This window comes from Nostoc sp. LPT (assembly GCF_017115165.1).
In the GTDB taxonomy this organism is placed as follows: Bacteria; Cyanobacteriota; Cyanobacteriia; order Cyanobacteriales; family Nostocaceae; genus Nostoc.
In genome coordinates this window covers 1-57671 of the sequence record NZ_JABXKF010000052.1, presented here as the reverse complement: position 1 = coordinate 57671, position 57671 = coordinate 1, and the positions used below count along the sequence as shown (strand labels likewise).

42 protein-coding genes and 1 pseudogene (1 of these 43 running past the window's edge) are annotated in these 57671 nt (G+C 40.2%); 27 read left to right on the top strand and 16 right to left on the bottom strand.

Translation table 11 applies throughout. The features are described 5' to 3' along the window. Nucleotides 1-1329, bottom strand: the 5' portion of a protein-coding gene (locus HWQ58_RS12045; RefSeq protein WP_292862204.1) for a response regulator. It extends 57 nt beyond the left edge of the window; only the first 1329 of its 1386 coding nucleotides appear in the window; it begins with the start codon at nt 1327-1329; the stop codon falls past the left edge of the window. A gap of 757 nt (nt 1330-2086) precedes the next feature. On the opposite strand from HWQ58_RS12045, the gene HWQ58_RS12040 reads away from it, so the two are divergent. The 26 genes from HWQ58_RS12040 (at nt 2087) to HWQ58_RS11915 (ending at nt 35337) form a co-directional block, all read left to right on the top strand. Then, nucleotides 2087-2761 (top strand): VWA domain-containing protein, encoded by a 675-nt coding sequence (locus HWQ58_RS12040; protein WP_292862202.1) that lies wholly within the window; start codon nt 2087-2089, stop codon nt 2759-2761. A gap of 50 nt (nt 2762-2811) precedes the next feature. Then, on the top strand, nt 2812-3594 hold the full coding sequence (locus tag HWQ58_RS12035) for a PP2C family serine/threonine-protein phosphatase (protein ID WP_292862199.1): 783 nt from the start codon (nt 2812-2814) through the stop codon (nt 3592-3594). A 57-nt stretch (nt 3595-3651) separates the two neighbouring features. Then, a complete protein-coding gene (locus tag HWQ58_RS12030) occupies nt 3652-5817 on the top strand; it encodes a tetratricopeptide repeat protein (protein ID WP_292862196.1) in 2166 nt (721 codons plus the stop codon). 327 nt (nt 5818-6144) lie between these two features. Beyond that, nucleotides 6145-6918: a glucose-1-phosphate cytidylyltransferase gene (rfbF, locus tag HWQ58_RS12025; protein ID WP_292862193.1), complete on the top strand. Its 774-nt coding sequence runs from the start codon at nt 6145-6147 to the stop codon at nt 6916-6918. Nucleotides 6919-7179: 261 nt separating this feature from the next. After that, nucleotides 7180-8394, top strand: a complete 1215-nt coding sequence (gene lhgO, locus HWQ58_RS12020; protein ID WP_292862190.1) for an L-2-hydroxyglutarate oxidase — start codon at nt 7180-7182, stop codon at nt 8392-8394. 322 nt (nt 8395-8716) lie between these two features. After that, nucleotides 8717-9745: an NAD(P)-dependent oxidoreductase gene (locus HWQ58_RS12015; RefSeq protein ID WP_292862188.1), complete on the top strand. Its 1029-nt coding sequence runs from the start codon at nt 8717-8719 to the stop codon at nt 9743-9745. A gap of 100 nt (nt 9746-9845) precedes the next feature. Further along, nucleotides 9846-10805, top strand: a complete 960-nt coding sequence (locus HWQ58_RS12010) for a glycosyltransferase family 2 protein (RefSeq protein ID WP_292862185.1) — start codon at nt 9846-9848, stop codon at nt 10803-10805. A gap of 38 nt (nt 10806-10843) precedes the next feature. Then, nucleotides 10844-11851, top strand: coding sequence for a glycosyltransferase (locus tag HWQ58_RS12005; protein WP_292862182.1), 1008 nt, complete (start codon nt 10844-10846; stop codon nt 11849-11851). A 50-nt stretch (nt 11852-11901) separates the two neighbouring features. Continuing rightward, on the top strand, nt 11902-12744 hold the full coding sequence (locus HWQ58_RS12000; RefSeq protein ID WP_292862180.1) for a phytanoyl-CoA dioxygenase: 843 nt from the start codon (nt 11902-11904) through the stop codon (nt 12742-12744). A 21-nt stretch (nt 12745-12765) separates the two neighbouring features. Next, a complete protein-coding gene (locus HWQ58_RS11995) occupies nt 12766-13593 on the top strand; it encodes a phytanoyl-CoA dioxygenase (RefSeq protein WP_292862177.1) in 828 nt (275 codons plus the stop codon). A gap of 132 nt (nt 13594-13725) precedes the next feature. Continuing rightward, the gene (gene rfbC / locus HWQ58_RS11990) at nt 13726-14283 is read left to right on the top strand and encodes a dTDP-4-dehydrorhamnose 3,5-epimerase (RefSeq protein ID WP_292862174.1); all 558 of its coding nucleotides are present in this window, start codon (nt 13726-13728) and stop codon (nt 14281-14283) included. A gap of 266 nt (nt 14284-14549) precedes the next feature. Next, nucleotides 14550-14708 carry a hypothetical protein gene (locus tag HWQ58_RS11985; protein ID WP_292862172.1) on the top strand — a complete coding sequence of 53 codons (159 nt, stop codon included), beginning with the start codon at nt 14550-14552 and terminating at the stop codon, nt 14706-14708. 97 nt (nt 14709-14805) lie between these two features. Beyond that, complete coding sequence (locus tag HWQ58_RS11980; protein WP_292862169.1) at nt 14806-16119, top strand: Gfo/Idh/MocA family oxidoreductase; 1314 nt, start codon at nt 14806-14808, stop codon at nt 16117-16119. A 276-nt stretch (nt 16120-16395) separates the two neighbouring features. After that, complete coding sequence (locus HWQ58_RS11975) at nt 16396-17496, top strand: glycosyltransferase (RefSeq protein WP_292862166.1); 1101 nt, start codon at nt 16396-16398, stop codon at nt 17494-17496. Between the two features lie 122 nt (nt 17497-17618). Beyond that, nucleotides 17619-19847 (top strand): polysaccharide biosynthesis tyrosine autokinase, encoded by a 2229-nt coding sequence (locus HWQ58_RS11970; RefSeq protein WP_292862163.1) that lies wholly within the window; start codon nt 17619-17621, stop codon nt 19845-19847. A gap of 813 nt (nt 19848-20660) precedes the next feature. Further along, entirely contained in the window at nt 20661-21380 is a 720-nt protein-coding gene (gene hepC / locus HWQ58_RS11965; protein ID WP_292862161.1) for a heterocyst development glycosyltransferase HepC, read from the top strand. Nucleotides 21381-21591: 211 nt separating this feature from the next. Beyond that, nucleotides 21592-23442, top strand: coding sequence for a heterocyst formation ABC transporter subunit HepA (gene hepA / locus HWQ58_RS11960; RefSeq protein ID WP_292862158.1), 1851 nt, complete (start codon nt 21592-21594; stop codon nt 23440-23442). Between the two features lie 188 nt (nt 23443-23630). Continuing rightward, nucleotides 23631-24791: a glycosyltransferase family 4 protein gene (locus HWQ58_RS11955; protein ID WP_292862155.1), complete on the top strand. Its 1161-nt coding sequence runs from the start codon at nt 23631-23633 to the stop codon at nt 24789-24791. A gap of 64 nt (nt 24792-24855) precedes the next feature. Next, a complete protein-coding gene (locus HWQ58_RS11950; protein WP_292862152.1) occupies nt 24856-25848 on the top strand; it encodes a glycosyltransferase family 2 protein in 993 nt (330 codons plus the stop codon). A 158-nt stretch (nt 25849-26006) separates the two neighbouring features. Then, nucleotides 26007-27230 (top strand): glycosyltransferase family 4 protein, encoded by a 1224-nt coding sequence (locus HWQ58_RS11945; RefSeq protein ID WP_292862149.1) that lies wholly within the window; start codon nt 26007-26009, stop codon nt 27228-27230. Further along, nucleotides 27148-28113 (top strand): glycosyltransferase family 2 protein, encoded by a 966-nt coding sequence (locus HWQ58_RS11940; protein WP_292862146.1) that lies wholly within the window; start codon nt 27148-27150, stop codon nt 28111-28113. Before HWQ58_RS11945 ends, HWQ58_RS11940 begins: the two co-directional genes overlap by 83 nt. A gap of 147 nt (nt 28114-28260) precedes the next feature. Then, nucleotides 28261-29730, top strand: a complete 1470-nt coding sequence (locus tag HWQ58_RS11935) for an O-antigen ligase domain-containing protein (protein WP_292862143.1) — start codon at nt 28261-28263, stop codon at nt 29728-29730. A gap of 32 nt (nt 29731-29762) precedes the next feature. Further along, nucleotides 29763-30896, top strand: coding sequence for a glycosyltransferase family 4 protein (locus HWQ58_RS11930; protein ID WP_292862140.1), 1134 nt, complete (start codon nt 29763-29765; stop codon nt 30894-30896). 155 nt (nt 30897-31051) lie between these two features. Continuing rightward, nucleotides 31052-32701, top strand: coding sequence for a GMC family oxidoreductase (locus tag HWQ58_RS11925; RefSeq protein WP_292862137.1), 1650 nt, complete (start codon nt 31052-31054; stop codon nt 32699-32701). A 288-nt stretch (nt 32702-32989) separates the two neighbouring features. Then, complete coding sequence (locus HWQ58_RS11920) at nt 32990-33463, top strand: excisionase family DNA-binding protein (protein WP_292862134.1); 474 nt, start codon at nt 32990-32992, stop codon at nt 33461-33463. A gap of 212 nt (nt 33464-33675) precedes the next feature. Further along, nucleotides 33676-35337 carry a HEAT repeat domain-containing protein gene (locus HWQ58_RS11915; RefSeq protein WP_292862131.1) on the top strand — a complete coding sequence of 554 codons (1662 nt, stop codon included), beginning with the start codon at nt 33676-33678 and terminating at the stop codon, nt 35335-35337. A 96-nt stretch (nt 35338-35433) separates the two neighbouring features. Here HWQ58_RS11915 and HWQ58_RS11910 read toward each other — a convergent pair whose 3' ends face one another. The 10 genes from HWQ58_RS11910 to HWQ58_RS11865 form a co-directional block, all read right to left on the bottom strand. Beyond that, nucleotides 35434-36618 (bottom strand): MFS transporter, encoded by a 1185-nt coding sequence (locus HWQ58_RS11910; protein ID WP_292862128.1) that lies wholly within the window; start codon nt 36616-36618, stop codon nt 35434-35436. 1392 nt (nt 36619-38010) lie between these two features. Next, complete coding sequence (locus HWQ58_RS11905; RefSeq protein WP_292862125.1) at nt 38011-39015, bottom strand: SDR family oxidoreductase; 1005 nt, start codon at nt 39013-39015, stop codon at nt 38011-38013. A 372-nt stretch (nt 39016-39387) separates the two neighbouring features. Next, nucleotides 39388-41088, bottom strand: a complete 1701-nt coding sequence (crtO, locus tag HWQ58_RS11900; RefSeq protein WP_292862122.1) for a beta-carotene ketolase CrtO — start codon at nt 41086-41088, stop codon at nt 39388-39390. Between the two features lie 208 nt (nt 41089-41296). Then, nucleotides 41297-43081: a P-loop NTPase fold protein gene (locus tag HWQ58_RS11895; protein WP_292862119.1), complete on the bottom strand. Its 1785-nt coding sequence runs from the start codon at nt 43079-43081 to the stop codon at nt 41297-41299. Nucleotides 43082-43533: 452 nt separating this feature from the next. Beyond that, the gene (locus HWQ58_RS11890) at nt 43534-44805 is read right to left on the bottom strand and encodes an ATP-grasp domain-containing protein (protein ID WP_292862116.1); all 1272 of its coding nucleotides are present in this window, start codon (nt 44803-44805) and stop codon (nt 43534-43536) included. Then, nucleotides 44802-45041: a hypothetical protein gene (locus HWQ58_RS11885; RefSeq protein WP_292862113.1), complete on the bottom strand. Its 240-nt coding sequence runs from the start codon at nt 45039-45041 to the stop codon at nt 44802-44804. Before HWQ58_RS11885 ends, HWQ58_RS11890 begins: the two co-directional genes overlap by 4 nt. Nucleotides 45042-45410: 369 nt before the next feature. After that, nucleotides 45411-46145 (bottom strand): DCL family protein, encoded by a 735-nt coding sequence (locus HWQ58_RS11880; RefSeq protein WP_292862110.1) that lies wholly within the window; start codon nt 46143-46145, stop codon nt 45411-45413. Nucleotides 46146-46419: 274 nt separating this feature from the next. Further along, nucleotides 46420-46959: a DOMON-like domain-containing protein gene (locus HWQ58_RS11875; RefSeq protein ID WP_292862107.1), complete on the bottom strand. Its 540-nt coding sequence runs from the start codon at nt 46957-46959 to the stop codon at nt 46420-46422. Then, complete coding sequence (locus tag HWQ58_RS11870; RefSeq protein WP_292862105.1) at nt 46956-48074, bottom strand: aminoglycoside phosphotransferase family protein; 1119 nt, start codon at nt 48072-48074, stop codon at nt 46956-46958. Before HWQ58_RS11870 ends, HWQ58_RS11875 begins: the two co-directional genes overlap by 4 nt. Before the next feature lie 255 nt (nt 48075-48329). Then, entirely contained in the window at nt 48330-49634 is a 1305-nt protein-coding gene (locus tag HWQ58_RS11865; RefSeq protein ID WP_292862103.1) for a Tudor-knot domain-containing protein, read from the bottom strand. A gap of 156 nt (nt 49635-49790) precedes the next feature. Here HWQ58_RS11865 and HWQ58_RS11860 point away from each other — a divergent pair, with 156 nt between their 5' ends. Further along, a complete protein-coding gene (locus HWQ58_RS11860; RefSeq protein WP_292862101.1) occupies nt 49791-49991 on the top strand; it encodes a transposase family protein in 201 nt (66 codons plus the stop codon). Nucleotides 49992-50078: 87 nt separating this feature from the next. Here the strand turns inward: HWQ58_RS11860 and HWQ58_RS11855 are convergent. From HWQ58_RS11855 to namA, 5 genes and pseudogenes are all read right to left on the bottom strand, one after another. Further along, nucleotides 50079-50216 (bottom strand): annotated as a pseudogene (locus tag HWQ58_RS11855) (SUMF1/EgtB/PvdO family nonheme iron enzyme); the annotation flags it as partial. Nucleotides 50217-50349: 133 nt separating this feature from the next. Beyond that, complete coding sequence (locus tag HWQ58_RS11850) at nt 50350-51414, bottom strand: hypothetical protein (RefSeq protein WP_292862099.1); 1065 nt, start codon at nt 51412-51414, stop codon at nt 50350-50352. Between the two features lie 85 nt (nt 51415-51499). Continuing rightward, nucleotides 51500-53335, bottom strand: a complete 1836-nt coding sequence (locus HWQ58_RS11845) for a vanadium-dependent haloperoxidase (RefSeq protein WP_292862095.1) — start codon at nt 53333-53335, stop codon at nt 51500-51502. Nucleotides 53336-54161: 826 nt separating this feature from the next. Then, complete coding sequence (locus HWQ58_RS11840) at nt 54162-55478, bottom strand: MFS transporter (RefSeq protein ID WP_292862092.1); 1317 nt, start codon at nt 55476-55478, stop codon at nt 54162-54164. Nucleotides 55479-56153: 675 nt separating this feature from the next. Further along, entirely contained in the window at nt 56154-57221 is a 1068-nt protein-coding gene (gene namA / locus HWQ58_RS11835; protein WP_292862089.1) for an NADPH dehydrogenase NamA, read from the bottom strand. Nucleotides 57222-57671 lie beyond the last annotated feature (450 nt).

The window sequence follows — 57671 nt, the reverse complement described above, 5'->3', positions numbered from 1 at the left end:
TAAATAACCAGAAGCCCCGACTAATTTGGCTTTTACTTTGTCTACAATCCCTTTATTCCCAGTGACAAAGATAATAGGAGTGTTTTGAAATAGGGAATTATTTCGTATAATTCGGCACAACTCATAACCATCAATTCCTAGCATGTTTAAATCCAACAAAATTAAATCCGGTTTGTGCCTTATAATTGACAAAACGGCTTTCACTGGATCGTTAATAGTCACTACAGAAAAATTTTCATTTTCTAAGAAATAACTAATTTCTTTAAGAATTGTGGGGCTATCATCTACAGAAACAATTTTATGGACTTTTTGTACTGTTACAGTAGCAGCCGTTACTCTTTGGGAAGCAGGATTTATGTTATTTGATGTTGTTGGTTCCTGAAATTCTTCTTTTGAAGGAGTAGAAATCTGTGGTAATCGCTGAACAGAAACTATTTTCTCTTCAGGAATATTTTGGTAAGAATTAACAGTGGTACTTAGTTCTTGTTTGGTGTCAACTAACCCTGAAATCAATTTTGAGAAAAGCGGTCGCTCCTCAAAAATCTTTGGTAATTTATCAAATGGTGGATCTGGTTCATGGAGGATAATCGCACCCTCAAGGATGTAAGGGTATAAATTGCGAGCTAGTTGAATTTCATCTTGATTCAAAATTGCAGCCAGATGACAGAGACTAAAACCCTTCATCCAGTTAGTTAAATCTGGCTGGAGGTCTGGTAAATCTTGGTTATCAAACTTGTTATTAATCAACAGATATGGACGTTGATATGGAGAAGAAATTTTGGGTACAAAAGCCTGCCAATTCTGTAATTTTACTTGGCAACGGTCGAGAACTTTTTCTACATCTAGCCTGCAAATTTTTGGCATTCTCTCAACTGGTTCAGTTAATTCATAAGTACCTTCTTGGATAAGCAAAAATGATTCAATTACCTCTTTAACTAATTCTTGAACCAGTACTGCTGCTTGTGTAGAATGTAGATGTTGTTGACTAACAAGCCAGGATATAGCCTGATACTCAGGAGGGTGGCTACTCGAATTAGTGTCATCTTTGATTAACTGACTGTGTGAGTCAAGTTCAAACATCAGCCGTACTTGCACGCGAACCTCATTAGTAAGGAGTGGAATTTGCTGGCTGAGGCGTCGCAAATAGCGTTCTAGTCGATCAAAAGGTTCCACGGAATGGGTAGCGTAAGTTATTTTGCCCTGTTCTAAGTAAATCGACCAAGAAACTGAGTTACTCAATACTTGTAAACAAGTACTGTCGGAACAATTGGATAATTGTCTTAACAAACTTAGAGGACGTAGTTTGGTGAATGTACCTGAGTAATTCATATTTTTCAAGTTTTTTGCGGAATCAACAACTGAACATTTGTAGATTGAAAATATGAGCTATAAAGTATTCTTTTCTTTCTAATATTTTTATACCCAAAAATTATTTATTTTAAAGTATGTACATATATTAAAAATTGTAAGTTTTCTAAGTTATTTGTTAAATTTGGCACATTTAACTTAATCTATCTCAAAAAACAAGTAGGTATGAATAAAGGTAAACATCATATCATAGCTAGATTATCAGTCGATGTTGGTTAATTCTGGATTTTACCTACTACTGACAACTGTTGAGTGAAGACCTTAATAATGACGTTTATTTATACCCACTAACTTCAAGAGGTAAATTTGATTCCAAGTTCGCGCAGTTACACTGGTATAATTCTAGAGTTAACTAGCTTAATTATGGTTAATTACTCTTCCTTAAAGAAACGATTCTTCTACATAAAATCTTTAAAAATTTATCTAGGAAAGTTTACGTATTTATTGTACTGTAGGTTTAATGGATATAACTTTTTGGTAGATACATTACAACAGGTAATGCTGGGTTTTGATAAACTCTTTTTTGCTAAACTAAGCTGTGCTCAAGTTCATCTTAAATATATAGAGTATATAGAGAACTTCATGAAAATAATTTGTTTAATAAAGATTAGAGCATCTACCACTAGATACTATATTCTGTAGTCGCCTCGGCGATTGGATATATATACTCTGAGCAAAGGAAAATAAAGCTTTGGACTTTAACATAACACAAAAAGTTATGCATGATACATTAAGACTTGATGAAGTAGTAGAATTTGCTGAGAACCCAGAACCACGTTGTCCTTGTGTACTTTTATTAGACACATCTGGGTCGATGCAAGGAGAGCCGATTGAAGCTTTAAATCAAGGTTTACTAAGCTTAAAGGATGAATTAGTCAAAAATTCTTTAGCCGCTAGACGGGTGGAAGTGGCGATCGTCACTTTTGATAGTAATATCAATGTAGTACAAGACTTTGTGACTGCCGATCAATTCAATCCGCCTATTTTGACAGCACAGGGCTTGACTACAATGGGTGCGGGAATTCATAAAGCTTTGGACATAATTCAAGAGCGGAAATCTCAGTATCGTGCCAACGGGATTGCTTACTATCGTCCTTGGGTATTTATGATTACCGATGGAGAACCCCAAGGTGAGTTAGAGCAAGTGGTAGAGCAAGCATCCCATCGCCTACAGGGAGACGAGGCGAACAAGCGGGTAGCATTCTTTACAGTAGGAGTAGAAAATGCGAATATGACGCGTTTAAATCAAATAACTGTACGTACTCCCTTAAAGCTTAAAGGATTAAATTTTATCGAGATGTTTGTCTGGCTGTCAACTAGTATGTCGGCTGTTTCTCATTCCCAAGTAGACGAACAGGTAGCACTACCGCCAATTGGTTGGGGGACTGTTTAATTAAAAATTGCAGCTTGATGTTTACACAGCTAGCTGCTAGAAAAAAATTTATGAACATATCAAAACAGATTGCTCAATGGCGGATTGTGGCTGCGTCTGTATGTGGTACAAGTCACTTAAAAAACAATCAATTATGTCAGGATGCTCATCACTGGCAGATATTGTCAGATAATGTTTTAGTGGCGGCCGCAGCAGATGGCGCGGGTTCTGCTAGCCTTGGGAAAGTGGGAGCGATGGTTGCTGTGGAGACAGCAATAGAAAACATTTCTACCAAAGGGCTGACCCGAAAAAGTTTGACTGATGATACATTGGTGCGATCGCTCTTAAATGATGCCATATTCGCCGCCAAAAAAGCTGTGGAAGATGAGGCGGCTACTTGTGACAAACAGCCTCAAGATTTAGCAACTACCTTAATTATGCTGGTTGCCACACCAGAAGTTGTAGCTGTAGTTCAGATAGGTGATGGTTTGGCAGTGGCAAAAGATTGTATGGGCAACCTATTGGCACTGACGATGCCTGATAGCGGTGAATACATCAACGAAACCACTTTTTTAACTTCACCCAATGCCTTAGATACAGCACAGATGAGACTATGGCGCACAGACATAGAAAACGTTGGTATCATCACCGACGGATTACAAATGCTGGCTTTGAATATGGTTGTTGGCGAACCTCACAAACCATTCTTTTTCCCGCTGTTTGAATTTGTCGCCAATACCGAGGATAAGACAGAAGCGAAGGAGCAATTGGTAAAATTTTTACGCTCAGAGCGGATTACGCAACGCACTGATGATGATTTGACACTCATTATAGCCGCATTCAACGACTCGTGAGCAATCAATCTACAGGTTTCACATCTTACAATAACTCCCGTTAGCGGTAATTTCATTATGCAGGTACTACGTTGTTCCCCTAAAAAAGAAATCCTCAGCCTCAATGTCAGTTTGGGGCGTGGGGGTGAAGCTTGCGTTTATGCAGTACCATCCGATAGCAATTTGGTGGCGAAGATTTACCACAAGCCAACCACTGCTCATGCTGATAAACTCCAAGCAATGCTTGCCAACCCGCCAGAAAACCCTACCGCTAGTTTAGGGCATATCTCTATCGCTTGGCCAGAAGATTTATTACGGGCGGCAGATGGTAAAAATAGCATCATGGGCTTTTTGATGCCACGTATTCAGGGGATGCGTCCAATCATCGACTTTTACAACCCCAGAACCCGTCGGCAACACTGCCCCCTATTCAACTATCAGTACCTGCTCCGCACGGCTCGTAACCTGGCGGCGGCTTTTGCCGCTTTGCACGCTAGTGGATATTGCATTGGTGATGTGAACGAATCCAATATTCTCGTCAGCGATACGGCATTGGTGACTTTGATAGACACAGACTCTTTCCAAGTAACCGACCCAAACAACAAAGTTGTTTATCGCTGTCCAGTGGGTAAACCAGAGTTTACTCCACCAGAACTACAGAATAAAACTTTTGCCCAGCACGATCGCGAAATCTCTCACGATTTATTTGGGTTGGCGGTGCTAGTATTTCAACTCTTAATGGAAGGCACCCACCCATTTTCGGGGATTTTTCAAGGTGCGATTGAGCCACCACCTTACGAAGCCCGCATTGCATCGGGTCATTTCACTTACAGCCAAAAGCGTTACGTACCCTACCTGCCGACACCCATTGCACCCCCTTGGGAAATTCTCCATCCCAGCTTACAAGAACTATTTGTCCGTTGTTTTGAAGAAGGTCACAACAATCCACAGCTGCGCCCCAGTGCCCAGACTTGGCTCTCAGCCATCGCTGAAGCCGAAGAGTCCCTGATTACCTGCACGACAAATCCCCAGCATCGCTACAACAACCACATGCGTAGCTGTCCCTGGTGCGAACGTACCGTGCGATTAGGCGGACGCGACCCCTTTCCATCACATCGGGCTATAGAAGCTAGAGAACATCTCCAACCGCGAATCAAAGCGAGAAAGCGCTACACTCAGACACCGCATTTTCCCCAACGAGCCATGTCACCGCAGCTAGCTAATTACTGGCAGCCAATGACTCCCAGCGGTTCATATTATAAACCTTCCAAAAAGTCAAAGTTGTACCCGATTATTTGTTGTTTGCTGGGTTTTGGTTTATTGGGATATGCAGACGTAATGATTAAATTTACTCAGCCGTTGGTTTCCCAAAATGCTTACACCCAACAAACAATCAAGTCTTCCCATCCAAATAATAAACTTAGCTTCGCTGATTCTTATCAGCAAGGTTATATTGCTTATAAAGAGCGAGACTATGAGAAAGCAATTGTCAACTTTAGCCAAGCAATTGAACAAGAACCGACACATGCTAGAGCAATTGTAAATCGTGGCAATGCCCGCTATAACCTGAAAGACTATGAAGGAGCAGTTACAGATTATAGCCAAGCTCTGAAAATCAATCCCAATCAAATCAAAGCTCTGGTAAATCGGGGCAATGCCCGCTATATGCTCGCCAAATATAGCAACGATCCTGATAAAGAATATAATCTAGCGATCGCTGATTATAATCGAGCTATCGGTCTGGATAATAATGAAATTGAAGCTTATGTCAGACGGGGGATTGTCCGCGCTCAAATGGCTAAATATAGCGGTGAATCTCAACAAGCTTACAAAAAAGCGATCGCAGATTTTACTCAGGCAATAAAACTTAATGTTTCCAAAGCCGAAGCTTACTTTCAGCGGGGTGTTGTCTATTATCAAATTGCTCAATATAGCAGCAATTATCAGCAAGAATATAATCAAGCGATCGCTGACTTTAACCAAGCATTAACTCTAAGCCCTAAACTAGCAAAAGCATATCTCAAACGAGGTATGGTTCGCTATGAACTGGCACAATATGGCGGTAGTGAAGCTAACAAAAACCAGACAAAAGCTGTCGAAGATATACAGGCATCTGCCAAAATATTTCTTGAGCAAGATGACATGGATAATTATCAGCAAGCACTCAGTAATATGTGCGTAGTTGTAGAAAACAAATGTGACCCTTTATTCCAAGGTTCAATTAATGGGGAGAAAACTAACTAGAAACAAGTAACTTTTCTGACTAGCATATTATTGATTTTGATTTCAAAAATCAAGCCTGACTAGGGTTAGCGCCAACTAACCCTAGTTATTTTATAGGTGATATTTTTATTTTATTAAGTAATTTATTTTTGTATTTATAGATATTCATAGAGCTTTTATATAGAAAAGATTTTAATTTATCTTACCTTTATAATTTCATCGGAAATTACAGTTAGATTGTTGACGGAGAAACAGAAATCAGAAATATATTTTTCTCCATTTAAGTGCATCCTCTTCATCTCAAAAAAGTCAAATAATCATATCCCTACAAATCTCCGAGGTAATTGCATGAAAGTGGTGATTTTGGCTGGAGGTCTTGGTACACGCCTCAGTGAAGAAACCAGTATTAGACCCAAGCCGATGGTTGAGATTGGTGGTAAGCCAATTCTCTGGCATATAATGAAAACATACTCTGCGCACGGCATTAATGATTTCATCATTTGTTGCGGTTATAAAGGTTACATCATTAAAGAGTATTTTGCTAACTACTTCTTACACATGTCAGATGTAACCTTTGACATGCGCTTTAACCAGATGAACGTGCATTCTGGTTATGCAGAACCCTGGCGTGTCACCTTAGTAAATACGGGTGATAATACAATGACAGGCGGACGCCTAAAGCGAATCAGTGAACATCTTGGTAACGAGACTTTTTGCTTTACTTATGGTGATGGTGTCAGTAATATTAATATCACCGAGCTAATTAAGTTTCATAAAGAACAAAATAGCTTAGGAACACTTACCGCTGTTCAACCAGCCGGACGTTTTGGTGCTATTTCTTTAGGATATGAACAAACCAAAATCACCAGCTTTCGGGAAAAACCGGAAGGTGATGGAGCTTGGATTAATGGTGGTTATTTTGTGTTAGAACCAGAAGTAATCAACTTAATTGCTGATGACTCTACGGTATGGGAGCAAGAGCCATTAGAAAAGCTAGCTGATATGGAACAGCTATCTGCTTTTAAACATCATGGGTTTTGGCAACCGATGGATACTTTACGTGATAAAAACTATCTCGAAGGGCTGTGGAAAAACAATCAGGCTCCTTGGAAGGTATGGTAGCCGCTAGGCGGAAGTCAAAAGGAGCCAGTGCGCCCTTGCGGTTCCCCGACTTGTTCGCGCAGCGTCTCCCCTTCTCCCAAAGGGAGAGGCTAGCGCCAAGGGAGAAGCAACTGGCTCTCAAAAGTCAAAAGTCAAATGAACTTTATTTCAGGCTTTTGTTTTGATATTTTATGATATGGCATGTTGGCTTCCGTCTTAATGTACTAGATTGTAACTCCAAAAAACACTTATTTACTCTGACTCTTAGCTACAATAATACTAATGTATGATTTTGCGATTATAGGTGGGGGAATAGTTGGACTCTCAACAGCGTTGGCTTTAGGAAAACGCTATCCTAATGCGCGTATTTTAGTACTAGAAAAAGAGAGCCAATGGGCATTTCACCAAACTGGCAATAATAGCGGCGTAATTCATTCTGGTATTTACTACAAGCCAGGAAGTTTCAAAGCTAAATTTTGTCGTAATGGTTCTCGTTCAATGGTAGAATTCTGCCAAAAGCATGGAATTGACCATGAAGTTTGTGGTAAGGTAATTGTTGCAACTGAAGAACAAGAACTACCACGCTTAGAAAATCTCTATCAACGCGGCTTAGACAATGGCATAGAAGTCCAGAGAATCAGCCCCGAAGAAGTCAAGGAAATTGAACCTCACGTAAGATGTGTAGGTGGAATTCGGGTATCCTCAACTGGTATTGTTAACTACAAGCAAGTTTGTTTAAAATATGCCCAGCTAATTCAACAGCAGGGTGGAGATTTACACCTGAATACAAAAGTCCTGAAAATCTCTCCAAGTGGTAAAAATCAGGTACTGCAAACAAACAACGGTAACTTTGAAACCCGCTTTGTAATTAATTGTACTGGATTGCATAGCGATCGCACCGCCAAACTAGGTCAAGTTGAACCCCAAGCCAAAATTGTCCCATTCCGGGGAGAATACTACGAACTCACCCCAGAAAAACGCTATCTGGTCAAGACACTAATCTACCCAGTTCCCAATCCAGATTTCCCCTTCCTGGGTGTCCACTTTACCCGGATGATTGATGGTAGCGTTCATGCAGGGCCAAACGCAGTTCTATCGCTCAAACGCGAAGGTTACAAAAAAACCGACTTTGACTTACGAGATTTTCTGGAAGTCTTCACCTATCGCGGTTTTTGGAAGTTAGCAGCTAAACACGCTGATGAAGGCATCCAAGAAATCATTCGTTCTTTTAGCAAAGCAGCCTTCACCAGAAGTTTACAAAAACTAATTCCCGAAATGCAAGCAGAAGACTTAGTTCCCACCCATGCAGGAGTCCGTGCTCAAGCCTTAATGAACGATGGCAAGCTTGTAGACGACTTTTTGATTGTTTCTGGTCAAAACTCCATTCATGTTTGCAATGCTCCTTCTCCTGCTGCCACATCTTCTCTAGAAATCGGCAAAGCGCTTGTGGCAGAAATTCCCCAACTTTCGCATCTAGAGAGTGTAGTAATTGCATAGATAGCATAGTTATTATTTCCGGGACTGCTGAATTAAGGGATGAATCTTGTATAGTGGGCATCTTTGCCTGCCTGAAAATACAAAGGATAGGTAAGACACCCGTCCCACCGGAAAAAAAGTGTATGCATCAATTAAAAACCGCTATAGAGTGCTGCTACCCAATAAGTAAGCCTGCAAAGGTTTTAGTAACTACATAATGACTGTTAGCCAAGTCATATATAGCGCTTTCCTTCTGGATGCAACACACTCTAGGGCGTACATCTATGCGTCCAGCTAAACGAAGAATTTAACTCATCAACACAATAAAAAGGAATTAACCACAATGAAAATATTAGTAACAGGAACAGAAGGTTATCTAGGTTCATTATTACCGCCTCTGTTAATCGAACGAGGACATGAAGTTATTGGTCTAGATACTGGTTTCTATAAAGTTGGTTGGCTGTACAACTCTAGTGGAGTGACACCCAAAACCCTTAATAAAGATATCCGCAACATCACTCCTGATGATTTAGAAGGTATTGAAGCCATAGTTCACATGGCGGAACTCTCCAACGACCCAGCTGGACAATTAGCACCCAATATTACCTATGAAATTAATCATGTAGGTTCAGTTCGTCTGGCTAGTTTGGCTAAGGCTATGGGTGTGCGTCGCTTCGTATATATGTCTTCGTGCAGTGTCTACGGTGTTGCTACCGCAGGTGATGTCACAGAAAAATCCGCAGTTAATCCCCAAACAGCCTACGCAGAATGTAAAACTCTTGTAGAAAGAGATGTCGCACCACTCGCTGACGATGACTTCTCTCCCACCTTTATGCGGAATGCAACAGCCTTTGGTGCTTCTCCTAGAATGCGCTTTGATATTGTTTTAAACAACTTAGCAGGGTTGGCATGGACTAGCAAAGAAATCAAAATGATTAGTGATGGCACACCTTGGCGGCCATTAGTCCATGCATTGGATATTTGCAAAGCAATAGTTTGCACCTTAGAAGCACCACGAGACATTGTACATAACCAAATCTTCAACGTGGGAGATACAGCGAATAACTATCGCGTTAAAGAAATCGCGGAAATTATTGCTGATGTTTTCCCAGATTGTAAATTATCCTTTGGTGACAACGGCGCAGATAACCGCAGCTATCGCGTATCTTTCGAGAAAATTAACACCATCCTACCTGGATTTAAATGTGATTGGAATGCCCGACTTGGTGCCCAGCAACTATTTGATTTATTCAGTCAAATACACATGGCTGAAGATACTTTCTTGTTTAGAGGATTTACTCGCTTAAAACAGCTAGAGTATCTAATTCGGACAGAGCAGATTGACAAAGATTTCTTCTGGAATAAAAAGTAGCTAAAGTTTCCTAGCAGCAACGGACAAATAATCTAAGCTTCCGAATCAAATAGTGTTGATTCGGGCTTATTCCATCCATAAAATTATTTAGAATCGCTATATGAATAAATTATTGACTATTGCTATTCCTACATTCAATCGTGCCCATATTTTAAATAAACAACTTACTTGGTTAGCTAAATCTATTAAAGGGTTTGAGTCTGACTGTGAAATATTTATTTCTGATAATTGTTCTACAGATAATACCCAAGAGGTTATTCAAAAGTGGCAGCTAACCCTTAGCAATGTTACATTTACCTCAAATATGAATAGTGAAAATATCGGGGTTATGGGTAATATTGCTTGTTGTTTAAAAGCTCCAAATAGTAAATATGTTTGGACAATTGGTGATGATGATCCAATTCAAGAGAGAACCCTAGATTATGTATTAACAACACTAAAAACATATTCAGATTCAGATTTAGCACTAATGTTTTTAAACTTTTCTGGTCGTCAAAAACAAACAGGTCAACTTGTTGTCGAACGCTGGTTGAATAGTGATAACGACGAACTAAAAGTTGATGGCAAAGCTGTATTTCAAAGTTACCTGAATGAAAATTTTGGTGGTGTACTTTTTATATCAGCAGCAATTTATCGCACAAATCTAGTGCAACAAGCTTTACAAAAATGGCCGTCTGCTACTAATAATTGGGCCTCTCAAGCTTATTGGACTGCATTTTGCGCTGCTCATGGAAGTGTCATCGTCACTAAAGACACTTATTTAGAATGTACTATGGGCGCTAGTGTTTTGGATCTTGACCCAACATGGAACTTTAGAATGCGATATGCATACATACCTGAAGTTTATATAAAACTACTAAAGGTAGGATATCCTCATAAATTTTGTCAGGAAATGATTTGGCAGAATTTCCATCAAAAAACTGACTTGAAAATCCTATTAGGTGCTTTAAAACGTTGGCCTTTCTTGACAATCAAGATATTTATTCCTTACCTACGTTTGTTAAGTATATCAGCTTGGGCAATTCTTTTTCCACCCAAACAGCTAGAGACTAGCCTGTAACCATTAATATATCAATTTCTTAACTACTATTTCTTACCATGCAGAAATTACTGACCATTGCTATACCGACTTATAATCGTGCTGAATTGCTGGATAAACAGTTAGCATGGCTAGCTCAAGCTATCAAAGGTTTTGAAGATGATTGTGAAATTTTAGTTTCTGATAATTGTTCAACAGATAATACTCAGGAGGTAATTAAAAAATGGCAAATAATACTTAGCAGTATCCCATTTAAATCAAATAAAAATCCTCAGAATTTAGGCGTTGTCAAAAATATTATGTATTGCCTAAATTCTAATACAACAAAATATGTTTGGACAATTGGTGATGATGATCCAATTCAAGATAGAGCCATTGCTTATGTGATTAACAAACTTAAGCAATATGAAGATTTATCATTATTGTTTCTCAACTTTTCCGGTCGGAACCAAATTACCGGTGAACCAGTTCATCCACCAACAATTGTTGGTAATCGCTGGTTTGATATAGATAGTGAAGATGGTGATGGTGATGGTAAAGCTATATTTGAGCATTGTTTCTCAAAAAGTGTCGGTGCAGTCATTTTTCTGACTGCTACAATCTACCGCACTGATTTAGTGAAACGCGCTTTACAAAATTGGCAAGATGCTGAGAATAATTGGATATCTTTAGCATATTTAGCTGGGTATTGTGCTTCTAATGGTCGTGTAATTGTCACGAAAGAGACTTATTTGGAATGTGTTGTGGGTGTGAGTTATTGGCAGAAAGAACCAAAATCTGCACTGTTAATGCAATACAAACACATACCCGAAGTAATTTTGAAATTGGAGCAGAGTGGATATTCTAAACAGTTTTGTCGGCGGATGCTTTTGCAAAACGGTAAAGAAGTCAACTTGAAAGTTTTCTTAGGTGCTTTAAGAAGATGGCCTATGTCCGCCATTAAGACAGTAGTCCCATTTTTGGCTTTAGTCAGTTTATGTGCTTTTGACGTGATGATTTCTAAAGAATTTAGTTTAGCAGAATCAAGTGAAATATCTACTCAAGAAATGCGGAGCTATAAGCCATAAGCTACTAAATTACCGACCAATTGACATTTAAACTAGAAATAATTTACCACATGTTTAATGTAATTAAACGCAAAATATCTACACTAGCTGCTGACTTTCAATATTATGTAGCTCGTTGGAAGCATAGCAGAAATCTGCCAGCATTGGAAGGGTGCGATCGCCATATCCTGAAGGCTCTCAAAAAAGATGGTGTTTGTGTCACAACACTGGCAGATTTAGGCTTCAACTCTAGCTCAGAACTGCTCAAAGCTGCTTACCAGCAATTGTCTCAGATGGAAAATCCCAACAACGACCATCTAGATGAAAAGTTGCCACAAATTTCCACAGTTACAGGTTTACCAGAATTTTATGCGTGGGGAATGGAGAAAAGACTTCTCAATCTCATCGAAAATTATATTGGTCTTCCTATTGCTTTTCACGGTGTACATTTACGTAAAGATTTCCCTAGCAAACATCAGTTTGGCACACTACTATGGCATGGCGATTCCGAAGACCGTCGCATTATCAAAATCTTTATTCACTTGAATGATGTCGAAGAAAAAACTGGGCCTTTTGAATACATTCCCCGCTCTTTAACTTCCTTATTTAGTTGGAATTATATTCGGCTGTTCTACAAACTTTGGAAGTCAGGCTATAGGGGCATCGATGATGAAGAAGTGAAAACAGTCATCCCCAAATCAGCTTGGAAATCCTGCCCAGGCCCAGCAGGTACTGTCTTGATTGTAGATGCGAAAAATGTTTTGCATCACGGCACAGTTCGCACAGAAGAACGCTCAACACTATTTTTTTGTTACACCGCCAACCCTCCTGAAAAACCAGAACTCTGCACCCAATACTGGGATGATACTTATCCCAGAGCAGAGTTAAGGCAACAAGTAGAAAATAGCCGATAGCGTATTAAAGGTAGTCATGCCATGCTGATCAAGATTAAACGCAAAATATCTTCACTGGGATCTGAGTTAGTTTACAGATTAGCACTTTTAAAACATGCTGCTAATTTGCCTGCACTAGAAGCAGGCGATCGCCAAATTCTTGACAATCTTAAATGTGATGGTATTCATATCACCACACTTACTGAATTGGAATTCGATTCAACATCAGAACTGCTCAAGGCAGCTTATAGTTATTCGTCCCATATGGCATCTATCAATAATGACGATTCAAATGAAAAGTTTCCTCAAATTTACACAGTTACCTATTTACCTGAATTTGCTACTTGGGGAAGCGAAAAAAGGCTTCTAAATATCATTGAAAACTACATTGGTCTACCGATCATTTTTCATGGTGTACATCTCCGCAAGGATTTACCGAATAAAAATCAGTTTGGTACACAACTATGGCACAAAGATGCAGAAGACCGCCGCATGATCAAAATCATTATTTACTTAAATGATGTGGAAGAAAAGCACGGCCCCTTTGAATATATTCCAGCCTCTTTAACCTCTTTGTTGAGATTAAACTATTATCGTACTTACTACAAGCTTTGGCAATCTGGTCATTTAGGCATCACAGATGACGAACTAAATGAAATTATCCCGAAACAGGCTTGGAAATCTTGTATGGGATCAGCAAGAACAGTAATTATTGTAGATCCCAAAAAAGTCATACATCACGGGACATTACGCACAGAAGATAGGTTAACTCTATTCTCTTGCTACACTTCTACTTCTCCCGATCGTCCAGAAGTTTGTACTCAATATCGAGACAATACTTTTCCCCAACCAAAGTTAGCGACCATATAGTTCAGTCCAAGCAAGCTAATTGTTAATCTAAAAACCCACTCAAGACTCTTTTTGATGAGGTTTGTAACAAGTTAAGTTTTTAAACTTACCAATTTTTGTTGTCCTCAATATTCCTTTCGAGGTTATTCATTCATGATCTTCACTCAAACTGCACTTAAAGACGCATTCATCATTGATTTAGAAGAAAAGCCAGATCACCGTGGTTTTTTCGCTCGGTCTTTCTGCGCTCAAGAATTTGCAGCACATGGATTAAAGCCAACAGTTGCCCAATGTAACCTATCTTTTAATTACAAAAAAGGCACTATCCGGGGAATGCACTATCAAATTCTGCCAGCAGCAGAAACAAAATTAATTCGCTGTACTAAAGGCGCAATCTACGACGTAATTATTGATATGCGTCCTGAATCTCCTAGCTTTTTATCACACATTGGTGTAGAACTAACACCAGAAAATCGCCGCGCTTTGTATGTTCCAGAAATGTTTGCTCATGGCTATCAAGCACTCACTGATGAGACTGAAGTTGTATATCAAGTGGGTGAATTTTACACCCCAGGATATGAAAGAGGTTTACGTTATGATGACCCATTCTTTAACATTGATTGGCCTCTAGATGTAACTGAAATCTCTGATAAAGATTTAAATTGGCCTTTGTTGAGAATGATGACTGTTGGTGGTACAGCTTCCAGATAACTATAGACTATAGCAATCCTAAATCATTTGTGAAATTCTTTCTTCTCTTTTTATTCTCCTTCTTCGCGTCCTTCTCTGACGAGACGCTGCGCGAATGCGCCCTTTGCGGTTCGTTAAAAAGAGTATTTTTCGCAACTTAGATAAGATTGCTATATTTCTCTGTGCCAGGTGTTTTCCGTACAACATACTGGCTCCTCTGCATGAGGTAATACAATAATGCGAAAGTCATAAGTATTGCCAGTTTGTCTGCTGAAGACTTAAAGCTGATGTCTCGTCAGGCATGGGAATATGCAAGAGCAAATCATACCAAAGAAAAGTTTGCCCAAGCCTACACAAATGCTGTAGAGCAAATTATCAAAAATCACAGCCAGAAAAAACAGACTACTAAAACATCTAGCAAAAAACCAGTTAGTAGCTGTTATTAATGAAAATGCACTTAATATTTAGCCGTAACGAATTATTAAGTACAAAATTATCGAGAATTTGTAACACAACAAACAGTTCCAAAAAGGAGTTTAGTTCATGATTATTATCGATCGCGCCTTACAAGCCTGTGCAGCAGCAGAAAATCCTATCAAGGTGGGAATGATTGGTGCTGGTTTTATGGGTCGAGGAATTGCCAACCAAATTGTCAATTCAGTGCCAGGAATGGAGTTAGTTGCTATCTCTAATCGTCAGATTGGTGCAGCTAAACAAGCTTATTCGGAAGCAGGAATTGAAGATATTCAAGTTGTTGCAACTGTCAGCGAATTAGAAGATGCGATCGCTAACGGTAAGTATGCAGTCACAGAAGACGCTAAGTTACTGTGTCGGGCTGAAGGCATCGATGCATTAATCGAAGTCACGGGTGCGGTGGAATTTGGCGCTGGGATCGTCATGGAAGCGATCGCCCACCGCAAACATGTGATTATGATGAATGCTGAACTCGATGGCACTATTGGCCCTATCCTGAAAGTATATGCCGACAAAGCAGGCGTGATTCTCAGCGCTTGTGATGGCGATCAGCCAGGGGTGCAAATGAACCTTTATCGCTTTGTAAAAAGCATTGGTTTAACTCCCTTATTGTGCGGTAACATTAAAGGACTCCAAGACCCCTATCGCAATCCCACCACCCAAGAAGGATTTGCTAAACATTGGGGTCAAAAGCCCCACATGGTAACTAGCTTCGCCGACGGAAGCAAAATTTCCTTCGAGCAAGCGATCGTTGCCAATGCCACAGGCATGAAAGTCGCCAAACGGGGAATGTTGGGATATGACTTCAGCGGTCATGTCGATGAAATGACCCAGTTATATGATGTTGAACAACTTAAAGAACTGGGCGGTATTGTCGATTATGTAGTTGGAGCAAAACCAGGCCCAGGCGTATATGTATTTGCCACTCACGACGACCCCAAGCAACGCCACTATCTCAACTTATACAAATTAGGCGAAGGCCCACTTTACAGCTTCTATACTCCTTATCACCTCTGTCATTTTGAAGTTCCCTTGTCCGTAGCGCGTGCTGTTTTATTTGGTGATGCTGTGATGTCTCCACTAGCAGGCCCGCTAGTAGATGTTGTCACCACCGCCAAAATCGACTTGAAAGCAGGAGAAACCTTAGATGGCATCGGCTACTACATGACCTACGGACAATGTGAAAATTCCGATATCGTCCAACAGCAAAATCTTCTACCAATGGGTTTAGCTGAAGGGTGCCGCCTCAAACGAGATATTTCTAAAGATCGAGTCCTCACTTATGAGGATGTAGAATTACCTGAAGGCAGACTCTGCGATCAACTACGAACTGAGCAAAACACCTATTTCGCTCCAGAAAAAATCTTAGTAGCAGTTGGATAATATCGGTTCTAAAAATATTTGTCACAAATGAATTAGCTGTAGGGGCGTACAGCTGTACGCTCCTATATATTTGTCGCCAGAATTTTATCAAGAGGATAGAAAGCTATACTGCGGGACCTAAAGTTGTTGATAGTAATACCAATTTGAAAAAAGAATGCGACAGATACATACGGACATACCTTTGTGATGTCTGGCTTTCTTAATGCATGAATTTTGAATTGGTATAACTTGCTAGGGGAGCGTTTCAACAAACTCGATCGATTTAGGTCAAATTTCATGAAAATTGCTCTCGTCCATGATTATTTAACCCAGCGAGGTGGGGCAGAGCGTGTGTTTGAACTGCTTTGTAAGCGCTATCCCGAAGCAGATATTTTCACATCTTTGTACGATCCCCAAAAAACGATCGATCTAGGCGATCGCATAGTTAATACAACCTTCTTACAAAAGATTCCTGGTGCAGCAAAATATTTCAGGTCGATGGCTCCTCTATATTTCCCTGCCTTTCGCGCCTTGGATCTGCAAGACTACGATTTAATTATTAGTAGTAGCACCAGCTTCGCCAAAGCAGTGCGAAAAAATCCCAATGCCCACCATATTTGTTTTTGCCATAACGTTACCCGTTTTTTATGGGATACAGCAACTTATTTAAGAGAATACGGGGACTATAGATATTTTGCTCCTTTAATCGAACAAGTATTTCAAGTAATGAGAAAGGTAGACCTGAAATATGCACAGGAGCCTGACCTTTACATTGCTAATTCCAGTGTTGTTGCCCGCCGAATTGAAAAGATTTATGGCAAAAAGGCAATGATGGTGAACTATCCAATTGATACTAGTAAATTTGTTTTTTCCGATATAAAAGATGAATATTATCTGGCTTCTGCCCGGATGATCAGTTATAAGCGACTTGATATAATAGTCGAAGCTTTTAATTGGTTAGGGTGGCGGTTATTAATATCTGGTGACGGGCCAGAACTAGCACGGTTAAAATCCAAAGCATTACAAAATATTGTGTTCTTGGGACACGTAAGTGATAAAACCCGCAAAGACTTGTTTTCCAAAGCCAAGTCTATTATTGTCGCAGCCCTAGAAGACTACGGATTAGTTCCAGTCGAGGCTAACGCTAGCGGTACACCAGTCATCGCTTATGGAGCGGGTGGAGTATTAGATACTCAAATTCCAGGTGAAACAGGAGTCTTTTTCAAAAGACAAACACCCGAATCTCTCCAAGTTGCCTTACTAGAAGCCAATGGCATTTCTTGGGATTACGATCGCATCCGCAATCATGCTGTAGCAAACTTTTCAGAGAATGCATTTTTTGGCAAGGTTGAGCAAATTATCAATCAAGCTTGTGGCGTGCATCAATTATTCATTTGATTTCTGAATTTTCCACTATCAGATTACCTATTTATTTGATATCTCCTCATTGGCGGTTTGCAAAAAAATAGGTATTTTTCGGAGAATCTCTTAGCGTAAATCTTGAAGACAAGGATATAAAAGTGGTTCAAACTAGTCTAAATCCTCATCTAGCTCCAGCTTCTGAAAGTGAACCAAGTTACGGACAAATGTTTGCCGTATTTGTGCGGAGATTTCCTTGGTTCTTAGCAGTATTAATTAGTTCTCTTGTTATTGCCAGCATAGTAACTGTAAAGACAAAACCTACTTATAAAAGTTCTATGCAACTGCTAGTAGAACCTAACTATCAAGGTAAAACGGAAGGTGGTGCGGGGGTAGACAATCAGTTTACTGACTCTAACGTGGTCATAGATACTGCTACCCAGCTTAACTTGATGCAAAGTTCGGGACTCATCCAAAAAGCAGTTGATAAACTTCAGTCTAATTATCCAGATATAACTTCAGCTGAAATTAAAGCTTCTTTGGTCTTAACTCAAATTAGGAGCAAAGAAGATAATGTCGCTACTAAAATCTTTCAAGTTGAATACACTGCTGGAGATCCTGAAAAGACCCAAAAAGTTCTAGATGCAATTCGACAAGTTTATCTGGAATATAACAAACAACAACAGAGTTCGCGTTTACAAAAAGGTCTGCAAATCATCAGGGAACAGTTAAGTAAAGCCAGTGAAGAAGTAAACGCCGCTGAGACAAATTTACAAAGATTTCGCAGAAATCAGAACTTAATCGATCCAGAGTCACAGGCGAAAGCAATTGAAACAGCTTTGAACAATCTTTCTCAAGAAAGACAGACAACTCGTGCTCAGTATGGGGAAGCTTTAGCACGCCAAAAATCTTTAGAAGAACAACTTAACCGTTCTCCCCAAAATGCTCTAGTTGCTTCTCGTTTGAGTCAGTCTACTCGCTATCAAGGCTTACTAAACGAAATCCAAAAAAGCGAATTGGCACTAGCACAGGAACGCTTACGCTTTACAGATCAAACTCCAAGCGTGCAAAAGCTCAAAGAACAGCTTCAGGGCCAGAAGGAATTATTGCAACAAGAGGTAGGAAGAACTTTAGGCGGAAAGTCTGCTGGTGCATTGACTTCTGGAGACTCTCTTCTCGAAAAAGGACAGCTGGGTCAAATCGATCTCAGCCTTGCTGGTCAGTTAGTAGAAACGCAGACAACTATAGTTGCTTTGACTGCTCGCGATCAAACTTTGGCTCAAAAAGAAAACGAGTTGCGTTTTGAAATTAAACGCTTCCCACCTCTGTTGGCTTATTACAATCGGATGCTACCGCAGTTGCAATTTAGTCGTGAAAGATTAGAGCAGCTTTTAAGAGCAGAACAACAATTACGGCAAGAACTTTCCAAGGGTGGATTTAATTGGGAAGTGGTAGAAGATCCTCAAAAAGGCGCAAAATTAGGCCCCAATCTCCAGCAGAATTTGCTCTTAGGTGCTGTGGTTGGCTTAATGTTAGGAGGTATTGCTGCCTTTATTCGCGAATCGGCTGATGATGCAGTTCACACCACTGCTGAGTTAGAGAAGCAAATGGCCATGCCGTTATTGGGAACAACTCCCAAGTTACCGCCAGCCAAACCCAGAGAATCAATGATCAAGTTGCCTTTTGGCAAGCCAGAAGTTCTTGCTCCTTGGACGATTCAGGTATTGCAATCTCCCCCGCGTTGGGAATCGCTCGATCTGATTTACAAAAACATTGAACTTTTAAATACTGTTACTAATTTAAAATCTTTGATGATTACCTCGGCTTTAGCCGATGAGGGGAAATCAGCTTTAGCGTTGGGTTTGGCAATGAGTGCTGCTCGTTTACACAAAAGGGTACTGCTGATTGATGCCAACTTACGCGATCCTAGTTTGCACCATCAACTGAATCTTCCTAATGAGCAGGGGCTTTCAACTTTATTGGCGAGTGATACAACTCTACCCAACCAAATTAGTCTTCAATACTCAGGCTCTTCCTACATCGATATTTTGACCGCTGGCCCCAAACCTGCCGACCCAGCTAATCTATTGAGTTCCCCTCGGATGATCCAATTAATGGCAGCATTTGAGGAAAATTATGATTTGGTACTGATAGATGCTCCCCCAGTTCTTGGTTTGGTGGATGCTATGCTTACCGCATCATCTTGTCGTAGCGTGGTTATGGTGGCAAGCATTGGTATTGTGACACGAAGTCAGCTTAATCAAGCGACAGCTATGTTGAGTAAGTTAAATCTAATTGGGGTTGTAGCTAATGGGGTATCAAATAGTAGTAATTACGTACCTAATATCAAACAAAAGCAATTAGCTCTACGTCAAGCTGTAGAAAAATAGCTAGTACGGCTAGATGATAAATCCCCGACTTCCTAGAGAAGTTGGGAATTTTGCGTTTTGCATTTTTTCTCGTTTCTAGCCTCTGGCTAGAAATGCTGTTAATTGGGCTGCTGCCGCGAGTAAAAGAGGCAGAGCCTCAAGGACGGGCATTCCCAGTCTGAGACTGGTAACGAGACAATCTGCTAAAAGCTGGTTCTAGACTGGCTTTTACCTTAAATTGACAGCAATGATTCATGAATTGCCTCTACGTTTTGATGAACCAAATTGAATTTTGTTGCTATCGGGAAGAATTCAGTATATTTATGCTATCTTTATAAGTCTTCAGAGAAATCACTGACTCTTTAAAGAATAAATAAAGAAGTTATTTGAGCGATCGCTATTTCTACATAGTCTTATATTCTAGAGATTAAAGCACCTTCATAAAGGCTAGAAGACAAGAGCAGACTGGTTTTTTTAATCTATCAAGACAATGAACACCTCAGCGTAATTAAACGTAGATATAGATTCATGGGTAATTTCTCTCTACACTTCTCTACTGTCAGTAGTTTCCGGAAAATCATGATTTGCCCATGAATGTTAATAGTAGCGGTGATTGCTACCTATGTAATTAGTATCTGTCTAATTTGTAAATTTCTACACCAGCAGAATTCTACGCAATACGTGCCTGGCTGAGTGACAAATACTATAGCATATTTTTGCCCTCAATTATCTCCAACTTTTTGGACTTACAACAAGATTCGGATTTGGGTCTTTGGCATTAATAGCCTTTGATAACGCCTCAGTAATTCACTCCTGTATAAACCCAAAGACATTATGACAACTTCAATAATTCCAACTTTAGAGAATTTATATGATGTAACCCAGTCACACCAAGATAATCGTGGGTACTGCACACTTCAGTGGCGACGGGGTAAGCTTTTGGTGAAAGTGCCTGGACGAGTTAAACAACCATATCTGGCTTCATTAGATAATAAGCGATCGCTAGTAGAATGCTTACAACATTCTCCAGTAAGTTTGGTCAGTATAGATCCAAAATTGGGTGAGGCTTTGCTCAAATTTTGGGCAGATGCATGTGAAGCAGCTCAAAAACCAATATTCCTAAGCATACCTGCTGGCAAAAAACTTCCTAACCAACCCTTGAGACAATTGCAGCGAGTAATTGATTGGATTGCTGCTTTCGTATTACTGCTATTAGTAAGTCCAGTCATGTTGGGATTGATTGTATTAATGCAGGTTTACTCACCAGGGTCACTTTTTTGTCATGAATGGCGTGTTGGGGAACGGGGTAAACTCTTTCAAGCGATGAGCTTTTGCACCCACAATAACACACCGCTAGAGCGTTGGATGGGTAAATACAATCTCGACAATCTGCCACAGTTATTTAACGTGCTACGGGGTGACATGAGTTTAACCGGATCTCGTTGTTGGACTTTGGAAGATGCAGTACAGCTAAATAAATTACCAGAAATTACAGCTTCCTGGGAAGTAGAGGCACAGTCTCACCTGTTACATCTGGATAGCCAAACTCTGTAATTTATCTGTGCGGTAATTGATGATTTCATCTACCGCACTGAGGCTCAAACAAAAATTGTTTACGTAGCATCTATAGAGTAATCCGGTTCTAGATAATTGGTTTTTCAAGACGCGATAAATCACATCTCTACATCAAGATTTTGTTGCTCATTCTGAACTGTATTGATCTATAGAGGTCTATCTACCTTGCCAAAATATTATGATAAAATCCATGAATTTCCAGCTTCCTCAACCACTCAGTAATCTGCTTAAAGCTAGCAGCTTTTGGCAGGACAACTATTTGATATTGCGAGAATTTAAACACTTTCGCAAAATTGCAATTTTAGCGCTAATTTTCTCAATTTTGGCAGCAACCTTTGAAGGTGTAAGTATTGGTTTCTTACTTTCCTTTTTACAAAGCTTAACTAGCCCCAATGCTCAACCTGTCCAAACAGGAATAGAATGGTTTGATCTTTGGATTTTGGGAGCCAAGACATCAGCAATTAATCGTTTATATCGCGTATCTTTGCTGATTCTATTGAGTACTTGGTTACGTGCCACCTTCAATTATTTTTCTCAAGTCTATACTGAATTATCTCAACTACATCTTGCCGATCGCTTACGCAAGCAAATTTTTGAACAGTTACAATCCTTATCGCTGAGTTACTTTAGTAAAACTCGTTCTGGTGAACTAATTAACACAATTACTACAGAGATTGAAAGAATCAGACAAGGTTTTAGTGGCGGAGCTTTTTTAGTAACTAGAGGACTAACAACCTTTGTCTACTTAATATCAATGTTTTTGATATCATGGCAATTAACGATCATATCAGCATTGCTATTTACACTTTTAGGTGTGGGGTTGTCAAATCTGAATGCTAGAGTCAGAGAATCAAGTTTTGGCATGACAACTGCTAATGCTAATTTTACATCAACAGCCATAGAATTTATTAATGGAATTCGCACTGTTCATTCTTGTGGTACTCAAGAATTTGAGCGTCAGCGTTACTATAAAGCTAGCGATAAGGTAATAAGTAGTACAACAAAGGTTGTGTTTACCTGGACACTTGTGAAGCCAATTGCCGAAGGGGTAGCGACTACGGTATTGATCGGAATGATTATTTTGGCATTCACTAGTCTTGTCACTAATGGAACGCTACAAGTTGCTTCTTTGCTAACCTTTTTCTTTGTACTATTTCGCTTTATCCCATTTGTTCAAGATATTAATGGTACAAGAGCATATCTCAGTACTTTACATGGTTCAGCAGACAACATTAAAAATTTGCTAACAAGTGATGAAAAATATTACTTTAAAAATGGCAGAGTTGAGTTTAAGGGATTAAACAGGTCAATAGATTTAGTATCTGTGGATTTTGGTTATGATGATGAAAATTTAGTGCTGCATAATATTACCCTGACGATTGAAAAGGGAAAGATGACAGCCTTAGTCGGAGCATCTGGCGCTGGTAAAACAACTCTTGCTGATTTGATTCCCCGATTTTATAATGCTACAGATGGATACATTTTCATTGATGAAATCGATATCCGGCAGTTTGAAATTAACTCTCTACGTCGCAAAATAGCTGTTGTCAGTCAGGATACTTTTATTTTCAATACTAATGTTTGGCAAAATATTTCTTACGGAACTCCAGAAGCGACGAATGAGGAAATTCAAGAAGCCGCTAAACTAGCGAATGCACTAGAATTTATTTTGGAAATGCCTGAAGGTTTTGATACCCAATTAGGAGATCGGGGTATCAGGTTATCTGGAGGACAAAGACAGCGAATTGCTATTGCACGAGCTTTACTGCGGAACCCAGAAATTTTAATTTTGGATGAAGCAACTAGCGCTTTAGATTCGCTATCTGAGCGTTTAATTCAAGATTCATTAGAAAAGCTATCTGTTGGTAAAACAGTAATTGCGATCGCTCACCGTCTTTCTACTATCTCTAAAGCAGATAAAGTTGTAGTTTTAGAACAGGGACGGATAGTAGAGCAAGGTAAGTATCAAGAACTATTGGAACTAAAAGGCAAGCTTTGGAAATATCATCAAATGCAGTATGAAGTAAGGCAGCCAGATTAGAAACAACATCCAATTAACAAAGTACTTACAACATATTAATCGGCTGTAAATCTCTACAGCCGTAAACCACTAAATATGTATCAATAATTTCGCTAAATAAATAGTAAGATAATAAGATTTTAAACATTTATTATCTCTATAAATAAGTTATTAAAGTTAGTCCTATATACTTAAAAGTAATAGAAAATATGTCCCAGGAAATCTTTGACAAAGACCTAATTTATCAATGCTCAAGTTTCGGTGTCGGTGGAAGCGGAGGTGTTGAAACTTATTTAGCTTCTCTGTTTGAACATCGACCATCTGATGTTAGCGATCGCGTAATAAAATCACTTAAAAATATCGATCAAAAACAGTTCAAACTGTTGCACATCCACAGTCCAGATTTGCTATTGCAGCTTACAGGGGAATGTCCTGCTATCTTCAGCGTTCATAATCACTCATTTTACTGCCCTAGTGGCACAAAGTATTTAGCAGAGCAACGAACAATCTGCGATCGCAACTTCTCTTACTTAGGATGTACTTGGGGTAAATTAGTAGATAAATGTGGTAGCCGTAGACCTTTAAGAACTTTTAGAGAACTTCAAACCACTCATCAGTTTTTAAATGTCTTGAAAAGGCTAAAAATTACTTTCATTGCTAATAGCGAATATGTGCGGCAAGAGTTAATTCAAAACGGTGTACCCCCAGAACAAACTATAACGCTACATTGTGGAATCTCTATACCAGAAACATCAACTTCCCCTCTAAGTTTGGAAGTACATCAAAATCAGAGAATTTTGTTCGCTGGACGAATTGTTTCTGATAAAGGTCTGGAATGGTTACTAAAAACCTTAATACATACAGACCCGAAAATTCAACTTGATATTGCAGGTGAAGGTTGGGAACGACCACGGTTAGAAAAGTTAGCAAGCACACTTGGATTAAATAAGCGAATTACTTGGCATGGTTGGTGCGATTCAGATAAATTAGATAAACTTTATCAACAGTGTTTTGCAGTCATCTTTCCCAGTGTTTGGCCTGAACCTGCTGGTCTTGTAACTCTGGAAGCATACTCTCGTTGTCGACCTGTAATTGGTAGTGCAGTCGGAGGGATTCCAGAACATTTACGAGATGGAGAAACGGGTATTCTTGTTCCGAGCAATAATATTCAAAAGCTGGCTGATGCTATTAATGAATTGTATAGAGATTATCAAAAAAGCCGATACATGGGTGAGCAAGGTCATACTTTATTGATGAAGGAATTTACAATGGCTGCTCATGTTAATAATCTCCGAACAATTTATGCAAAAACAATAGCTGAATTTCCTTCTCAAGCCAACAAACTATATAGTATCTCTCAAGCTAAATAAGCTGAATTTACTAAAAATATCAAATAGTACATCTTTTACTTAGAAAATATAAAGGGAGAAAAATATGTCATTACATCAAGAATGTCAACAACCTTTAGTCAGCGTTGTTATCCCCACCTATAATCGACCAGACTATCTCAAGCAAGCGATCGCAAGTGCGATAAAACAAACTTATCAAAATATTGAAATTATTATTTCTGATAATTGTAGTTCAGAAAATCCCCAAGCACTTGTCGCATCTTTTGGTGATTCACGCATCAAATTTTGGCAGCATCAGCAAAATATGGGTATGTTAGCTAATCAGCAGTATGGCTTTAAAATGGCGCGAGGTAAATATGTTGCTAGTCTCCATGACGATGATATTTGGAATGAAGACTTTTTAGCAAAGCTTGTACCACCACTAGAAGCAAATTCTGATTTGATTCTCGCTTTTTGTGACCAATATATTATAGATGCTAATGGCATAATTAATCATGCTGGTACCGAAGAAAATACACGCGCCTACAAGCGAGACAAACTAGCAAAAGGAATTCATCAACCTTTTTCCAAAATTGGGTTAGTAGATAAAAGTATACCTACTGCTGCATCTTGCGTGATTCGGAATAATTTGGTGGATTGGTATAGTATTCCCTCAGAAGTTGGTGGGATGTGGGATTTATATTTAACCTATCTATTCTGTATATCTGGTTATGGCGCTTACTATTGTCCAGAAAGATTGACACGATATCGTGCCCATGAGCAAACTGATACTATGCTCAGTGGTAGTCGAGATGTACAAGCAAAAATTCGCAAAGCTAAAAGCGAAATGTTTTGTTATCAAGTATTTATGGAAGACCCTCGATTACAGGAATTTAGAACTCATTTCCAACAAAAATGGTTAGAAGCTAATACTACTTTGGGAATTGGTTTGTTACGAAGCGAGCAGATAGCCGCAGCACGTCCTTATTTTTTGCAGACCCTGAATCAACAAAAATTTAATGTGCGAACTATGGCAGCACTTAGTCTTAGTTTTACCCCGCGATTTTTAGCAAGTAAGTTAATCGGAATATCGAAATAATATATCAATATCTCTAAATTTGGGAATTTATTTGTTAAACGTAGATGCAGAGTGCCTTGCCGTAGGCTAACGCAAAGGTAAGAAAAGAAGATTATTTTTAAATTCTTTTTCTGCACCTCTGCCTCTGCGTGAAGCTTTTTATCCTAAGGAATTAGTGTATGAAACTTTGTATTGTTACTCATAAAATCAAAAAAGGTGATGGTCAAGGGCGGGTAAACTATGAAGTTGCAAAGGAAGCAATTCGTCGTGGTCATCACTTGATATTATTAGCTAGTGAAGTCGCACCAGAACTAGAAGACAATAGCCAAGTTAATTGGATTAAAATTCCAGTCAAAGACTATCCTACAGAATTTGTACGTAATTTCATATTTGCCCAAAAAAGTGCAGATTGGTTACGTAAACATCGCTCTGACATTGATTTAGTTAAAGTCAATGGAGCAATTAATCTGGCTACGGCTGATGTGAATGCTGTACATTTTGTCCATAGTTCATGGTTGCGATCACCTGTTCATATTTCTCGCAACCGTCGCGATTTATATGGTTTTTACCAGTGGCTATTTACGGCGTTTAATGCCCGTTGGGAAAAACAGGCTTTCCAGAAGGCACAGGTTGTTGTGGCTGTATCGGAAAAGGTAGCCCAAGAATTAGTCAACATTGGTGTACCGCGTTCTCGGATTCGGGTAATTGTTAATGGCGTTGACTTAGAAGAGTTTACCCCTGGCCAAAGCGTAGGCGTAGCCCGCCATAGGCATCGCCAAAAATTAGGTTTACCGCAGAATGTCACCCTAGCCTTGTTTGCTGGAGACATCCGCACACCCAGAAAGAATTTAGATACAGTACTACACGCCTTGGTGAAAGTTCCCGATTTACATTTGGCGGTGGTAGGTCATATCGAAGGTAGTCCCTTCCCACAACTAGCGGCTTCTTTGGGGTTAAGTGAACGCGTGCATTTTGTCGGATTTCGCCGTGATATCCCCGAAATTATGCGGTCAGTAGATTTATTTATTTTTCCTTCCCGATATGAAGCTTGTAGCCTCGTATTGTTAGAAGCACTTTCTTCAGGACTACCAGTAATTACTGCCACAGCTACGGGGGGTGCAGAGTTGGTGACACCAGAATGTGGCATTGTCTTACCCGACTCAAATGATATCGATGCTTTAGCTGTGGCGATGATGTCCTTGGTAAGTGTAGATATGCTAATGCAGCAAATGAGTCAAGCTGCTCGTTCTGTGGCAGAACAACATAGCTGGACTGCTATGGCACAAACTTATGTGGATCTATTCGAGGAGTTAAGCAAGAATGCGGAACACCGTTCTGATACCGACTTATCGCCGTCCACAAGACCTCTCACGCTGCCTTTTGGCGCTACAGGAGCAAACTAAACCAGTCGATCAGGTGATAGTAGTTGTCCGCGATACGGATGCAGAAACTTGGCAATTTCTGGCGCAATACACAGCGCACAACTTGCCACTGCATATCGTGAAAGTAACACAACCGGGGGTAGTAGCAGCTCTCAACGCCGGATTAGCAGCAGTGGAGGGCGATATTGTTTCCATTACTGATGATGATGCCGCACCTCACCCCGATTGGTTAGAGCGGATTGTCGCTTACTTTACCTGCGATAGTCGCCTTGGCGGACTGGGAGGGCGTGATTGGATATACCACGGCAGCAAATTAGAAGACGAATCCCGCCTAGTAGTGGGACAGTTACAATGGTTTGGGCGAGTCATTGGCAACCATCACCTGGGAGTGGGAGAAGCCCGCGAAGTCGATATTCTCAAGGGCGTGAACATGAGTTTTCGTACCCAAGCAATCGGACAACTACGCTTTGACGAGCGGATGCGCGGTACTGGAGCGCAAGTACACTTTGAAATGGCATTCACCCTGGCATTAAAGCGGGCTGGTTGGAAGATAATTTACGATCCTCACGTTGCTGTGGATCATTATCCAGCACAACGTTTTGACGAAGATCAGCGAAATAACTTTAATGAAATTGCCTTTATTAATTTAGTCCATAATGAAACCTTAGTTTTACTAGAGCATTTACCATTTATCCGCCGGATTGCATTTTTGTTCTGGGCAGTATTCGTGGGTACATGCGATAGTTTGGGCTTAGTACAATGGTTGAGATTTTTACCTACCCAAGGGCAGGTGGCGGGGAAAAAATTATTAGCATCCTGGCGGGGACGTTGGCAGGGATATAAACAATTTGTAATTCGTAATACTCGCCAAAGGCGAGAAGCAAGCTACGTAATTCGTAATTAAAAATGAATTCAATTTCCTCTTAGCTATAGTGGTCTGTCAAGTTGAAATTGATGGGTAAACAAGTTTGTAGTAAGGACTAAAGTCCTTATTTTCTAAGCACTAAAGTGCTTACTACAAACCTTTGGTAAATCCAAAATCTAAAATTGAATGAATTCTAGACAGATACTTTTCAATAGTTTTTTACAAGAAAACTATTCTCCTGAAGAGCGATCGCTACAGGGTTGGATGGCGATCGCAGGCTTTATATTACTAACTGTAGTTTGCTATTTTGGTGGTGTTACTGCTGCATTGCGCCTAATTTACCCGGCCACAGCTTTAGTAGTAGCCTTATTTTTATACTTGCGGCATCCCATTCTCTATATTGGCTTTACCTGGTGGATTTGGTTTCTCACACCCTTAGCTACTCGCTTAGTTGATTATCGGGTAGGGTGGGATGCTAGCCGTCAGATGCTCATAGCACCCTACTTAGTGGTGTTTATTACGATAGCAACATTCTTGCGACACTTTCCCCGCGCTTCTCGCCAAGGGGGTTTGCCGTTTGTTTTGGCTTTTATCGGAGTGTTCTATGGCTTTCTCATCGGTCTAATTTACAACCCACCTATCCCTGTAGCACGCGGATTGATGGATTGGCTCAGTCCGGTTATTTTTGCTTTTCACTTATTTATCAACTGGCGAGATTATCCCAGCTATCGCCAGAACATTCAGCGAACATTTCTCTGGTGTGTGTTGATTTTAGGAACTTATGGCGTATATCAATTTGTGGTAGCTCCTGAGTGGGATAGGTACTGGCTCATACAATCAAAATTATTCATGAGTTCTGGAAACCCTGTACCTTTCGGGATGCGCGTCTGGAGTACATTACACTCAGTCGGCCCCTTTGGTTCTGTTATGCAGGCTGGGTTACTGTTGTTATTTACCGGTTCAGGAAACTTAATTTTTCCGGCTTCAGCTGTTGGTTACTTATCTTTTCTATTAACACAAGCACGTACTAATTGGGGAGGGTGGTTATTTGGAATAATTATGATTATGGGTTCAGTCAGAGCCAGAATTCAAATGCGCTTAATTACCATAATTGTGGTCATGGCTATTTGTGTTGTGCCATTGACAACTATCGAACCAATTGCTGGGGTGGTAGCAGCACGTTTTGAAACTTTTTCTAATATTCAAGAAGATGGCAGCTTTAAAGATAGATCGGGAACTTACGACAGAAATCTTGGTTTAGCCCTTTCTAATGGTCTAGGTAACGGTTTAGGAAATATTTGGAAGGTCAACGAAAAAACTGGTCAAATTGAAGTAGTGGTAATTGATAGTGGCATTTTAGATATGTTTTTCACCCTTGGGTGGTTTGGAGGCATATTTTATATGGGTGGATTAATCTTCTTAATTATTAGTATTAGCAGCTATGGTGAAGGTCGTTTCGATAGTTTTGTCAGTGCTGCCCGCGCTATTGGGATCAGTTCTGCTTCACAGTTAGTTATCGGTAGCGGTATGTTGAGTGTGTCAGGGATGATTCTTTGGGGATTTTTAGCTATGGCTATGGCAGGACATAAGTACTATAGCAATCCTCAGATGCTTTCCAATATTCCCAACTTCTCTAAGAAATCGAGGATCTCATAAATATTACAACTTAAATAGGACTGATATAGATTATGAAAGTAATTATTGTCATGCCACTAGCCGAGCAACGAGGCGGTGGTGAAATGATGCTTTGGGATTTGGTGCAGCAAGGACGTAATGCTGGTGTTGAGTGGCTGGTGATATTTTTACAAGACGGCCCGATGGTCGAACAAGTAAAGTCTCTGGGTATTGATGCGCGAGTTGTAGAAAGTGGACGTTTACGCCAAATCCACCGTTTTATTGGCGCTGTTTTGCGGATAGCTGCGATCGCTCGCCGCGAACGTGCAGATATAATTGTCAATTGGATGTGGATCACGCATATATCTGGAGGTTTGGCGGCAATGTTGGCGGGCTTGCCTGCTGTGTGGTATCAACTAGAAGTACCTAGTGATAAAACTTGGTTGGTACGAATTGCAACTTTCATCCCAGCGCGGGCAATTATCACCCTCTCGCAAGATGGCAAGCAAGCACAAGCAGAGATTTGGCCCCACAGACCAACACCTTTAGTTTATCCTGGTGTTGCATTAGACCGATTTGAGCCTAATGCTTTACCAACTCCAGAAGAAGCACGGCGAAAATTAGGCTTACCTTTACACGGGCCGTTGATTGGAATTGTGGGACGATTGCAACGATGGAAGGGAATGCACGTATTGGTGCAAGCGATGCCCAAAATTTTACAGAAGTATCCCGATGCCCATTGTGTGGTGGTTGGCGGTAAGCACGATTTGGAACCGGATTATGAGGACTTCTTAAAAGCCGAAATCACCGTTTTAGGCTTAAAAGACCAAGTAATTATGGCTGGACTACAGCGTAATATCCCGGAGTGGGTGCAGACGATGGATGTATTCGTTCATGCATCAGATAAAGAGCCGTTTGGGATTGTGATTATTGAGGCAATGGCACTGGGTAAACCTGTAATTGCTGGCAGTGCAGGCGGTCCGACAGAGATTATTACCGATGGCATGAATGGACTATTAACACCTTACGGCGATGCGGATAAATTAGCGATCGCAATTCTCCGCTATCTTGACGAACAAGAATTTGCCCAGAGTGCCGGAGTAGCTGCCAGACAACGCGCCCTCGATTTTTCAACGCAGAATTATGCCCAAAATTTTATTAATGCAATTCGTTCTGCAATGCCTAGTCCTCTATCACAAAAGTTTTGATAGGTTTGTAGTAAGTACTTTAGTGCTTAAATGTTTTCAGAATAAAGTCCTTACTACAAAAATATTTACGCCTCGTAATTAATACGATAAATCATTATAAAACTCTCTGTGCGTCTGCGTGAGACAACAAATATTTATGCAAAAGGAACAAATTAATGTTGATTGATAGCCGCAAATTGCCAATAGATGAAGTTATCAATACTGAAGTTTGTATAGTTGGTGCTGGCCCAGCAGGAATTACACTCGCACGAGAATTAATTGAGCAAGACTTTCGAGTGTGCTTACTAGAAAGTGGTGATTTGGAATTTAATCAAGAAACTGCATCTCTTGGTCAAGGCGAAACTGTTGGAGATCCCTTTCCACCATTGCAAGATATGCGTCATCGTCAATTTGGTGGACTAGCTAATGTCTGGAATATTGAAATTAATAAAAATCAACTTGGTCTGAGGCACGTGCCGTTAGACGAAATAGATTTTGAAAAACGAGATTGGGTGCCCTACAGTGGCTGGCCTTTTAGTAAATCTCACCTCAATCCATTTTATCAGCGCGCTCAAGCAGTTTGTAAACTCAGTTCTTTTGCTTATGAAGCAGAGGTTTGGGAAAATGCTCAATCTCCTCGGACACATTTCACCAGTGACCGAGTTACTACCAGTATGTTTCAGTTTGGCCCACGCGATATTTTCACCAATGAATATCGCCATCAAATTAATCAATCTCCTAATATAACTACATTCCTCAACGCCAATGTGGTAGAAATTGAGGCAGAGGAAACAGCCCAAACAGTGAAACGTATGCAAGTTGCTTGTTTATCTGGTAATAAATTTTGGGTTGCGGCAAAAGTATTTATTTTAGCCGCAGGTGGGATTGAAAACGCACGTTTATTATTACTATCAAACCGGATTCAAAAGAATGGATTAGGCAATCAACATGATTTAGTGGGTAGGTTTTTTATGGATCATCCTTTTATCCGTTGTGGTATGCTTGTTCCGCAAAATCGCAAAATATTTAATTCAATGGCTTTGTATGATTTACGCCGCGTGAATAATGTCACCGTGATGGGAAAATTTGCCCTTACAGAACAAGTGATGCGCCGCGATAAATTACTAAATATGACTGCGTTGTTATATCCCAGAGATGAAAGGTTTAAATCGGCAGCAAAGGCTTCTGCAAAAATTTTGTTCTCTTCAGTTCGACAAAGACAGTTACCTAAAAATATTTTTCAGCATTTGCAAAATGTCATTACGAATATTGATGATTTAGTAGCTGATTGGTATAAATATAATGTCAAAAAAGAATATCTATTCCCTGATTTGAGTCATGGAGGATGGTCTTACCATAAAAATAATGAACAGAAATATACAAAGTTTGAAGTTCTCAGCCAAACTGAACAAACCCCAAATCCAAATAATCGGGTAACACTCACTAATCAACTAGATAAGCTTGGCTGTCCGCAAGCAAAATTAACTAATCGTTGGAGCGAAATAGATATTTGCAGTGTGAAGCGATCGCAGCTAGTATTTGCAGAAGAGTTTGCTAGTGCCGGACTGGGTGAGTTGCAGATTGAATTGGATGGAGATCGTCCGGTTGCTTCGCTGAGTACCCATCACAATATGGGAACAACGCGTATGCATCACGACCCCAAACAAGGAGTAGTAGATGCAAATTGTCAAGTTCACGGCATCTCTAATTTATTCATGGCAGGTAGCTCTGTTTTCCCTACAGGAGGCTATGCTAATCCTACACTCACCATTGTTGCCTTAGCAATTCGATTGGCAGACCATCTGAAAGCACAATTGTGTCACTAAGTATAACTTTGGATAAAATCGTCACGTTTTTAAATATAGCGATCGCCTGAGCGCACATCACCAGATTACAGTATCTGCACCGATACCTTTTTCTTTCACCAAAAGTCCTGCAACCCCAGTTGCAGGACTTTTGATAGGATACTTGCTGTAAAAGTTAGTTTCGCTCATTTCGTACATTGCGTTCATTTTGAATAAGAGCTATTATGAGGTGAATGATAATTGCAATCCATATTTTCGTATGGATAAGTGGAGTGCAATTCGATATTAGACAAAGAGAGGCTGATATCTATGACACTCAGTACATACCAATCTAGCAGGACTGCTGTACCTACAGAAGAAGATGCTACGCTAGCTAAAAAAAGTAGTCAAACTTTGGCATCCTATGTACGGGATAATGATGCATACCGTAATATCAAAGTTGTGCAAGATAACGCTATAAGTGAAACAGTTACCATACCAGCAGCGGCTTTTCATCTGCTTGTTGACATCCTGACACAAATGGCTAAAGGTAATGCTGTTACTCTTATACCCGTACACGCAGAACTGACGACACAAGAAGCAGCTGATATTTTAAATGTTTCTCGTCCTTATTTGGTAGGGTTATTGGAATCTGGAGAGATGCCATACCGTAAAGTAGGAACGCGACGACGGATGCGTTATCAGGATCTACTCAGTTACAAAAATCAAATTGATACTTTACGAATGCAAGCTCTTGATGAGCTTACTGCTCAAGCTCAAGAACTAGATATGGGGTACGAATAAGAATCCTGATACATAACAGTTTCGCATGATTAGCCAGATGCTCTGTTAAAGAAACTCTGGGAATAGGGGTACATCTAAATAATCAAGTTAAACTAAGTCAGGGAGCGTTTTAGTATCCAATTGACTTAGTTTTAACTTTAATGCGATTAAAACTATAAGTTAAGATCAAAAGTTTACTTAGTATAAAATTTCTATAGTTCATTCTAAATCAAATGGATCTAGAAGTTGGAAATATCGTTGGTGGACGCTACAAAATTGTTGAAGAACTACAAGAAGGAGGTTTTGGCAAAACCTTTGTTGCTGAAGATTCTATGAAATTTAATACAAAGTGTCTTGTTAAAAAGTTTATACAACCTTATGATGAGAAGTCAGAATTAGGGCGAAAAGCAAAAGAATTGTTTCAAACGGAAGCAAGAATTCTTTTAGATTTAAAAAACTATCAACAAGTTCCAAATTTATTAGCTTACCTTGAGAATGAAGACTGCATAGTACAAGAACTTATTCACGGAAATACTCTGAAAGAAGAGCTAGAACAACAAATCTTTGATGATCAGCAAGTCCTAGAATTTCTTTCTGATATATTGCCAGTACTTCAAGTAGTACACAAAGAGGGTATTTTTCATCGTGATATTAAACCTGATAATATCATTCGCAGTGATAACAACCATAAAATAGTGTTAATTGATTTTGGGATTGCAAAGAAAATTTCAGAACTTAGTACTCCAACAGACGGAAGTTTAATCTCTAGGAAGTATAACAGCACAACACTAGGTACACCTGGCTATAAATCACCTGATGGGATTATATCTGCTGCAAGTGATTTATATTCTCTTGGTGCTACTTGCTTTCACCTTTTAACTGGAGATTCACCTGAAGACTTACAGTGGAACTTTGGAGATGATTGGTGCGAAATGTATTGGAGTAACCTAGAGATTAAAGTTAAAAAATCAACAGCGTCTATCTTGAAAAAACTTCTTGGTCTGGATGTAACTAATCGTTACCAAACTGCTGAACAAGTATTGAATGATATTAAAAATATAGATGAAGTAAGACGGAGGGGACGTGTAGAATTTCTTCTATCTATAATCAGTAGTACTACAGAAGAAAAGTATAAATACTTAGCAATCGATGATTTAATTGAGTTAGGGGCTGGGACAAGTGTAATAGTTCCTTATTTGATTGATATGCTTAAGAGTGATAATCAAGAACTTAATTCATTAGCAGAGTCCCAATTAAACAAAATTGGACAAGAATCAGTTCTTTCTGTTGCCGAGTTACTTCAAGAAGAGAAAGTCGAAATTAGAAGACGATCTGCTAGTGTACTTGAAAGCATCGGTTTACAAGCAAAAGCAGTAATTCCTAATCTTATTCGTGCCCTAGAAGATAGTGACCCCGAAGGAGATGTTCGTTGGTATGCTGTTATTGTAATAGGAAGAATGGGAATACTAGCAAAAGACGCTATTCCTGCTCTAATTGAAAGACTAAAAGATCCTTATTCAGGTATTCGTGCTTATGCTGCCTTTGCTCTAGGAAGTATGGGCAAAGATGCAGAAAGTGCGATTCCTGCTCTAATGGATACAATAACAGATAAAAGTAATAATGTTTTTATAGCTTCATTGGAAGCATTAGAATCTATAGGATTTGATATAGAAACTATAAGGATAAACTTTACTTCAGAAAAGACACCAAACGAAGATTCCTCTGGAAAACAAGTAGTTATTAATCACAGAAAAGACCAACTAAAATTACTAAATCAAGAGAAAAAGAAACCAGGCATTCGCCTTCTGTTTAGGCGGCCTCGGAGTTCGGAGACACCTCCGCAAGGAGAAACTTGGGATTCATTTTACGGTCGAGAACCAGTCCGTGAGCATTAGTAACAAGTTAAGGCTGTAAGGCAAGTCCTCTTCCTCTGTGTTCTCTGCGCCTCTGCGGTTCGTTATTTAACTCTGCAAACTTAGCTTGGCAGACTATTAGGTTCTTACCGAATGTTGCACCAGCCAGCAATGTAAGCCCACCATTAAGAGCGCCAATGGCAGCATCAACATTGGGATGATTTCTAAATTTGCCCAACTTGCAATCCAGCCTGCTCCAGTGGGTATAATCGCTGCCCCCAAACTGGCGGCACTAGTGGCAATGCTAACAGCCGCAGGAACATGAGGGTTAGGTAATCGTTGAGGAATTAACCAAATGGTTGCAGGAAAGATGGCTGCCAACCCAAAGCCAATCAATGGTAAGCTAATCCATTGATCTGGCAGTTGCCACCAAGCAAGCAATCCAATTATTACAAGACTGAGCGACATACTGATTGTGCGGACTGCCCCAAGCCATTGCAAGAAATAACCTAAGATGAAACGTCCCAATGTTAATCCCAGCCAGTAGGCACTAACGCTGTAACCAGCAATCAGCGTGGGAGTGTGACGAGCGATAGACTGTACAGTGTATGCCCAGTTGCCGATGCAGGCTTCAGTGCCAACATAAACTAGCAAAAGTAGCCCAGTTAGCAGTACTATCGGAGTTTGCAGCGCTTTGCCTAGATTTTCTAAGGCAGTTGTATTTGATGCCAATACCCGTTGTGTCATTGGTGTGTAGTTGAAAATGATTACGCCCAGCACGCTGACAATTAATAGGCTGACAATTCCAGCTAATACTCCATAAACCTGTCGCCAGTTCATGCCAACTGCTAACAAAGTAGTAGCGATCGCAGGGCCTGAAAGTGCGCCAATACCATAGAAAGCATGGAGCAAACCAATCAAACTAGCACTGCGGGAATTTTGCACAATGTAGGTGTTAATGCCTGCATCAATCAACCCAATGCCCAATCCTAACCCCGATCCAGCCGCAACCATGAGAAACCAGGAGGGTGAGATGGCATAGATCGTCAGTGCCATCGTCAGCGCACCCGCAGCAATCAACAGCATTCGGGCTAATCCCAGGCGACTACTCACAAGACTGCTGGTGAATGCTGCCAGAATGTAGCCGCTAATTTGACTGAGAAAAAGTAGGGTAACGGTTGCTGGAGTCAGGTTATATGTAGACAAAATCGAGGGCAGAAGAACTCCTAATCCTGCTTCAGCAATGCCAATGGCAATAAAGGCATAGAAGGCGATCGCCGAACCTATCCACAGAGGCGGTAGAGTGCGTTGATAGTCTCTCATTGGCTGGAATACTCCTGGATGGAACAATTTGACTGCTGAAATTTACTCAATTAATCATCCTTAAAACAATACCTTAACCAAAAAAAGAGGTAGTCTAACTTTTGCTGAAATAGTCCAACACAAGACCATACTTGATTATTAGGCAAAACACAAAACCTTAGTCCAGACGTACAAGACAATAACATCCGGATCTTCAATGTGAAATTAATTAAATCAGAAAGTTGATAACTAGCAATTTGAGTTATTATATGTGCATATGTGCAACATTATTTTAGAGCTTTAAAACTTAAGTAATAAAAGTAGGAAAAGTAATATTCGTTTTCAATGACGCAACCAGCGGTATTGACAAAATTAGCGACTTCCCAGTTGGTAAAGATACTCTCAGAGTCTCTGCTGCTGGTTTTGGTGGCGATTTAATCGCAGGTGCTTTTATTTCGGCTAATCAGTTTACAATTGGTTCAGCTGCAAGTAATTCTAGTACCAGATTTATCTATAACGACGCTACCGGTGCATTGTACTTTGATGTAGATGGTATAGGCGGAACCGCACAAACCCAGTTAGCCAAGCTATCGCCAGGTCTTGCCTTGAGCAATAAGGACATTTTCATTAGTTAACATTTATCTGTAGATAAATGGCGTGTGGTGAGCGCACACAACCACAATGCAGACATGTACCCCGTTGGGATACCTAGTCAAGTAGGAGGTAAATCTGGGGACTCCTTGCTGGGGCTGGGCAATTGTGGAGTTAGGGGCAGCTGCATCTAGCCATCGCATTCCTAACTTCTACCCAAGACAGCTGAAGAATCGGCAGTCTCACTAGCGGGGATTAGGAGAGAGGGGAGCGCGATGTAGGGTATTTGCTTTTTTATATCCCAGTGGGGTACTGCTAGGGAACCGCGCCTTTTCTGAAGGCAGAAAAGTTGTTACAATTTTTCTGTCTCAGATGTCGCCTTTGCAGTAGTGTTAACGTGAGTTCGATGAACTTTAAACTCTGAAACCGTTGACCAGCCTTTTGTCTGAGAAATAGCTGTTTCTAAAAATGCTTGAGTTTATTGAGAATAAAATCAGTAACTCTTAAATCGAGCAATTATTGACTTTATTCTCAACTATTGATTAAGAGTTTCTTTCAGCCTTAGCTTCAATAATCCTTTGTGTATAGGGCTTGTAGCCCCTAAAATCCGTCGAACTCACGTTAAAAACTGTCTAGAGTATTGGTTGATTCAATTTGAGAAAAAATAGCGCTCGCCTGAATCTATAGTTATGTATTTTTCTACCCTAAACTATTAGTAACCATCTCAAAATCTCATTACTATCTTGCAAAAAAGTCTACAAGGATTTGAGAAAAACCCTTGTAAAAACTGGATTGCAAATTTTCGGACAGGTCTATTTATCCTTAATCTTTGAATACTTGAGCTGCTAAGAACGCTAATGCTACTGTACCAGCGATCGCACCCCACTGGAGAAGCGGATTTTTATCTAGCCAGTCGGAAACACTCGGTATAACTAAATTACCAAAATCCCCTTCAACTCTGTCGTCTTCAGGAACAGATTGGTAAAAATTATTTGGTGCATCTTCAGATTTCGGCTCAGAAGAACGTAGGAAATCGAAGCCGACGAGCAGTAACAGTGAATCTACTAATGATGGTGAGACGCGCTGTACCACATCTAATATTTTAGCTACATCCCCAACCAAGAAGTCACGAGTTGGATGTTCGGCTACATAGAGGATAGCATCAGCTACAAGTTTCGGGTCATAGTAAGGTGGTATCCCAGAAGGCTTTACGCCTAATTTCGTCAGACCATTATTCCAGAAGGGGGTGTTGATCACCCCTGGCTTCACACTCGTGACGCTGATCGGCCATTTTTCATGTTTCAACTCAAGGCGCATGGCTTCGATAAAGCCCTCTACCCCGTGCTTGGCTGCCGAGTAAGCACTTTGGTAGGGAAGCGATCGCCTACCTTCCATTGAAGAGACGTGAATTAGTGCCCCCCGTCCCTCACGCTTCAGATGGGGTAGGGCCGCCATTGCACCATACACTTGTCCCATGAGATCGACATCAATAACATGCTTAAACTCTTCCGGTGTTGTGTTGTCGAAAGTGGCAAAGATGCCGATAGCAGAGACATGTACCCATGTATCGAGTCGCCCGTAGACTTCTACAGTTTTATCTGCGATCGCCTTAACTTGCTCAAATATTTCCACATCAGCTACGCAAAAAGTTGCCTCGCCGCCAAAGCCGCGAATCTCCTCCACTAAAGACTTTAGCTTCGATTCACTGCGAGCCGAGACTACCACTTTTGCCCCGCGTCTAGCAAACTCAAGAGCTGCGATCCGTCCGATACCGCTGGAGGCTCCAACGACCGAAACAACCTGCTGATTGATTGGCTTTAATTGCATAAGTCTTACTTTTTAAAATAAATTAGGGATTGGAAATTGCCTTCGACAGCGTTAGAGACTTTAGCTTCAGTAGGCAATTCAGTTGCTTTGTTAGTATCAGTTGCTATTAAAAATATTTTTTAATAACTCTACTCTACATATATATGTTAATTATTATTACGGTTCCAGTTCTCTGTCTATTGGGGAATCTGAAAGCGTCACAGGATGTATCTCAGGGCATTGTCTAGATTTTTGATAGTTTCGACTAAGAAGCATCAGGAACTTACCCGAAAAAGTTTAGAAAATCTCATCTGTAGCCGTTTACCTACTTCAGACTCGAATTTCAAATGACGCAATTTCCTGATACTATTTACTTTTTTTACAAACAGCCTGTTAGTCTGATTCACTCCTCAAGACAGATGCGAAAGCAGATTTGATTGTACCTCCCGCTTCCTTGAGTTTCTGGGCAATGGGTTGCTCATTATGCAAAAACACACGCGCACAGTTACGTCCCGGCAAACCGGAAATTGAACCACCCGGATCAGTTCCAGCACCAGTAAGATACAAGTTATCAATTGGTGTTTTGTAGTTAGCTAATTCCGGCAACGGACGGAAACAAAGCATCTGCTCTAAGGTCATATCGATGTGGTAATAATTACCTTTGTAAGTCCCTAACCGTTCTCCCAACTCAGCCGGACTTTCTACATGACGGGCGATGATTGAATGTTGCAGATTAGGCGAGTACTGCGCCAGTTTATTAATCACCTTGTCTGCAACTTTGTTTTTCAGTTCATCCGTCCAACCCGTACCTTTTAACCCCGTACCCTCTGCACCAGCAATTTGATAAGGGGCAAAAAACTCTATCCATAATGTGTGTTTGCCTTCCGGTGCCATCGATGGATCGAGTCCGGTAGGCATCACCACATACATTGATGGGTCTTCATCAGGAATTTTGCCTAGAGTAATCAGACTATGAGCTTGTTCCACATGATTAACGGAATCAGCAATCAGAACAGAACCCATCAGATAATTATCTTGGTGATTGTGGTGTACAAAGCGCAACGGTTCGGATAGAGCGCAATCGATTTTGAGGATGGTTTCATTATTGTTGATGATGCGGCGGTCTAACCTTTCGCGTAAGTTGCAATCGGCACTATCGACATCGCTAGTATCCATTAGTTGCAGGAATAAGCGTTTGGCATCAATACTTGAGATTACACTTTTGTTGGCACGATATTCTTTACCACCAGCAACCCGCACACCGACAGCTTTACCATTATCTACCAAGACTTTTTCCACCTTTTGGTCAGTGAGGATGGTGCCACCTTCACTTGTTACCAGCTTCACCAAAGCTTCGACAAGTCCGCCACTACCGCCACGCGGTCTTGCCATACCGGGATTATGACGCAACATCATCATCATCGCCCCGAAGGACATAGCTTTTTGCGAGGGAGGGGAACTCAGTTCTGCTGAGAGTCGAGCCAAAGGTGCTTTGAGAAATTCAGAATCGAAATACTCGTTAATATTATCTGTGGCACTGCTGAGTAAAGTACGAAGTAAATCAAGGGTTGTATTAGAGCCACCTAGAATGGAAAATAAGTCTTGCAGACTATTGAGATTGTAATTGCCTGCAATATCAACAATTGATTTGGGTGGCGCATTGAAGAAAGGAGAAATCCCTTTAATAAAGCGCTGCCAAAAGTCGGCATACTCAGCGTATTTTTCAGCATCACGCTGACTGTAACGGGCAATTTCCGCACAAGTCTTTTCCACCGATTTATGGGCTAAGAAATACTTACCATCAGGATGGGGGCAAAAGACAACCGGATCGCAGCTAAGATATTCCAAGCCGTACTTATGCAGTTCCAACTCTTGAATAACTGGCCCTAAGAAAATAAACAAATGGTTAATCGCGCAAGGACTAAATTTAAAACCAGGCGCTTCATTAGGCATAAGTTCTTCAGTTGTAGAACCGCCACCGGGGAGCGATCGCCCTTCTAATAACAGGACGCTGTAACCTGCTTTCAGTAGGTAGCCTGCACAAACTAAACCATTATGACCAGCGCCAATAATTACAACGTCATACGCTTCCATGACTGCAATGTGGGGATTAAAGTATATTCCCTGATATTAGAAAGTGCTGAAGATATCTAAATCTTTCGTGGGTTATAGAATATTTTTATATCTAGCAGTAGTATTTTTATCGCCAAGAAGCAAATTTATTTTTAATCTAATTTTGCTAATATCTACGTATAGGATTGTGCCCAAATGAGCAAGGCTATAAATAAATCCAAATCTTAGATTACTTGTCCTTTTTCTCACTTTTTACCTGCGTTTTCGTAGTCATTTCTTCCAGCTCTTTGAGGTGTTGTGCATTCACCAGCCATTCTTCTTCTAAGTTAAATTTATCTACACCATATTGACTTTGTTGCTTTTTTAGTGTTGCAATCTCATGATTAATTATTGCTAATGCTTTACCTTGAGTAATTGCTTTTTTTAGCAACTCAAACCGTGATGTTTCGTCAAGCTGATGCAACAGCCGTAATATAAAACGACTGATGATAACTTCATCTCCAAAATCAAGAATGCCATTAGATTCATCATTTTGACACAATGAGAGTTGCTCGCTTACATCAAACAATGCTTCCACAACTGAGGGAATATAATTTACAGGAATTTCCTGTACAGTGGAATTCTCTAGCTGTTCTATAAATACTCTAGCTTGTGTTGTACCGTCTGGAAGTTTTTGTTTAGCAAGTTCTATCAAATGGTTTCTAAATTTGTCTTCATCTCCAACTAAACCAAGGATAGTTTTTCTTTGAATATTAGATAACTCGTCTGCTGATAACGATAGACGAAAGTAAATAGGAAATATTTCTAAACTACACACACGTAGTTGTTCGCGCCATTCTAACTTTTGTTTTTCATCTAAATAGGTATTACCCAAAATGAATTTTAACTTCGGAAAAAGGTACATTAGCAGATTTTTAATGGGCTGCTTGTCCTCATCTGGCAGTTGAGCAAGCCAGGTATTCAGAAGAGTGTTGAGTTCATCTATTGAAGGGTTTACCTCTCCTGCAAAAATATGAGGATTTTTATGGATTATGCTATATATATTTGGACTAAAGACTCGCAAAGACTCAATAGCAATGTAATCAACTGGGTTTACTTCATCTTTTACTGCTGGATACGTCACTGTTAAAGTGTTAACAAAACGAACAATATTGCGGATGTTAATAATAAAATGATCTATTCCTTGAAAGTAAATATCACCCCAGCGACTTTGGTTAAATTTTTGTTTTGGAGTTTCAGCAAATATCTTATCAAGCTTTGCAAAAAGCAGCCTGCGAAGTGAGGTTTTATCAGGAATAGGTAACTCAAAACTAACTTGAATAAATTTTTCCAAGTATGTTTTACCTGATATTTCTTTGGTATCTGCAATTGTTTTCCTGACAATTTCTTCTTTGTCAAAAACTATCAAATAGACAACGTTAGTAAAATTCCGCATTGCTTTGAAAATACGAAATAACTGCTTGATATCTTCAGCAGCCAACCGATCAATATCGTCAATTGTTATGACTATTCGCCGCTGCTGCTGTATTAGCGTGTCTTCTACTTCTTCTTTTAATTGGGCCGCTTCCTTGTCCTTCTCGTCCAATAATGCTGCTAATGCTTTGCCAGTTTGAGCATAAGGTAGAGGAATATCTGAAATAATGGCGGCAAAATCAGCTAGTCTCTCTTTCAAACCTTTTGGCACAGATGACTCTTGACTTAAAACGTTTTGTAATTGCTCGAAAAAGCGTCTTGTGATATTTTCATGTCCAGACAATAACCAAGGATTAAAAGGAACGATTATTGGTTGCTCCTCGTCTGGTTTTTGCTGAATATAGTGAACTACAAAGTTTAATAATGTAGATTTGCCAGAGTTCCAAGAACCATAAACTGCAATAACGAAACCTTCGGGAAAAGGCATTTTGCAAATGCTGTCTGCTAGATACTTGGCGAAGTTGGCATGTCCTAACAGGTCTTTTTCTGGATCAACTAAGGAGCTATCTACCGATATATCGTTAATTTCCGTCTGTGCCATAAAAAATTTTGATTACTTAATACTGCGATCGGAAATAGACCGTGCTGTAGGGGCACAGCAATGCTGTGCCCTTACGAAAGATGTGGTTTTTAAACTTCTCCATATTTGGCATTTCTTGTGAATGCGTAAGTCCTACTGAAGTAAAACAGGCTTTATACCTAGCTTTGAGACGAATCGTTGTGTACTTCACCTTCCTTGAAATCTGCTGTATGTATTTCAACTATCATTTATTGAGGTTTTATAAACTTAATTCCAGGCGCGAAGTCCAGGTGGTAAATGCTTTAGGATATCTTCTAAAAACCAAATCATAATAAATTTAGATTTAAAATTTATATTAATTGTGTCAAATTTATATTAATTGTATCAAACAAAAATAATCCATCTTTGTTAAAACCCTATAAGCTTCAAAAATAACTTTTTTTTCAATCGTCAATATACTATAAAACGTCAAATTAAATTAGCCATTGTAATCCTTTATCGTGTAATTTATGTTCGATATACTGCATTTCTTCGAGAGATTCTCCAGTAGCGATCGCATAAATTTCGGTATAGATTTTTCCGTATTTGACCTTCTCTAAAGCTGATAGGATAATCAAGTCTTTGCGATCTAGTTCTGGTTTTAAAGTTACTAAAATTGAATCCAACGTTCCTTCCATACGGTAGTCACTGGAATATTTAGCTACTTGCTTTCCCAGTCCCAGTAGAGTATGACGCTGCAAACACAACGGAGTTGAGCCATTGACTCGGAAATTGGCATCGATCGCATAAAATTGTCCGTCTTGGTCTTCTAGTACATCAAACCCAATTACGCCGAAATAACCCTGTTTGTGAGCATACTGACCAATGGCGGCAATCATCTCAAAGAACTTGCTCATGTCAGTGTTGCGGTAGTCAATCAGTCCCCCTAAATAATTACCTTCTGGAGTGACTAGTTGGCAGGTAGTGCCGATGAGGGTTATCTCTCCCGCCTTGTTGACATAGAACTGTACGCAGTAATTCTGCACCTGATTCTTGATGAACTCCGAGACAATAATTCTATCGAGCAACTTAATATCCAGATATTTATTGATTTCTTCAAGACAGTAGTTGAGATCGCTGAGGCTTTTGATGATATAAGTGCCTTCTCCTGAGAGTCCGTGGGACGTTTTAATTAAGTAGGGAAATTGTGGTAATTGAATGTCTTCTAGACTACAGGAGTGCAAATTGTAACTCTCGTATTTTGGACATTGCACCCCCAGTTCGGCTAGGGTTACTTTGCTGAGTAAGCGGTAATGGGTGTCTGAATCAATAGCGTGTTTTTCAGGTTTTAGACGATCAAAGGGAAATAGAGTAATGAGTTTGTCAAAGCGTTCGCTGTGACTGAGGTCATCCAGATAAGTCAAGCGATCCATCATCAACCTATTGGAGTAGCTGAAGCCGAAATACTCTTGCCAGTATGCAAGCAGCGACTTTGGCGGCGGATTAATTGCAATTCCTGGAATGCGATCGCCTAATACAGCTAAAATTTTCCAAGGTTCCTTTTGGCAAATCTTGTCAAAGGAGGTTTTGGTGGCTTCACTACTGCCATCTTGAATAAAATATTTTTCCAGGTTGGGATAAGCAGCCCAACTGGCAGTTGCAGGGTAATTTAGGATAAACCCATAAGATGCATCTGTGATGTCTTGAGCAAATAGATCAGAAAGAGAACTTCCTTGAAAGTATTGAAAGTTATATTTTGAGTTCATTTAGCCCTCCCAAAAACCGCATCCCCAAATAGTTGGACAGATACATCTTCTGTCTGCACTCCTACCAGCAGTACCCTGTCTTGCTCAGAGACAATTTTTTCAGTAATTGCAGCTAAGGCTTGGGCTAATTTCGGCAAAATGAATCTATCTTTTAGTCGGTTTTGTTTGTAAAACCGTTGTAATTGTTTGATTTCACTATATTTTCTACTCTGAAGATTGCTATACTTTTTTTGCATAAAGCTAATATTTAGTAATTTGCTCTTTATTTATATATTTTACTTATGTTTTAATTAACTCTATCAAGCGAAAGAAATAAATTAGTTTATTTATTCTTTTAAGATAACATTAGTCTGAAATGATTGTTCATCTGATGAAGTAATATCATAAAGGTGTAAATGTGTAAAGAGTGCTGTGGTTGAGATATTTTTTAACCTAATCTTTCTCCCTGTTAGTGTGATCGCACTTTGAAAATATTCAAGAGGTGATTATAAACAGGTATAATTCTTAAAAATGCCTTTACTCTTTGCTGTGGATCTGCCGTAGGCACAATTTGATTCATAACAAGGAGTTCTGGAATCATTTCTTTAAGGTTTGGCGTAAGAGACTCAATCATCAAATAATTCTTTTGGAATAATTACTGGGTTCTTAGACTTTAAAATTCTCTCAGAACCTCCAAGACTAAGATTTAGTTCAGTTTTTATTATTCTTAGATCAGCCATCTTATAGTGATAGCGCTTGAATTTCTCTTTAAGTTCAATATCTAAAAAGGTAGTTTGGAATTGACCATCCTGAGACATAGAAAGCATTTCAGGCTTAATCTCAACTTCATTAGCCGCAAGGAACGTATTTACAAGAACTTGGAATGTTAAAGGCTTTTTGTGATCGAGATGGGTTTCGTAGATAGCAACTTTTTCGCCTGTAATATCACATTTTACTTTGCCAGTTTCATCAGCATATTTTTTAAAAAATTGTTCTTTAATCTTCTTGAGGTCATCCTGAACTGCATTTCGACAAGCCTCAACGAATTCTTGATATAGTGACTTTCCTCTTGCGGCTATAGCTGTTAGGTAGGAGAAGTCAGTCTTACTGCCATCTTTACGCTCTATCCAGAAACAACTTGTAGGCATATCGGTTCTATCCTTATAGAAGCACTTTACACCACATCCAATCTTTTTGTCAGCTTCAAGATGACGCTCAATGAGGGCGAGAAGCATTTCATGATCATCAGTATCAACCGTTTGACCATTACGATATCTCTCAAGCATTTGCTTAAAGTATTCTTTGGCGTTCTTCTGAAATTTGAACTCTTTGCCATTCAGAACAATAGGCTGTCTTGCCATTAGCTTTTTCTATACATGTTACCTGATACGTAAATAATAATTATATCAATATAGGACTCCAATTTGATTTCTGAAAATATACTGAGATTGAAAAGCCCGTTTTATCAGGGTTTTCTCTAAAATCTTGTTTAAAAATCAGATATTAGTTCTATATTATACAAGTTATGTTAATATATATTTACATAATTTTTTGAATATATCCTCATAATACCCGCAATGTTTTAGAATGACATCTTGAGTCAGCTACTCACGATAAATTTCTGAATATTAGTCTTTACAACTCAACGATGAAACTGTCTCGTAGATGAAAGTCAGCCTCCGCGCCTCTATGAGTTAACGCCCAGTAAGTTACCTCACCATCTCTGTGTTTAATAACTGTAGTAATGGCAACTTCAATAGCTTGGTTTGCCAAGATAATTTTATCCAAATCGACATCTAACGCAAGGGCGAAACCATCGGCTTGATTCTGAACACTAAACAGTAGCTTTTCAAAGGCTGTTTCCTCTTGCATTCCTTGACGATACCTATCAAAGCGATAGACATTCCAATGTCTGGCGGGGGAGAGGTTGAATTCCCAATACCGTTGAGAATCTTTGATGCTAAGAAAAAACTCTAAGCAAGTGTCTTCCCACAATTCATGCTTGCGTGATGGTGCATTTGATGGTGGAGCAATTGCAATTTTTTTTAAGTCACCTCCAAGGTTGTAGCAGATGGTAAGTTGATTAGCATTTCGGGAGATATTACCTGTAATTTTCAAATTAGGAAAGGACTCAGTAGAAGGAAAGGGTTGCAGGAAAAATGTCTGGAGGTTCATTTCATATCTTTGATAATTTTGCGAATCTGCGTTTCTTGAGATTCAATACTTTCAGTCAGCTTAAACTGGACGATCGCTCTTGCCAAGTTATGTTCTGGGTGTTTGATTTTGAAGTAGACATTCCCTGCTAAATAATCAGCAAAAAATCTCAGTCCTAGTTCAAAAGTAATTAGACGAATTGCATCATATATATATGCATAATCATTCTCGGTCAGAAATGCCTTAGCCACAGCGAGATAACCCTGTAAGATTTCCTGACACAAATCGGTATCGAAATAAATACTTTCCCAATTCTCGGTTTCTTCACCAGCCGGATTGCAACCCGATCGCAGGCAATCACCAATATCGTAATGTACCAAACCGGGTTTCACAGTGTCCAGGTCGATGACGCTGACGGCTTGCTGGGTAACAATGTCAAACATCACGTTATTAATTTTTGGATCGCCATGCATCAAACGCAGAGGTAGCTTGCCTTCAGCTTTAGCATTTTCTAAGATATGTGCAAAGGCTTGGCGATCGCTAACAAACTGTAAGCAATAATTAACTTCAGAGGATTGAGGCGCACTAGTTTTCACCAAAACTTTCTCGTAATGTTGAAGATAAAACGGTGTAATATGAAACCCTTCAAGGGTGTCAGCAAGTTTTTCTGCTGGCAAGTTGCTGATTAAATTATGGAACATGCCCAAGGCATAACCGATTTCTTTTGCGTGGGAGCGATCGCACATACTATCAAAAGACTGGGAGCCTTCAATAAAGCTGATTGCCCGCCAAAATGAACCATCTGCATCCCTCCAGTGGTCTTGAGCGTTTTTGGTCAACAATACACGTGGCACTTCCCAGCGACGATTAAGGGGTGTATCCTGCAACCGTTTCTGAACGTGTTCAGTTAAAGTACGCATATTCTGCATAATCAATTGTGGCTGACGAAATACCTGTGTGTTAATGCGTTGCAGGACAAAATGTTGTTCCTTTGAGGAATTTAGAGTTGCTAAAAAGGTGTCATTTATATTACCACTGCCAAATGCTTTAACGCCTGTAACCTTCCCCAGTTGGGCGAATTGGTTAGCGATCGCCACCAGATTCCGGGTATCCTGTGTATTGAATTCTTCTATCATCTGTTTGACCTGTACTACTCCTCACGTACATTGCACGAAAGCAATAGGGGATATCGTAGCGCAAGTGTCAAGATAATTTGTAATTAGTAATTCGTAATTAGTAATTCGTAATTGATTACCAAACTGTCAATTATGAATTTTTAAAAGTACTACAGCAATCCTGAATCCATTCGTGAAAAACAAGATCCCCAACTTTTCAAAAAAGTCGGGAATCTGCGGGTTGCAATTCTCATCAACCCCGTGCTAATTCAACAGTTAGGAAATCTCATCGCTATCAACCCACTCGTCATAAGATGAGTCATAACCAACGTAGTGAAGATAGTATTGCTGGCCTTGGATTTGCTCAATTGTTGCGGAATACCAAGCTTCTTGGTCATCATCCCAACATTTTACTTTTTGACCTACTGCATATCCATTTTCATCCGTGGAGCGAAGATCGCGAGTCCGAATGTCATCTTCGCCCACCCACTGGTCATAAGATGAACCGTAACCAAGGTAATGAATAAAGAACTGGTCATCTTGGATTTTCTCAATTGTTCCCTGATACCAATCTTCCTGATCATTATCCCAAACTTCTACTGTTTTGCTTACTTCATACTGATTCTTATCTGATTTAACAGCAGATGAGACATCTTGAATCGGCTTTTGTTGCTCTTGCTTGATTTCCTCTTTTACTAAAGTGTATGCTTGCAAAATCAAATCGCGAGCGACAGTTTGAATTCCTGTATGCTCGTAGTAATTGGTAGTTTGATCTAGGAATGCTGCAACTAAATCTAAATTATCATCAGCAATCTGAATAAAATTACCCAAATTACTAGAAATTGATTGCGGGGTTATGCCTGTCTTGAATACTAAATTATTCATCCAGCCTTGTACGGAGTTGAAACCTTGACTGATAAAACCAACTTTATCAGAAGGATTACTGCCTGGAAGAAAGTTATTAACGGCTAAGAAAACCGGATTTTGAGTTATTGCACTAGCATCAGTGCCACTAATAACTCCGTGAATTTTGCTAAGAAAGTCAGGGCCCAAGGGCAGAATTCCATCTAGACAAACTAGAGCTACCATCCGCATTAGGGATGCATTTTGATAGTTGTTAGTCAGGGAATTAGCAAACTCTTGAGGATTAGGTTGAGGAATACCATTTAGTTTACAAAAGGCGATGATTTCGACGGCGATTTTCAATACTAAGTCAATGGATTGAGTGACATCAGCTTTAGGAGTAATTTTGCCTAAAAAAGAAAGAAAGCCGATTTTCTCACTAACTTTATTTGCTAAAGCCGCCGCTGCCATAGCTGTGTCTGCCTTATCAATTGTTTGATAAAGTTTAATTGCAAACTGGTAGCTTTGTTGAGGATCTTGGTATAGCGTGACGGCGCGATCGCGAATTTTCTGAATTATCTTAGCATCGGTTTCTCCAGTAATGGCGCGGATATTATTGTCAAACCCCGTCAAATTGCTCCATTCACCTGGTGCTACATAATCAAGAGCCTTTAAAACTTTGACAGTAATATTGTCAGTTGGTAATTCGTCAACCAACTGAATAATTGATTTATCCATCAGCCGATCCTCAAAACTCATAATATCGTGACAACACGGTTCAGATCAGCCCAGATGGTCAACGCTGGGCGAATTGCTGAAGCGTATTTCAATATAGAGTTCCCCGACCTGACCAGAAAATAACGACGTTAGTAACAGGCGCTACACTTAAAGATATTGCACAGGCGATCGCAGAAGGAGGAAAAGCAGCATAATCAAGCTTTAGCCCGACTGCGGGTGCGAGTAGAATATGCAATTCGTCGCTTCAAAATATTTCGCATTTTCTCAGGGCGTTATCGCAACCGTAGAAAGCGGTTTGGCTTACGCATAAATCTAATTGCTAGGTTGCTTAACTCCGAACTGGCACATACTTCTTGATTCGTGCAGGAGGTCTATTGTCTTCGCATAAATTTCCTAGCTTGGGTGCGATCGCTAATCTGTGCCTTGTGAGGGATGCTCAAAAAATTAGACCTTTTTGAGCCGACTTGACTTTAGCAGTTTATAAGAGGACGCATATCCTCTGGCTTTGACAAATTCACCAAATTGTGCGTTTGTTACCTCATATTTATCAATACAGAAGTTAGTCACCGTTACATCTCCAGGCGATCGCTCTTTAAAGAAAAACTTTTTGGTTTACTGAAAATGCTTTTTACCAACGCTGCCTATTGCTTGAGCGACTTCTGAGGCTGCCTGTGTGGCGGCAGCAGGAACTAGCACTGACAGCACCACATCAGATTCAATCACCAATTGTTTTAATGAGCTTGAAAGAAGTTATTTTTTCTCCTTCGTAAGCTAGGGCTTGGTCGCCTGCTTGGGCAAATGCTTGGGCGAGTTCAAGCAGCTTTTGTCGCTCTTGCTCGTTAACGATACCAGCCGGAGGCGGCATTCGTTTTTCTTTAATTTGGCGCACCGTTTCGTGTCGTAAGGAGAGCGCTTGATTTGGATAACTCAGCATTAATAAAGGGTTTTGTTTAGCTGCGTTGTCTGGACTATGACAAACAATACAAGCGTGTTGACGTAGATTAACCTCAAATGCACGATAGGCAGCATCAACTTCAGCAACGTGTGGGTTTGATGGAGAAAACAAACGGGTATATAGTGTTACATAAGGTTGCTTCTTCCCATGAGCATCATTCCAAACCCACTTACCATCCCATACATGATTTACTACTGGTCTTTGTGAGTCAACCACAGCTGAACGCAGCGCCCCTTTGAGCTTTTTCTGTTCTAGAAACAAAAGTAATTCAGTACTTTGCTGGTAAGAATTCCACTTTTTCGATGAGTGCCAAAAAGGATAAGGATAAGCACCAATATCAAGCTGATTGCGGAACTGAATGGGAAGGTGAATCACAATTAAATTGTTTACCTGTTCAACTTTTGGTTCACCTTTGAACATAAAAGTGGCTAGGTATATGCGACGCCAAACTAACGGATCAAATTCAGTTGTTTGATTATCTTTGAGATTGTAATTACCGACTTTGCTTTGAGCGCCCCACAAGAAGGGTGCATTCATGGTTTTGCGGAGAGTTGTTAGCTTAGCGAGTTTGTCAGCGCATGAGTTGAAGGCAGCTAAATTTTTAGTATCAGAGACAACGGGACAAGCAGCAATAATTTCTTTACCTAATTTCTTAGCTAGTTCTATGTCCGGCGATGCTTCTTGTGCTGATACTATATTTTTGGGATTGAGTGCTTGTGTTGTAGATATCAAGAGCGCGATCGCTACCGCTATGGTCAATAACATAGATCGCGTAGGCGCAGCCCGCCGCAGGCATCGAGAGTAAAATCTCCGAAGATCAGACATTGTAGAACTCTGAAACTAAATAGGATTTAAGTAAATGTAGAGACACGATATTTCGTGTCTCTATATTTTCTAAACAGTCAAAGCTTTAAACTGTGATTCTTGTACCATCAAACTTGGTGAAGGTGAAACCTGCAAATTTTTCGCGGAACGTTAGCTTTTCATCCTTAAGAATGCTGATGGCGATCGCTTCGCCAAGGGCCAACGACGCTGCTGCATCTGTGCGCCAGTGAATCCCAGCACTATCACGACCCAAGCCAATATTTGCCGCCAGTTTGTTCAATTCGCCGCCCACGGTCAGCAGTGGCCCTTGATAGGGAATCAACTTGGTGGGATCTTTGGGATCGGGTACCACCGGATTCGGAATCACATAACTCTCATCAAATAGTGCTTTCAAAATCGTGACACTGGCACCTGCGGACACCGAAGCGCCCCCTGGATAAGAAGAGTGGAATGGTGCCCCTTCAGGAAAAGCTTGCGGTAGCAGATAGGATTTATTTTTGCTGAAGAAGCGGTCTAGTACTTCTGAGTTAAAAACATCGGGGTGAATCGGATAGTTTGTTTTATTCACCTTGTTGTTGTGAACCAACCCACCATAAGCCTCTGCTCGCAAACGACGGTGAACATAGTACTTCTGCCAATAAGCCGCTCTGATTGCATGTGGAGCAACCCAAGCGATGAGAGATTGTGAATACCCTGGACCAAATGTCGCAGAACCACTCGCTTGGGTCTTCGAGTTGTTATAAGGATTACCGGGATTGTAAGGTGAGCCAACGCCACCAGCTAGGAGGTTATCAATGACTGGCTTGGCGAGTAGAATTAGAGCAGCATTTGCATAGACGGGTGGTGGCGTATGGGCAATCTCTGACTGGTCGCGCCCGTTAATAAAGTAGCGACGGGTTGAGTCAAATTTAATCGTTCGACCAGGATCGCCACCATTTTGTACCAGCAACCACTCGTTATAGTTGGTTTGAAAAGTGTTTTCGGGAATAGCTAGGGGAACACGGTTAAGCTGAACATAACTCTGTGTTCCTGCAGGCACAGGACGCAGTAAAAACTGGGAGACGTATGGGCCCACATCTACCCCTGGTAACGTGTGGTAAGTCGTTCCACCAGAGGCATTAACGTAAATTGCAGTGCCTCGAAATAGGAGTTCGGGTGTAACCTGTCCGTTCTGTTTAGGCCCTTTGAATGCTGACAACCGATTCAGATCCTGAACTGCTGCCAGAATCAGCGGGTTAGCTGTATTATTGCGGAACTCGCTAAAGGGTACATCCTGCAACAGTTGTTGCCAAGCAATTTCGAGGAATTCAGCCGCCTGCTCTGCACTATCGAGGGTAGGTGGCACTGGAATTGTCAATTGGCTCGGATTCAGCCCACTCAAGCTAACCGCTAATGTACCGAGCGGTTGTACCAGCTTCCGTGTGCCACCCAGGATGATATTTTCATACTCATTGGGATCATCGGAGTTCAACGCATTAATAAAAGATTGATAAGCCTTCAGATCCACTTCGCCCAGCTGGTTATGGGGTAATCCTCGTGTATCCGTCGCAATTTTGTTAGCATACTTCGCCTCATCTCCATTGGTGGGATGAGGAGCAATAGGAGTTTCCCAATTAACCTTGGCTGCTCTTGTACGTACTTGAAAAGCTCTATTACGAAAGTTGCTATAGTTAAACGTTGCAGCAGGTTTTTGGGCCTGGACAACATTTCCTCCTTTCTTCAAGGAAAGGGATGAGCTGAAAACCCCTGCCACAACACTAGCTGCACTAAACAAACCGGCGCGACCGAGAAATGAGCGTCTGCTGGCGTGACTACCAAAGAAACGTTTGCTAGCTACATGGGGTTGTTTCAGTTTATCTATTTCGCTATTAGCCTGAGTATCTTGTTCGGAACCTTGATGAGAATTTGGATCTAATTGCATGAGATGTTCTCCACTGGAAAAAAATAATGCAAAAATTTAGTCATAAGTGAATACATGAGCATCTGAAAACTAGAACAACTAGCCACACACGAAATGCCCACCTCTAGAGAAACAGGGAAATCGAACTAGATTTGGGATGATATCTGGGGTTACTTTACTGAAAGGTAACTTACATAGGAGTGATATCAGTTTGGTTAAACACTTAATAATATCTGTAGGTTGGGTTGAAGAACGTAGAACCGAATGCGAACAGCATCTCGTAGAGAAGGGGCTTACCGCAGGGTAACCCAACATTTGATCCTTATTCATGTTGGGTTTCACTGCCGTTTAATCCAACCTAAATTGATAGATTTTATTAGAAGTAATCACCCAAACTTGATATGATTCTCCTGACAGTAATATCGGCATTCAGTGCTCGTATGATGCCTTGATTGCATGGCTGTTATACTTTTGTAGTTGTAATCAGTGTGATCGGATGTTGCCGGGATTAAAGCACAGCTAAAACCACCGCTTGCTTCCAGTTAAGCTAGATAATCCTGTAAATCTATCGATTTACCGTATTTTTTAGAGATTAAATCAGACTTTCTCACAATCGGTGATAAAAATCAAGAGGTTTTTACAATAAACTTAACAAGAGCGTGAAAGCCCCAGAGGAACAGGCGCACAGCGTCGTATTCTCTGCTTGAGACTGTGGATAAAACGCAACGCGGTAGGTTTTGATCGAGTATCAAAGGCGGTTGTTGTTGAAAGGTTGAGTTGAGAGAACTACGAGTAGGCGTAGCCCGTCGTAGACATCGCTTCCAGACAACATCCCATCAAAGCGGATTTAGCCTTTATTGGACTGGGCAATTAAGCCCAACTCTGCATAAATTGGATGCACTATTTTTCTTATTTGGGGCAGTTGTCTACTAAAGAAATATGCTCCTAAAATGCAACAAACACCGCCAAATAATAAAGAATTATTAACACCAAAGTAACCTGTCAATGCTCCAAAAAATAAATTACCAAAAGGCAGTATTCCTAAAAAACCAGTTGTAAATATACTAGTTACCCTACCTCTTTTATCTTCATCAAGAAGAATTGATTGCATAAAGTTACTGATTGAAGCCAAGGTTAGAGTATTATTCATGCCGATGATAAACATGAGTAGCAGACAAATCTCTAAATTTGTTGAGCGAGAAAACACTATTAAACCTAAACCTAAAAGTGCGGCAGAGATTGCTATAATTTTTCCCAGTCCCATAACATTTTTTCTAGAGATGAGATAAATACCTGAAACTATGGAACCAAAAGCCGAAGCTGTCATCAAAAAACCCATAGTTTCAGCGTTACCATTTAGTATTTCTTGAGCAAAAATTGGCACTAGATTGACATGAGTCATTCCCATAAAACAAATCGTAACTTGCAATATCAATAAATATTTAATCGGCAAAAATTCGTATGCATAAACAAACCCTTCTTTAAGATTTTTCCACATTTGGGGTTTTTGAGCCAAGGAATTATTGATAACTGGGTTGACTTTGATAGTTAAGATTGCAGATACAAATGGTAGATAGCTGATACTATCTACTAAAAAACAGGAAGCTGCACCAGACCTGGCAATCAGTAAACCCCCAATCATCGGGCTAACAAACTTCGCTGTATTAATCAAGAATGAATGGGAAGCCATTGCACTATAAGTATCTGATTTCTTATCCAAAAGTCTGGGAATAATTACCTGGCGTGCTGGTAAATCGAAAGCTTTTACAATTCCCTGAATCGTGCCTATGGCAATAATCCATGCAACATTGATATTATTGCTAAGAGTTAAAAAGGTTAAGATAGAAGATAGCAGAATAGATACTAGCTGAGTAGTTAATAGAACATATCGTAAGTTCCAGCGATCTAGCAATACTCCTACCAAGGGTGTAATAATTAAGCCCATAGCTTGATTTGTAAATCCAGCTACACCCACCAAGACAGCCGAATTAGTTAGTTGATAAACTAGCCATACCAAAGCAATTTGAGTCATCCAAGACCCAAAAAAAGATAAGCTTTGTCCAATAACAAAACAAGAAAAATTTACAGATTTAAGCGCAGGTGGAAGTTCAACAAAAAACTTTGGCTTGTGTTTTTGGATTTTTACTTTATTACTTGGTATCATCAGTTTTTCCCTATTTGAAAATTATTGCAACCCTGTTTAAGGTTTTCATCCTTCGTTCGTTTTTAGGACTTACGCACAAGAGATCCCCTTTTTAATCCTCTTTTGTCACTTTTGGAGAATACAATAACCCAAAGGTTTATGGGGCTTTGGCTTTCACTTTTTGTCTATAAATTTTAGTTTCTGTTAAAAAATCAAGCCTCAAACCTTGATTCAACCTAAGTCTCAGAATCTGGATTCGATTATTGTTTTCCGAGAGTGACAAACCAGGGTTAAGGGGGGATAGACGTTTCTATTTGTTAGGGTGTAAGTCCAGTTGTGTTACTTTGCCTGTGCTTTGCATTCACTCTGTTCATAGTGCTTTTTCTTTTAACCTATTACCCTTGGATTAAGATAATTTGCACGGATGAGGACATTGGTAGAGACATTGCATTTCAACGTCTCTACTAATTTTTTTGATGAACTTTTAGCAGACTTGCATATCACCAGCCTTGAAATAGTATTAGCAAAGCTTAATGTTAGCAAGTCAGAAAGTTTGTATACTTAGTATTAAAGCAAAAAAACAGCGGCACTACGACCAGAATGCATATCATACTATGTTTGGTCGAATAGCGACAACCCCTACTGCTAAACAGTAAGGGTTTGAGGTGGTTGATGCTCAATTAAACACAGTTGACATCACAGCCAAGCGCGATCGTATTGAACAGGCCAGAGTTTATCGTGTCCAAGTTGTTTGGCTGCCAGATGTGGCCAGTAAGGATTGCGGAGTAGTTCACGTCCTAACAGCACTATATCAGCTACTTCTGTACGAATAATCTCGTCAGCTTGTTCAGGGGATGTAATTAAGCCCACGGCTCCTGTATGAATATTAGCTTCGCGGCGGATGCGTTCGGCAAATTGAGTCTGATAACCAGGTTTAATTGGGATATGAACGCCCGGTATGATCCCACCTGATGAACTGTCAATGAGATCAACTCCTAAAGACTTGAGTTTGTCGCTTAAAGCAATACTTTGCTCAATGTCCCAGCCATTGTCTACCCAATCGGTGGCGGAGATGCGTACCCAAAGTGGATGTGTCTGAGGCCAAACCTCTCGGACTGCTTGAACTACTTCTGTGAGCAGACGAGTCCGGTTTTCAAAACTGCCACCATAATCATCTTCACGGTGGTTAGAAAGGGGTGAGAGAAATTGGTGCAGTAGATAACCGTGAGCAGCATGGATTTCTACTACCTTGAAACCAGCTTGTAGAGAACGTTTGGCAGCTTGAGCAAAGGCGTCAATAATTTCTTGAATTCCCTCAAGACTGAGGGCTTCTGGAACTGGGCTATCTTGGCTAAAAGCGATCGCACTACTCGAAACCAAGGGCCGCCAACCTTCCTGAGATTCATCCAGCACTTTCCCTCCTTTACTCGGTTTGGCAGTGCTGGCCTTTCTACCTGCATGAGCAAGTTGAATACCTGCAACAGCGCCAAAGTTATGGATCAATGCCACAGTCTTGGCTAAAGTTTCGATGTGTGAATCTGACCAAATTCCCAAATCTTGCGGGCTAATGCGTCCACGCGGCTCTACAGCTGCTGCTTCTGTGAACACTATACCTGCACCGCCAACTGCGCGAGAAGCTAGATGAATAACGTGCCAATCATTAGCATATCCATTTGTACTGGAATATTGACACATCGGTGAGACGGCAATGTGGTTGCGAAAAACAACTTCACGAATCTTGAATGGTTCAAATAGATGTGCCATTAATCTTGATTCCTTCTCTTGCTACGTAAAAGAAATTGGGGAGGGATTTGCAGCATGAACTCGAATTTGCATTAAACAGCTGGAGATTTTCTCTTCCGTACACTGAAATGAGCGATAAACGCCACAGCCAACAAAAACAATCCCAAAACACAAACGCTTGATTATGTCTAGCTATTTATTTAGTTACACTAATAATTAGGTATGCATATTTTCATAAAGACTGTATAATATTTAAAGTACATTAAGCCGACCGATAAACTGTAGTATATCATCTAACTGACGTAGATACCTGCCAGTTAATTATTTAACTGCACTAATCAGAAAACAGAATGGTTTCTTTCATCCATAGTGGGCGATCGCTCATGAACAGCTTCTGTCTTATTGCTTTAGTTTGAGTTGTGCAATCTCAAATAGTCTGCATGTCACGATGATTACAAGGAAAAGATTTCA

Bases quoted from the DNA above. Each gene is read 5' to 3' on its own strand.
- hepC (WP_292862161.1), top strand. From the start codon at position 20,661: ATGACAACTTCAATAATTCCAACTTTAGAGAATTTATATGATGTAACC.
- HWQ58_RS12030 (WP_292862196.1), top strand. From the start codon at position 3,652: ATGCAGGTACTACGTTGTTCCCCTAAAAAAGAAATCCTCAGCCTCAAT.
- HWQ58_RS11950 (WP_292862152.1), top strand. From the start codon at position 24,856: ATGTCATTACATCAAGAATGTCAACAACCTTTAGTCAGCGTTGTTATC.
- HWQ58_RS11975 (WP_292862166.1), top strand. From the start codon at position 16,396: ATGAAAATTGCTCTCGTCCATGATTATTTAACCCAGCGAGGTGGGGCA.
- HWQ58_RS11910 (WP_292862128.1), bottom strand. From the start codon at position 36,618: ATGAGAGACTATCAACGCACTCTACCGCCTCTGTGGATAGGTTCGGCG.
- HWQ58_RS11995 (WP_292862177.1), top strand. From the start codon at position 12,766: ATGCTGATCAAGATTAAACGCAAAATATCTTCACTGGGATCTGAGTTA.
- HWQ58_RS11925 (WP_292862137.1), top strand. From the start codon at position 31,052: ATGTTGATTGATAGCCGCAAATTGCCAATAGATGAAGTTATCAATACT.
- HWQ58_RS11930 (WP_292862140.1), top strand. From the start codon at position 29,763: ATGAAAGTAATTATTGTCATGCCACTAGCCGAGCAACGAGGCGGTGGT.
- HWQ58_RS11945 (WP_292862149.1), top strand. From the start codon at position 26,007: ATGAAACTTTGTATTGTTACTCATAAAATCAAAAAAGGTGATGGTCAA.
- HWQ58_RS11890 (WP_292862116.1), bottom strand. From the start codon at position 44,805: ATGAACTCAAAATATAACTTTCAATACTTTCAAGGAAGTTCTCTTTCT.
- HWQ58_RS11880 (WP_292862110.1), bottom strand. From the start codon at position 46,145: ATGGCAAGACAGCCTATTGTTCTGAATGGCAAAGAGTTCAAATTTCAG.
- namA (WP_292862089.1), bottom strand. From the start codon at position 57,221: ATGGCACATCTATTTGAACCATTCAAGATTCGTGAAGTTGTTTTTCGC.
- HWQ58_RS11885 (WP_292862113.1), bottom strand. From the start codon at position 45,041: ATGCAAAAAAAGTATAGCAATCTTCAGAGTAGAAAATATAGTGAAATC.
- HWQ58_RS11850 (WP_292862099.1), bottom strand. From the start codon at position 51,414: ATGTCTGATCTTCGGAGATTTTACTCTCGATGCCTGCGGCGGGCTGCG.
- crtO (WP_292862122.1), bottom strand. From the start codon at position 41,088: ATGGAAGCGTATGACGTTGTAATTATTGGCGCTGGTCATAATGGTTTA.
- HWQ58_RS11895 (WP_292862119.1), bottom strand. From the start codon at position 43,081: ATGGCACAGACGGAAATTAACGATATATCGGTAGATAGCTCCTTAGTT.
- HWQ58_RS11940 (WP_292862146.1), top strand. From the start codon at position 27,148: ATGCGGAACACCGTTCTGATACCGACTTATCGCCGTCCACAAGACCTC.
- HWQ58_RS11980 (WP_292862169.1), top strand. From the start codon at position 14,806: ATGATTATTATCGATCGCGCCTTACAAGCCTGTGCAGCAGCAGAAAAT.
- HWQ58_RS12035 (WP_292862199.1), top strand. From the start codon at position 2,812: ATGAACATATCAAAACAGATTGCTCAATGGCGGATTGTGGCTGCGTCT.
- rfbF (WP_292862193.1), top strand. From the start codon at position 6,145: ATGAAAGTGGTGATTTTGGCTGGAGGTCTTGGTACACGCCTCAGTGAA.
- HWQ58_RS12010 (WP_292862185.1), top strand. From the start codon at position 9,846: ATGAATAAATTATTGACTATTGCTATTCCTACATTCAATCGTGCCCAT.
- rfbC (WP_292862174.1), top strand. From the start codon at position 13,726: ATGATCTTCACTCAAACTGCACTTAAAGACGCATTCATCATTGATTTA.
- HWQ58_RS11865 (WP_292862103.1), bottom strand. From the start codon at position 49,634: ATGGATAAATCAATTATTCAGTTGGTTGACGAATTACCAACTGACAAT.
- HWQ58_RS11915 (WP_292862131.1), top strand. From the start codon at position 33,676: ATGGATCTAGAAGTTGGAAATATCGTTGGTGGACGCTACAAAATTGTT.
- HWQ58_RS11845 (WP_292862095.1), bottom strand. From the start codon at position 53,335: ATGCAATTAGATCCAAATTCTCATCAAGGTTCCGAACAAGATACTCAG.
- HWQ58_RS12005 (WP_292862182.1), top strand. From the start codon at position 10,844: ATGCAGAAATTACTGACCATTGCTATACCGACTTATAATCGTGCTGAA.
- HWQ58_RS11955 (WP_292862155.1), top strand. From the start codon at position 23,631: ATGTCCCAGGAAATCTTTGACAAAGACCTAATTTATCAATGCTCAAGT.
- HWQ58_RS11875 (WP_292862107.1), bottom strand. From the start codon at position 46,959: ATGAACCTCCAGACATTTTTCCTGCAACCCTTTCCTTCTACTGAGTCC.
- HWQ58_RS11985 (WP_292862172.1), top strand. From the start codon at position 14,550: ATGTCTCGTCAGGCATGGGAATATGCAAGAGCAAATCATACCAAAGAA.
- HWQ58_RS11920 (WP_292862134.1), top strand. From the start codon at position 32,990: ATGACACTCAGTACATACCAATCTAGCAGGACTGCTGTACCTACAGAA.
- HWQ58_RS11935 (WP_292862143.1), top strand. From the start codon at position 28,261: ATGAATTCTAGACAGATACTTTTCAATAGTTTTTTACAAGAAAACTAT.
- HWQ58_RS12000 (WP_292862180.1), top strand. From the start codon at position 11,902: ATGTTTAATGTAATTAAACGCAAAATATCTACACTAGCTGCTGACTTT.
- lhgO (WP_292862190.1), top strand. From the start codon at position 7,180: ATGTATGATTTTGCGATTATAGGTGGGGGAATAGTTGGACTCTCAACA.
- HWQ58_RS12015 (WP_292862188.1), top strand. From the start codon at position 8,717: ATGAAAATATTAGTAACAGGAACAGAAGGTTATCTAGGTTCATTATTA.
- HWQ58_RS12040 (WP_292862202.1), top strand. From the start codon at position 2,087: ATGCATGATACATTAAGACTTGATGAAGTAGTAGAATTTGCTGAGAAC.
- HWQ58_RS11905 (WP_292862125.1), bottom strand. From the start codon at position 39,015: ATGCAATTAAAGCCAATCAATCAGCAGGTTGTTTCGGTCGTTGGAGCC.
- HWQ58_RS11840 (WP_292862092.1), bottom strand. From the start codon at position 55,478: ATGATACCAAGTAATAAAGTAAAAATCCAAAAACACAAGCCAAAGTTT.
- HWQ58_RS11870 (WP_292862105.1), bottom strand. From the start codon at position 48,074: ATGATAGAAGAATTCAATACACAGGATACCCGGAATCTGGTGGCGATC.
- hepA (WP_292862158.1), top strand. From the start codon at position 21,592: ATGAATTTCCAGCTTCCTCAACCACTCAGTAATCTGCTTAAAGCTAGC.